Consider the following 57,671-nt stretch of genomic DNA (forward strand, 5'->3'; position numbering starts at 1 on the left):
GACCTTCCCTGCCAGCAAAGCCTCATTGGCCCCCAGCAGTGGGTTGACATCTTCGGGGTGGAGAATGTCCAGTTGTTGCCGATGTTTCAATTCTTCGGGGGTGTAGCCGACAATCTGGGCAAAGGCATCGTTGACCTGGATAAATCGCCCCTGCAAGTCCACAAGGGCAATTCCATTGGGGGCCAGCTCAAAAATCTGCCGAAAATGGTTGGCGCTTTGTTGCCAGGCTTGCTCTATACGACGCCGTTCGGCTTCCAGTTGCTTGGACTCAGTGATGTCTTCGACGATCCCTGCCACCCGATAGATTTTGCCCTCTTTGTCGGCGATGGGAAAGGTGCGTTCTCGCAGCCAAATCAGGCGGCCATCAGTGTGATAAATGCGGAAGACAACATCGGTGGATTTGCCCTCCGATTGGGCTTTGAGGATGGTGGGGAACAACCAGCGGTCGTCGGGGTGGATCTGGCGGATCCAGGCTTGGGGGTTGGCGTAGGCCTCTTCGGCGGAGCGGCCCCAAATGGCTTCACAGGCTGGGCTGACGTAGATCAGCTCTTTGCTGTAGACCGTTGTAATCCAAAACAGTTGTTGCGTATTCTCTACCAGTTGCAGAAAACGATGCTCGCTCTCTCGGCGGGCTTCTTCCAATTGTTGTTGTCGTTCTTTAAGTTGACGGGATGCTGTGATGTCAGTAATAAATCCTTCAAAATAGAGGGGATCCCCTTGGTCGTTGTAGATGGTACGGGCATTTAAAGAAATCCAAATTAGCCTGCCATCTTTGCAGCAGACTTGGTGTTCAAAATTCACAACTTGACCTTCTCTCAGCATGCGCTGGATGAATTCGGCTCGTTGCTCCGGATCGCTATAGATTTGGGTGCCAATATCGGAGACGTTGTGCATCAAATCCTCAGGGGATTCGTAGCCGAAAATATGGGCCAAGGCCGGGTTGGCAACCAGATATTTGCCCTCTAGGGTGGTTTGAAAAATGCCTTCGACGGCGTTCTCGAAGATCTGCTGGTAGCGGGCAGCAGTGCTGCGGCTGTCCTGCAGTTGGGATTGGAGCTGCTCGAGGGTTTGCCGATGCTCCTGGGCTTGGAGAAGAATGTGCTTCAGGCTGAGGGCAACGAGGTCAATCTGTTCCCGTTCAAAGGAACTCAGTTGGCGAGGATGGCAGTCAAGCAGGTGCAGATCGGCCAACCGGATCCCCTGCTCAGTCTGCAAGAGGAAGGATTCATGAAAAGGCCATTGCTCAGCCCCAGGACTGGCATTGAGGTTGAAGGGTTCGCCGGCTGGGATCCCTTGCGGATCCCGGTAGAGGATCCCTTTTGAAGACGAGTGGGGATCCGATCCCGGCTGATCCAGTTCCAGATAGACCAAGGGCACTTTCAACAGTTGACCCAGTAATTGCAACAGCGGGTACAGCGCTGTACCCAGTTCGGTTTGAAGGGACTGCCCTTCCCTGGGAGCAGTCCGCGGGAAAGCAAAACCGTGCACAACGGATCTTGGCGAGCGAGAAATGGGAGGTGACATGGGAAAACCTGGCCGAGGAGCTGGCTCAACCCAGTCCATCACGACAGATCGGGGGTGCCTGGTTGGGCTGATCTCCACAGGGAAAAGGAGCAGGCGCACCCATTCTGCACCCACTCTACTCTAGCGATACTCTGGAGAAACTTACTTTGAAACTTACTTTAGTGAAACATGCTGCTGACGGAGCTATCTTCATGGATGCGCCAGATCGCTTCCCCCAGCACATTGGCTACCGAGAGAACGGTTAACTCGGGAAAGTGCTGCTCTGGAGGGATAGGGATGGTGTTGGTGACGATCACCTCTTCAAATAGACCACCCCGCAGGCGTTGAATGGCCGGCTCAGAAAAAACAGGATGAATGGCGCAGGCATAAACCGCTTTGGCTCCCAGCTTGCGCAGCAATTTTGCCCCTTCCGAGATGGTGCCTGCCGTATCGATCATGTCGTCCACAAGGATGGCAGTTTTCCCCCGCACATCCCCAATCAGATTCATGACTTCCACATCGTTGTGGGCTTGGCGGCGCTTGTCAATGATTGCCAGAGGGGCTTCCTTGAGTTTTTTGGCAAAGGCACGGGCACGAGCCACACCCCCCACATCGGGAGAGACGACCACAATGTCTTCGTCGAGCAAGCCCTTTTCCTTGAGGTAAGCCTGTAATACCGGCTGGGCGTAGACGTGGTCGAGGGGAATGTCGAAGTAGCCTTGAATCTGGGCCGAGTGCAGATCCATAGCCAGCACGCGATGAGCTCCCGCCTGGGTAATCATGTTGGCCACCAGCTTGGCGGTGATCGCTTCTCGGCCTGCCGTTTTGCGGTCGGCGCGAGCGTAGCCGTAGTAGGGCAAGACAGCGGTGATCTGCCGGGCAGAGGCGCGGCGACAGGCATCGATGATCACCAGCAGTTCCATCAGGTGGTCGTTGACGGGGCGGCAAGTGGGCTGCACCAAGTAGACATCAGCACCCCGGATCGACTCTTGGATTTGGATGTACAGCTCGCCATCGGCAAAGCGCTTGCGCAACATCGGGCCCAGATCCATGCCCAGGTAACGCGCTACCTCCTGAGCCAGAGCCGGGTTGGCGCTGCCTGAGAAGATTTTGAGGCGGTTGCTATCCGAGATGGGTGGCAGGGGGGAAGGGCGGAGAAGAGGGGCAGGGCGAACCACAGATCGATGCTGAACTCGTCCGCAGCCAACGCCTAACGGCGAGCTGTCGCTATCGTAGCACCAGCACTTGCAACCTCAGCAACTGTATTCTTGGGGATTTTCTGGGGAGGCAGGTTACTATGAGCAGAATGAAGGTCGAGCTGCTGCACATCCACAAGCGTTTTGGGGCGGTACAGGCGAACCGCGATGTGTCCTTGCGGGTGGAGGCGGGCACAATCCACGGCCTGCTTGGGGAGAATGGGGCCGGCAAAAGTACCTTAGTTAAGATCCTGAGCGGCTTTCTGCGCTGCGATCAGGGGGAGATTTGGATCGATGGGCAACCGGTTCGCATCGACAGCCCTGCAGCAGCCATTCGCCTGGGCATTGGCATGTTGCACCAGGATCCCTTGGATTTTCCTTCTCTGACGGTACTAGAAAACTTTATTGCCGGGCAACGAGGGCGCTTGGGCTTGGGGCTGCGGGAAAGCCGAAGACGTCTCGAGAAAGCCTGTGAAGAGTTTGGTTTTAATCTCAACCCCGATGGAGCCATCGGCAGCTTGACGGTGGGGGAACGGCAACAACTGGAAATGCTGCGGTTGCTTTCCCTGGGGATCAACACCTTGATTTTGGATGAGCCGACGACGGGCATTTCTGCAGCGCAAAAAGATCTTTTGTTCGCGGCTCTGAGAAGGCTGGCGGGGCAGGGCAAATCGGTGATCTTCGTCTCCCACAAGCTGGCCGATGTGGAATGCCTTTGCGATCGGGTGACGGTGATGCGGCAGGGGGAGGTGGTAGGGGAGCTGCCTGTTAGGGGTGAAGACATTGCCCTGTTGGAACAGCGGTTGATCGATTGGATGTTCGGGCGGGAGTTGACACCCCCAGCTCGGCCCCATTCTCCGCAAAGGAGAGCGGATCCCCTGTTGGAGTTGCGCTCCCTGGTGGTGCGGCATGAGCCATTTACCCTGGCTTTGCCAGATCTGGCGGTGCAGCCGGGGGAAGTGATTGGGTTGGCTGGTTTGGAGGGCAGTGGGCAACGCTCTTTCCTTCTCACCTGTGCAGGGTTGTTGCCGCCCAGGCGTGGCCGGATTCTGTTGGGGGGGCAGGAGATGACAGGCCGTCCTTACGGCGACTATCTGCGCTGTGGGGTGGGGTTTTCTCCGGCGGATCGGCTGCGGGAAGGGCTGATCCCCGGCTTAACCTTGCAGGAGCATTTTGCCCTCCAGCAGCAGGATCCCTGGATCAACTGGGCTCTGGCCCGTCAACAGGCCCAAGCGGCCATTGAACACTTCAGCATTCGGGGTCACCCCTACAGCCGGGTGGAGCAACTCTCGGGGGGCAACCAACAGCGCAGTCAGTTGGCTCTCTTGCCCACACCCCTGAGTCTTTTGCTGATGGAGCACCCAACGCGAGGGTTGGACATTGAGTCGGCGCTGTGGGTCTGGGGGCAATTGCTAGAACGCACCCAAGCGGGTACGGCTATTCTTTTTGCCTCGGCGGATTTGGACGAGATCCTGCAGTACAGCGACCGAGTGATGGTGTTCAGCGGCGGACAGGTCTCGGAACCCATTCCGGCGGCGGAGCTCACCGTTTCGCGGCTGGGGCAGATGATGACACTCCCCGTCACCAACAGCAGCGAGATTCCAGGGATCCCGACTGAGGTTTAGAGGGCTAATCGAAGCCCTCTAGCGGTCGCGTCAGCGGTGCGTAGCTCTTTCGCTTTGCCGCAGCAGGAGAAGGATTTGAGAACGGCATGGCAACCGGCTAGAGCAAGGCTTAGAGTAGCAGTAGCCCCAAGCCTTTTGCTCAAGGAATCTGGCCATGGGATCCCAGGATCACCTCTTGCCTCCAGGAGCAGAGGAGCTGCAATCTGACCGCTCGCCCTCCTCGGAGCAAGTCCTTTTGGAGCTCACCGTTCGGGGATCCCGGCAGCAAGTCTTGCAGGGTTTGCGGGCCTGGCTGGAGCTGAGCTTGCTGACTCCAGAGCACTTTCGCTTGCTGGTGGAGCAGTATCGGCTAGAGGGGGAGGAACCAAGGTCAGCGGCAGTTTCCCCCAGCGACGAGATCCCGGCTCGTCTTGGCTCGGCCTACGTGCTCTGGATTTTGGGTTTGTTTGGCATCTGTGGCCTGCACCGTTTTTATCTGGGCCGCTGGCGGACGGGTTTGCTCTGGCTGTTGACCTTTGGGCTGCTGGGGATCGGTCAGCTCCTGGATTTGATTTGGATCCCAGGGATGGTGCGAGAAAGAAATGCTCGCCTGGCCGGATCTGGGGTTGAGGAACCTGCGGTCGAGAGGGGAGAAGAGCCCCAAGCTGCCCCTCAATCCACTCGCGCTACTCGGACGGAGTCCTTGCCCCCCCCTACCCCGGCGCTGGCTGTTTTGCTGCGGAACTTGCTGTCAGAGCTGAGCGTGGCTTGGCTGTTGCTGCTGGGCCTGTTTTTGGTGGTGGTGTCCTCGGGGGTGCTGGCGGCCAGCCACTGGGAGCAATTTTCTCCAACTGCTCAGTATGGGGTGCTCTTGGCCTATACGGCGGCTTTTGGGGTAGGTGCTGGATGGATCCAACGGCAGGAAGGGCTGCGTCTAACCGGTCAAACCTTGGAGGCTATTGCCCTGCTGCTGGTGCCGGTGAACGTGTGGGCCCTGGATGGGCTGGGGATCCTTTGGGGGATCCGCATCCTGGCGCTGGGCTTGCTGCTGGGGATCCCGTTGACGGCTGAGGGTCGGGTGCGCTCGCTGGGTTTGTTCGCGCCAGCGGTGCGGAGCACTAGTGCCGGATACGCCTTTTATGGAACCTTGGTGAACTTTTTGGCCCTCTCTGGCTTGCACGCTTTCTGGAGCTTGGGGCCGCAGGAGCTTCGCCCCACGGTTGCCCTGGGGATCCTGTATCTGGGGATCCTCAGCACCGTGATTTACACCTGGAGCCGCCGGTCTCGGGAATTACGGGGCTCCAAGATCTGGCTAATCGGGGCTGCCGGATCCCTGTTGATCCTGCGGGGGCTGCTGTCTGGGCATGTCCAAGTGCCGCAGTTGGGGTTGGCGGTGGCCCTGTTGGGTTGGCTAGCAGCGGAATGGCCCCAGGGATCCCCGGACGTCGTAGCAGAAGGCGCTCAGGAGGGGACGCTCTCCCGCTGGTGGGAGGGGAGCTGGGTGCTGTTGGTGGTGGGCTGGCTGCTGGCTGCCATTGGCTTGGCGGAGAGCCCTTTCAGCGGCTGGCAGTTGCTGGGGATTAGCCTGCTGGGGATCCATGTCTTAATCGGGCGCTTGCGCCGACACACCCAGTCGCCCCAGCGGGACGAAGTCCTTAGGGTGCATTTGACGTTGCTGTTCTTGCTGGGCCTGGAAACTTGCTGGGCTTTTTGGCAGGTGTGGCCAGCAAGCTGGCGGCAAGAGGTTGTAGCTACAGTAACCAACTGGTTTCAGCCCCTTGATTCCCCCTGGGGATTGCTGGGGTTGGTGCTACTGCCCTACGAGGTGCTGTGGCTGGGGTTGGCGGCCCGCTGGCAGAGGAGCGGTCCAGAAGCCGGTGAGACAGACTTTTCTGGGCTGGTGGAACCAACAGAGCGCTTGGTTTTGGGGCTAGGGGGATCCCTGCTGCTCTTGAGCCTTCCCTATCCGGCCATTCGCTTTTGGCACTTGCTTTTGAGCGCCGGGATCCTGGCCTGGTGGCTACAACAAAAGTCCAGATCAGGAGAAACTCCCAACTTTCTTTGGGTACTCCTGACCCACGCCTACGGAGTGGGGGCACTGCTAGCCGGGATCCGCTGGCTTTTGCCCGACTTGTTCGCGCCAGCGGTGCGGAGCACTAGCTTGTCCGCTTGGGGAGTGGTTCTGCTGTTGGTGGGTCTATTGCAATGGGCAGGGCGGGTAGCTCTGGGTGGGTCAGAGCGCTTTTGGGGATTGCCCGTGGGGCTGTGGCAGCGAAGTGCAGATGGCATAGGGCTGGTGCTGGTGGGATCCAGCTACTTGGCGTTTTTGCTGCAACGGTTCCTTGATTCGTCTGCGACTGGTGAACAATCCTTTGGCTGGCTGTGGCTGCTGGTGCCTCTTGCTTTAACGGCAGCTCAGGTATTGGCCCTGCCTCCCCTGGAGTTCATGCCCCGCTGGCTGCAGAGCCCAGAGCAAGGGGGATTGGGATCCCTTTCCTGGCAGCAGGGGATCCCAGTGCGGGGATCCCTGCGTCTTTGGGCCGTGCTCTCGCTGGTGATGGCGCAGTTGCTCACCTTGGGCAGGCCGGGCCCGGATCTGCTCGGGCTAGGGCTGGGGTTGCTGCTGCTAGCTACCCAGGTGTGGCTATGGGCTTGTCCCTTGCCAAGTTCCCCTACTCCTGGAGCAGAGGGGGAAGCCCTGCTGGCGGTGGCCTTCGGCTCAGGGTTCGGCCTGGTGGGGATCAGCCGGCTCTTGCCGACACTTACGGAAGCGGAATGGCTGCTGGTCTTGGCAGCGCTGCTGTTGCTCTTGAGCGGCTGTCGCTACGGCATCCGGCACCTCTCTTCTCGCCTGCAAGCCGCTTACCGGCCAGCCCTGGATGGCTGGGGTATACCCTTGGGGTTGGTGCTCTTGCTCTCCCTAACGTTGCCCACCGCGGCGGCCCTCTTCACCCCTTCCTCGCCCCCTGCTTTCTCGGCAGCCATACCGCTGGCCTCTGGGGTTACCTGGCTGGCCATTGGTCTCCGACTTTGGGTAGAGGTTGCTCCGGTCTTCTCTGCTCCCATTGCCGAGACGGGATCCTCTCCGACCCTCCCCCCTAGCGCTAGCGGGACGGAGTCCTCTCCGACAGGGGATGCCCCTGAAATTGCCCAAGCCCTTTCATCTGGCCAGATCAAGGGTCAGATGGATGGGTTGTTGTACGGGCTGGGCTGGGCTTTGGAGCTACTGGCGGCAAGCGGCGTGTTGTGGGCTGTGCAGGGATCCCGTCCTGTTGCCCCTCTGCTTGCCGTCATCAATCTGAGCCTGGGGATCCTCTTTTGGATTGGGCCGGAAAAACTCTTGCTTGAGGGGGCCGCTCGCGCTGGCGGGACAAAGTCTTTGGGGGGGCAGCTCCTGCAACAGGTCAGGGCCCTGAGCTTCTGGCGGACGGGGCCTTTGATCTATGCAGGGTTGGGCTGGCTGGGATCCCATGCCCAGTGGAGTGAGGTAACGGGCTTGGGCAGCTTAGGTCTCTCCATCGTGTTGCTGGGCCTGGGGCGTCGACAGGCGGTCCAACGGGCGCAAGAGCAAGGCCGGGAAGACCTCCGTCCTGCCAACTGGAAAGGGCTCCTGGGCGCTTGGGGCGTGTCTGTGGCCGCCTACGAGAGCTGGGTTTACTTCCTCAGCCAGCGAACTGGGGGATCCCTGGCAAATGGGTTGGTGTTGATCGCTCTGTTAGGGCTGAGCTTGGCCTGGGGCTACGGCTTTTGTCCCCCTTGGCTGGCGGCGACCCTGCAGCTTAAAAGAGCTGGGTTGCGCTGGATGGCCTTGGCCAACTGGGCTCTGGCCAGCCTTGTCCTCTGGTCTGCCCTTTTCGATCCTCGCCTCAGCCGTTGGGGACAGCTCCTCTGGGTGCTGACGGGATCCGGCCTGGTGGCCTATGCCGCCGGACAGGCGAGAACCTCAACTTCAGAATCTCCGACAGAGCGAAATTGGGCGCCAACGGTCTGGGGTTACCTCAGTGCTTGGCAGGGGGCTGGGGTTCTGCTGGGCAGTGTGTTCCTGGGGCTGCCACAGCTATCAATAGCGCGGTGGGCCGGATCCCTGCTCTGTGGGCTGGGGCTGGTTTACCATGGCTTGCCCTGGCGAGGGTGGGGCTGGCCGTCGGATCCCTGGCACAATACAGCCTTGGTGCTGCCCCTGGCCGCTTTTCTGGTAACCGCGGGAGGAAATAACACCCTTAATCTGCTGCTGGGGGCAACCTACTATGCCCTGCTGGCTATCTGGAGATCCCAAGTGCGCCTGGGCTATGTCAGCCTGTTCTTGAGCAACTGGATCCTGTGGAATTACGGCTGGCATCAGGATTGGGCTTCCCTGACGTTCTATGCCCTGCCCCTGGTGGGATCCCTGCTCTATGTGGCCCAGGTGGATCCGGGATTACAGAAAACCAACGGACGGCGGGGGCGGCATTGGCTGCGGCTGGTTTCCTTGGGCACATGGCTGCTGGTGGTGATGGTGGAAACCCACGGGCAACTGTGGGCGGGATTTTGGCCGGTGGGGCTGGGCTTAGCTTTGGGTCTGCTGGGCTTGGCCTTGCGGGTAAGAGCTTATCTCTTCGTGGGCACGCTGGCTTTTGGGCTGGGGATCCTGCGGCAGGGATGGCTACTGGTGACAGCTTATTCGCTGCTGTTCTGGGCCACTGGGATCCTGCTGGGCCTGCTCCTCATTTGGACGGCAGCCAATTTTGAACGGCGTCGAGAAGAAGTGGGATCCCACATCTCCGCTTGGCTAGGGCAACTGCAGAGCTGGGAATGAAAGAATCCTGAGTCCAGCCAATCTGAGCAGGATCAACTTGAGGAGGGCTGACCTGTTCGCGACAGCGGTGCGGAGCACTACTGAGGCCCTATCAGAGGAGGCGAACACGCCAGAAAATGGATCGACGAGGAATCGACACTCAACGCGAGTGATGAGAAAACAAGTCGGTAGGGCAGGGGGTATGTCAAACTGAGGCTGGCCTTGCTTTGGAGGATCGGGTCTATTGCTGGGCAACGCTGACCCAAAGGTATCTTCTCAGCCTGGGTGGAAAAAGCTCCTGCGGCAGATCTTGGCTCCTTGGCGGGAGTTCGATGGCATTTTGCTGGCCACAGTGCTGGCCTTGACGGGCATCGGTATTGTTGCTATCCGCAGTGCGGTCTGGGAGCGGCCCATCAGCCACTACTGGGTACAGCAGTTGATCATGGCCGGGATCAGCCTGGCGTTTTTGGGAGTGGTGGCCCGGATTCCATATGAGCGGCTGTTGCGCTGGCACTGGTTCACCTACTTCTTGACCTTGGCGAGTTTAATTGCAGTGCTCTTTTTCGGCACAGCAGGCGGAGGAGCGGAGCGCTGGCTCTCCATCGCCGGCTTTCAGGTGCAGCCTTCTGAGTTTGCCAAGCTGGGGGTAATCATCACCCTGGCCGCTCTCCTGCACCACTGGCCGATCAAATACTTCAGCCAGATTTGGGTGGCTGTTGCCGTCGTCGCTCCCCCCTGGATCTTGATTTTCCTGCAGCCCAACCTGGGCACTGCCCTGGTGTTTGTGGTGATTGTGCTGGTCATGCTCTACTGGGCCGGGGCCAAGGGCAGTTGGATCCTCTTGCTTTTGTCGCCGGGGGTGGGAGCCATTCTCTATGGCTTACACACTCGCCCAGAGCAGAGCTGGATGCTTTGGATTTGGCTGCTCTGGTGTCTGGGAATGGCGGGGTTGGCCGCTTGGCGTCTCCCCTGGCGGTGGACGGGGGCCGTAACTTTTGGGGTGATCAACCTGCTCTCGGGGCAGTTGGGGCAGCTAGCCTGGCACCTTCTCAAGCCCTATCAGCGGCGGCGGCTGGAGATTTTCATCGATCCCATGCAAGAGCCTTGGGGATCCGGCTATCACCTCATTCAATCCCGCATTGCCATCGGGGCCGGTGGCCTCTGGGGACAGGGCATCCAGCAGGGCACCCAAACCCAACTGGACTTTATCCCCGAACAGCACACGGATTTCATTTTCTCCGCCATTGGGGAAGAGATGGGCTTTGTGGGCACCCTGACGGTGCTGATCCTGTTCTGGATCCTGTGTGCGCGGCTGATCTGGATTGCCCAAGGGGCCAAGGACAATTTTGGATCCCTGATCACCATTGGGGTGCTGGCAATGATCCTGTTTCAGGCAGTAGTCAACATCGGCATGACCATCGGCCTGGCCCCCATTACCGGTTTGCCTTTGCCTTTTTTGAGCTATGGCCGCTCGGCTCTGCTGACCAATTTTCTGGCCATCGGCTTGGTGGAGTCGGTGGTGATGCACCGCCAACGTGCCACCTTTTTCACCTGAGCCCTGCCTGGGAATACCCCTGAACCACTTCTCATTCAAAAAATCTTCAGAATCTTTACAATCAATTGAGATTGCCTGCCCATCCCTTGCCCTACCCTCGCCGGGATTTGTATTCTACTGCAATTCCATCCCCTCGCCCTTCTGTGGGCGTTGCAGAACTTCTTTTCCTCACTCATCTTTGACCATGTCTCAACCCGCCCTCGAATCCATCCTGCAGGAAAAGCGCCTTTTCCCCCCGCCCCCTTCGTTTGTGCAACAGGCCCGCATCACCCCCAGTCGCTACCAACAGCTTTGTCAGGAAGCCGAGGCGGATCCCTTAGGTTTTTGGGAACGGCTGGCTCGGCAGGAGTTGCACTGGTTTCAGCCTTGGCAGCAGGTGTTGCACTGGGATCCTCCCCAGGCGCAGTGGTTTGTGGGAGGACAGCTCAACCTCAGCTACAACTGCTTGGATCGCCACCTGGAAAATGGCCGCCGCCACAAACTGGCCCTGATCTGGGAGGGAGAACCGGGGGACATTCGCACCTTGACCTATGAGCAGCTCCATCGCGAGGTCTGCCGTTGGGCCAACGGCCTGAAGGCCCTGGGCATTCAAAAAGGGGATCGGGTGGGGATCTACATGCCGATGATCCCGGAAGCCGTCATGGCCATGCTGGCCTGTGCTCGGCTCGGGGCAGCCCATACGGTGGTGTTTGGGGGCTTTAGCGCAGAGGCTCTCAAGGAGCGGCTGCGGGATGCGGAAGCCAAAGCCGTGATCACCGCCGATGGGGGCTGGCGCAAAGATGCGATTGTCCCCCTCAAGCCGCAGGTGGACTTGGCGCTGGCAGAGGGAGTGCCCACTGTCGAAAACGTCTTGGTGGTGCGGCGGACGGGGCAAGCCGTGCCGATGACCCCAGGCCGAGATGTTTGGTGGCATGAGCTGGCTCCTGGCTTGGAGGAAGCGTGCCCTGCCGAGCCGATGGACTCGGAGGCGATGCTGTTTATCCTCTACACCTCCGGCACCACCGGCAAGCCCAAAGGCGTTGTCCACACCAGCGGCGGCTACAACCTCTACACCCACATCACCTGCCAGTGGATCTTCGATTTGCACGAAGAAGACATCTACTGGTGTACTGCCGATATCGGTTGGATCACGGGACACAGCTACATCGTCTATGGCCCCCTCTCCAACGGGGCAACGGTGTTTATGTACGAAGGGGCGCCGCGACCGTCCAAGCCCGATTGCTTCTGGGAGTTAATCGCCCGTCACCGCATCTCCATTTTTTACACTGCTCCAACGGCCATCCGGGCCTTTATGAGAAGTGGCGACGCCCTGCCCCGTCGGCATGATCTCTCTTCGCTGCGCCTGTTGGGCACGGTTGGCGAGCCGATCAATCCCGAAGCTTGGATGTGGTACCACACCGTCATCGGCAACGAGCGCTGCCCCATTGTGGATACCTGGTGGCAGACCGAAACCGGCGGCATTATGATTTCGCCCTTGCCGGGGGTTACCGCCACCAAGCCGGGATCGGCTACCCGTCCTTTTCCGGGCATTCAAGCAGATGTTGTCGATATGGAGGGGAACCCGGCACCCGAAGGGGGGTATTTGGTGATCCGTCGCCCCTGGCCGGGCATGATGCGCACTATCTATAGAGATCCGCAGCGGTTCCGCACCAGCTACTGGGAGCGGATCCCTCCCCAAGATGGGCAGTATTTCTACTTTGCCGGGGATGGGGCCCGCCGGGATGAAGACGGTTATTTTTGGGTGATGGGCCGGGTGGACGATGTCATCAATGTGGCAGGACATCGCCTCGGCACGATGGAACTTGAATCGGCCTTGGTGTCTCATCCTGCAGTTGCCGAAGCGGCTGTGGTCGGTCGCCCAGATGACCTCAAAGGCGAGGTGATCGTGGCCTTTGTCATCCTGTCGGAGGGCTATGAGCCCAGCGAAGCGCTGCGCCAAGCGTTGATGCAACATGTGGTCTCCGAAATCGGGGCCATTGCCCGCCCCAGCGAAATTCGCTTCACCGAGGCCCTGCCCAAAACCCGCTCCGGCAAGATCATGCGCCGTTTGCTGCGGGATTTGGCGGCTGGCGCCGGCATCAGTGGCGATACCTCCACCCTCGAAGATCGCGGGGTGCTAGAACGGCTGCGCCAAGGGGTATGAGCCGACCACAACCCCGCACTAAGATGAGGACATTGAGTCCTGGGTTGTGAAGTCTTCATGTTGCCTCTGGATCCCACCCTGTACTTCGACCACAGCGCCACCACTCCCCCCCGGCCCGAGGTCATTGAGGCCATGCGGATGGCGATGCAGGAAAGCTGGGGCAATCCCTCTAGCTTGCATGGGTGGGGAGAACGGGCCGCCATGGCCATGGAGCGGGCGCGGCAACAGGTGGCCGAGCTGCTTAACTGTGAGCCAGAGGCGCTGCTGTTTACCTCGGGGGGGACAGAATCCAACAACTTGGCCCTCTTTGGGGTGGCCCAGTGCTACTCCACTCCCCAGCACCTGATCCTCTCCAGTGTGGAGCATGCCTCGGTGGAAAATGCTGCCCGCCAGTTGCAGTCCCAGGGTTGGCAGGTCACCCGTCTGCCGGTGAACGCCGCCGGCCAGGTGGATCCCCGGACTTTAATCCGAGCCTTGCAGCCCAACACCGTTTTGGTCTCCATCGTCCACGGGCAAAATGAGGTGGGATCCCTGCAACCCATTGCCGAGCTGGGCCACATCTGCCGCCAAGCTGGGGTACTGTTCCACAGCGATGCTGTGCAGACGGTGGGGCGGATCCCGTTGGATCTGACACAACTGCCGGTGGATCTGCTCTCCCTTTCCGGGCACAAGCTCTACGGGCCGCAGGGGGTGGGGGCACTGTACGTGCGCCCAGGGGTGGAGCTGCGACCGCTGCTGCGGGGGGGCGGGCAAGAACGGCGGCTGCGCGCCGGTACCCAAGGGATCCCGGGAATTGTCGGCTTGGGAGTGGCGGCGGCTCTGGCGGCCCAGGAGCTGTCCCAAGAAACGGCCCGCCTACGGCAATTGCAACGGCATTTGGCCCAGTTGCTGGCGGAGGTGCCCGGTTTGCGGCTGACCGGCCCTGTGGATTTGGAGCAGCGTCTGCCCCACCACCTCAGCTACTGCGCCGCAGGGGGGATCCCGGGGAATGTGCTGGTCAGGGCTCTGAGCCGCCAGGGGATCGCCATTAGCGCCGGCTCCGCCTGTAGCAGCGGCCAACTGATCCCCAGCCGCATCCTCTTGGCCATGGGCTATTCGGAAGCCGAGGCACTGGGATCCATTCGCCTTAGCCTTGGCAAAGCCACCACCTACGCTGCGGTCGAGTATGTAGCCCGATGTCTGCAGGCAGTAATTGCCTCGACCTCCGAATCCGGATCCCTGGAGGATGGGGCAACTCAATCCCCGTTGTCGGTTCCTGTCGCGTAGCCGGATCGAAGGTTGGGCAGGCTGGGTTAAGGTGATAGAGAGTTAAAGGGCTGGTCGCTATGGCTGAGATGAGTCCGTATCAGGTGTTGGGAATTAGCGAAGAAGCCTCTTTTGAAGAGATTCAATCGGCGCGGGCTCGGCTCCTGGCCAGCTTGGGCGCCGATGAACAGCAGCAAGAGCGGGTGGAGCAAGCCTACGATGCCATCCTGATGCAGCGCCTGCGCCTGCGCAAAGAGGGCAAAATCGCCGTTCCCGATCGCATTCGCTACGCCGAACAACGGGCTGCCCATCCTGAGCCGGAGCTGAGTTTGCCTCGCCCTGCTGCCCAAAATCCCCCCTGGGTCAGCCGCTGGCTGGATACCCCCTCTACCGCCGATGCCCTCTGGCCTGCGGCGCTGCTGGGTGGGCTGGGGGGTTGGGTTATCCTGGCTCCCGATGAGTACCCCTCGCTGCAACTGGCCTTGGGGCTGATGGCTTGTATCTATTTCCTGTACCGCAAAGAGCGCCGCTTCATTCGCGCTTTTCTCTTGGCCCTGGCGGGCCTGAGCCTGGGGCTGATGTTGGCCTACGGCATTGCCCTTCCTCTCACCGGTGGCGATGCTCCTGGTGCGCTGTTGGTGGGGATCACGTTTACGGTGATGTGGTTGGTGACCAGCTTTCTGCGCTAGCTGCCGGTTGGCAACGGATATCCAACCAGGGATCATCCTCACCTGCCAAACCGCCGCTGCCGCGACTGATAGCTAAGCAAGGCTTGGTGAAAAGCGGCTCGGTCGAAATCCGGCCAGAGGATGGGGGTGAAATACTGCTCGGTGTAGGCCATCTGCCAGAGCAGGAAGTTGCTGATGCGCATCTCGCCGCTGGTACGGATCAGCAGATCAGGATCCGATAAGCCGGTGGTGTAGAGAAATTGGGAAAAGAGGGCCTCGTCAATCTGATCCGGCTGCAGCAGCCCCTGCTGCACCAAGGTGGCAATGGAGCGGCAGGCCTGCAGGATCTCCTGTCGTCCCCCGTAGTTGAGGGCCACCGTCAGGCAAATGCCCTTGTTGTGCTGGGTGCAGGCCACCGCATGCACGATGGTTTCCTGCAGAGAGTGGGGCAGAGCCGACAACTGGCCGGCAAACTGGATGCGCACCCCCTGCTGCACCATTTCCCCCAACTCCCGCCACAGCACCTGCTCGAACAACGTCATGAGGAAATCCACTTCCTCGCGGGCACGGCCCCAGTTCTCGGTGGAGAAGGCATAGGCGGTAAGGGCCGGGATCCCCCAATCATTGCAACAGCGCAGCAGCTCCTTCAGGGCCGATACCCCTCGCTGATGCCCAACGCTGCGGGGTAAACCCCGTTTTTGCGCCCAACGCCCGTTGCCATCCATCACCACCGCCACATGGCGGGGCAACAACTGGGGATCCAGGTCGGCAGGCAAGTGCAGAAGATGGGCAGGAGAAAGGGTCATGGGGATCAGTCTTTCGGGAGGGTTTTCTCAGGTTTGCGAAAGAGTTTAGTTAGATCGGAGAGGGATCCCCACCAGCGCAGCGGCCCATTGCGAAACCAGGGGTAGGCCCACAATCCCCGTAGCGGAGCATCTCGTTTTTTGGCATCGCGGGGATTGCGCAACCGCTGTACCAGCAGCTCGTGTAACTTGGCACTGGTCAGAGGCCGCTCGATGCGCCCACCCTCCGCCAGGGAAATGGATCCCGTTTCTTCTGAGACCACAATACACAAGCAATTGGTCTGCTCTGTGATCCCCATCGCAGCGCGGTGCCGTGTGCCCAGTTGCCGAGAGGCGGCCCGCTCCGAAACCGGTAGGATTACCCCCGCTGCGCGAATGCGATCCCGATGGATGACCACAGCCCCATCATGCAACAAAGTTGAAGTCTGGAAAATGGTCTGCAGGATCTCCCGCGACACCCGCGCCTGCAGAGGTACCCCTTTGTCGGTAAAGACCCGCGAGTCAATCGGCTGCTCTGGCTCGATGACAATCAGCGCTCCTGTGCGGTTTTGGGAAAGTTCTCGCACCGCTTGCACCAGTTCTTCCACCAAATCTTCCTCAGGATCCTCCTCGTCGTCGCCTGCGTTGCTTGGCCACTCCATGCGGATAGCTCTTGCCAGTTGCTCCAGCAGCCGGCGAAACTCCGGTTGAAAGAGCACGCCCATGGCTACGGCTGCGCCCAGGAGCAGGCGATCCAAGATCAGGTGAACCAAGGGGAGAGAGGCTGTGGCCAGGTACAGCACCAGCAGCACTATAAATCCCCTCACCAGCACCCCAGCACGACTTTCGCGGGTGTAGTAGAGAGCCAAAGCCAACAGAAAGACAGCCAGAGCCCAGTCCAAGAGGCTGAGAAAGTTAAACTGCTGTAGCCAAGCCCATAAGGCCGCCAGCATGGCGAAAAACCCCGTTCACGCTCCCCTCATTGCGGGCCTTCTGACTGTGCCGTTCTGTACCTCAGAACCTCTCAACTCCAGAACCCTTGTTGACTGCGGCCCCCAGACCAGCCTACCACTCACCTCCTGGCCATCTTCCAGTCTTTCCCGCGTGAGGTGCGTTGGCTGTGGTCGGCGTTGCCAGGGAAGGCTGTGCTTCTACTTAGCCCAGATGGGTATGGGCGATCCTCCCCTTCAACGCAGCAACCGCTCCGGCAGAACATCCTGACGGATTAGGTCGGCATAAGTTTCTCGCCGCACAATCAACTGGGCCTCTCCCTCGTTGACCAGCACCGCGGCTGGCCGAGGGAAGCGATTGTAATTGGAAGCCATGCTGTAGTTGTAGGCCCCCGTCGCCAAAACCACCAACACTTCTCCTGCCATTGGAGCGGGCAGAAGCACATCCTTCAACAGCACATCCCCCGACTCGCAGTGTTTGCCGGCCACCGTTACCCGCTGCGTGGCCTCTGCCTCTGGTCGGTTGGCCAGAAGGGCGGTATAGCGGGCTTGGTAGGTGATCGGGCGGGGGTTGTCGGACATACCACCGTCGATGGTGATGTAGGTGCGTCCTTGGGGCAGGTCATCACTGGGAGGGATCCGCTTTTGCCCCCCCAGGGTGTAGGCGGTCACGGCAGCCGGCCCAATCACAGATCGTCCGGGCTCACAGAGCACTTTCGGCAGAGGGATCCCAGCCTGGGCAAAGGCTTGTTGCACCGCCGTCGCCACAGTTTCCACCCACTCCGGGATGGAGGGGGGATCATCGGATTCGACATAGCGGATCCCCAGGCCCCCACCCACATTCAGCTCTTGTAGGGGCAACCCTCTGCCCAGCCCTTGCCGCCAGATCTGGGCCAGCACCCCCGCCAGGTCGCGGTGGCCCTGTAGATCAAAAATCTGTGACCCAATGTGGGCATGGAGCCCAACGCACTGCAGTTGGGGATGGGCTGCCAAAAAGTCAAACACCTCCGGCAGTTGCCATTGGCCGATGCCGAATTTGCTGTCGGTTTGTCCGGTGCGGATGTACTCGTGGGTGTGGACGTCAATACCAGGGTTAACCCGCAGGAGCAGCCGCGCTGGCCGTGCGGGCGTGGTCAGGGCCGACACCTGCTGCAGTTCGTACAGGCTATCGACCACCAAAGTACAGCCCGTCTCCAGGGCCAAGTTCAGCTCGTCGAGAGACTTGGCGTTGCCGTGCAGATAGAGATCTTCACCTTTGGCCCCCGCCTGCAGGGCCGTGTACAGCTCCCCGCCAGAAGCCACATCCAACCCCAGCCCTTCTTGCAGCGCCAATGCACAGATGGCCAGGCAGTTCCAGGCTTTCGTGGCGTACAAAACCCGGGATCCCCCGGCGTAGCAGCGGGCCCAGGTGTCACGGTAAAGCTGGCAGGCGCGGCGCAGCGTCCATTCGTCCAGGATGTAGAGAGGGGATCCGAACTGGCGCACCAGCTCCACCACGTCGCACCCCCCAATTTCCAAGTGCCCCCGGCTGTTGATACGGCTGGTCAAGGGGCGCAAAGACTGGTTGGGAGAAAGGGTCTGCTCTGGATGGGTAGGAGTGCCGAGGGTAGAAATCATAGTCAGGGGCCGAAGGACTGTTTTCAACGATATCAAGTTCCGCGTTCAGCTTGTCTTGAAAAATGTCCAGCCCCGACCCGATCCGGCTTTTTCCGGCAGCTTCCCTCTGTAGCCAGCTCTGGCGCCACCTCATTGTCTGCACGAGGATCCGATGGCTTCCCAGCTCTGGCCTCTCGATTAAGGCGGCTGATGATGGGAGCAGGTCTGATTTGGGCAACACCTTCTGCTATGATGAAAGACCGGTGTCAATGGGTCGATGCCCGAGGGGTTAAAGGGGGCGGACTGTAAATCCGCTGGCTTACGCCTACGTTGGTTCGAATCCAACTCGGCCCACCATCGGGTTTGCCCACGTGGCTCAGTGGTAGAGCACCCCCTTGGTAAGGGGGAGGTCACGAGTTCGATCCTCGTCGTGGGCTTGGCAATTTAGAGATAATCTTCAGCCGATAGTGCCAACGGCAACTGCCTCTCCGGTCAGCGAAAAAGCTCGCGTGGCGGTAATGCGCACCGGCACCAGGGATCCCTGCAGTTGCTCCGGATTCCCTTCAAAGAACACTAAGCGATTGCCGCGGGTACGCCCCATTGCCTGGCGGGGGTTTTTCGGGTTGGGGCCTTCCACCAGCACCTCTTGCACCTGGCCTAGGAGTCGGGCGCTGCGAGCGGCAGCCACCTCGGCCACCAGTCGGTTCAGCCGTTGCAGGCGGTCGCTTTTTTCCTCTTCAGGCACCTGGTCGGGCCACTCGGCGGCAGGGGTGCCGGGACGGGGGGAGTAGGCAGCAGTGTTCACTTGGTCAAAGCCGATATCCTGCACCAGTTGCAGGGTTTCTTGGAACTGGGCTTCTGTTTCTCCCGGAAAGCCGACAATGGCATCGGCGCTGATGGCCGCTTCGGGCATGTATTGGCGGATGAGCTGGATGATCTGGCGATAGCGCTCGTGGGTGTAGCCGCGCCGCATCCGCTTGAGCACTTCGTTGCTGCCCGCCTGGAAGGGGATGTGGAAGTGCTCGCAGACTTTGGGCAGCTCGGCGCAGGTGGCGATCAGCTCCTCGGTAAAGTAGCGCGGGTGGCTGGTGGCAAAGCGAATCCGTTCAATACCTTCCACCGAATGGACGAAGCGCAACAAGCTGGCCAGGTTGGTTTTCGGATCCAGATCCCGTCCGTAGGCGTCGATGTTCTGCCCCAGCAACGTCACCTCGCGGTAGCCCGCTCTGGCCACGTCTTCGATTTCGGCGCGAATGGCCTGGGGCTGTCGGGACTGCTCTTGCCCTCGCACCCGCGGCACGATGCAGTAGGTACAACGCTCGTTGCAACCGTAGATAACATTGATCCAAGCAGTGACCTGGCTGTCGCGGCGGGGCTTGGTGATGTCTTCTGGGATCTCAACCGGATCGGTGGCCACCACCTGGTTTCCGGCTTCCACCTGCGCCAGCAAATCCCCAAGGCGGTTCACGTACTGGGGGCCCATGACCAGATCCAGCTCAGGGACGCGGCGCAACAATTTCTCCCCCTCTTGCTGGGCCACACAGCCGGCCACGATCAGCTTGATGGCCGGGTTCTTGCGCTTGCGCTGTGCCTGGATGCCCAGGTAGGAATAGACCTTCTGCTCAGCATTGTCGCGGATGGTGCAGGTGTTGTAGAGAACTAAGTCCGCCTGCAACTCATCTTCGGTGGCCACATACCCCAGGGACTCCAGGATCCCGGCCATGCGCTCGGTATCGGCGCGGTTCATTTGGCAGCCGAAGGTGATGGTGTGGTAGGTGGGAGCAGCCATGGGAAGAAACAGTACGAAGAACCACCATCTTCGAGCTTAGCGGATCCTTAAAATGGCTGCGGGGCTTGAGACTCCAACAGTTAATCTAGCTAGATAGAAATTCCTACACCGGCAAAGGCTCATGTTGCCCAAGCATCGTCCCAAGCAACTGTCGCTGGGCCCTCTGGAGTCGGAAATCTTGGACATCCTCTGGGATCTGGGCAGTGCCAGCACCCGTCAAATCCACGAGCGCATCTTGGCCGATCCGGATCGGGAGCTGGCCTATGCCTCTGTGACTACAGTTTTGCAGCGCTTAAGCCAGAAGGGCTGGGTGAGCTGTGAGCGCCGCACCGATCCCCAAGGGCGGAATCTGCCCATGCTGTGGCGGCCTCGTCTTTCGCGTCAGGAAGCGGCCAGCCTCAGGGCCTTCACCCACCTGCAGCAGTTTTTGGCTGTAGGGGATCCCGATACGGTGGCAGCCTTTGCCGATAGCCTGGATCAGGCCAGTGTGTCCCAGTTGCAGGCGATTGCCGAACGGCTGCGGGCAGCCCGTCAAGCCAGGAGGGATCCGCGATGAGCCACTTGGGCATGTTACTGCTGGGCTTGGGCCTCAGTTGCCTGTGGCGAGCCCAGGTGCGCCTGGACAGGAGTGGGGGATGGGGCCGACGTTGGCAGCGGGCTTGGATCCACTTCTTGCTGCCCCCGCTGCTGTTGCTGACCACTGCTTTGGCCTTGGCCTGGATGGGGCCGTGGGGACAAATGGCCGGGGTGGGGGGCTGGTTCTGCTACGGCTGTGCTCTGCTGTTGCTGGCCGTGGCCGGCGGCGTGGCCTTGCACTGGATTTGGGAATACTGGCGCTCCTATCGACGTGCCCATCTGCAAGCTTTAGCCCATGTGGATTTGCATGGCTCTCCGGCCTATGTGCTGGATTTGGAGATCCCTTTTGCTGCCCAAGTGGGGGTGTGGAATGCCCAGTTGGTGGTCAGCCGCGGCCTGCTGGAGCAGTTGGATGATGAGCACTTGCGGGCTGTAATCGCTCACGAAGAAGCCCATCGCCACTACCGCGACACCCTGTGGATGTTTGGGGTGGGCTGGCTGCGACGCCTCACCGGCTGGCTGCCCAACACCGAGGCCCTCTGGCAGGAATTGCTCACTCTGCGGGAACTGCGGGCGGATCGCTGGGCGGCCCAACGGGTGGATCCCTTGCTGTTGGGAGAGGCCCTGCTGCAGGTGGTGGGCTATGGCGTGGTGGAGCAACCGGCGGCGGCCTGGGTTGGCTTTGCAATGGCCGTGAGTTCAGACTCAGGGCAACGGCTGCAGGAGCGTATCGATGCCCTGCTGCAGCAGGCAGAGTCAGGGCCCGTCGATCCCCTACCCCATTCTTCTTCCATTCGGGGTTGGGCCTGGTTGGGGTTGTCCCTATTGCCTTTGCTGGCGATCCCGTTCCATACCTGAAGATTGACGGCGATTCCTCAACCAAATTGTCCTTGGGTTGGGGAAGCGAGCTTGAAAAAAAACCACCAGTTGACGCCCAAAGCCTGAGATCTGCTTTGCAAGCAGAATGGGATACTCTAGGTCAGGTTTTCTGGACTTCTAGGGACTTACAGCAGTGCAAACCAACTCTTCCCTTTCTGAGGCGACCGGGTCGGCGTGTGATCCCCTTACGCGGGCGCAGATCCTCATCGAGGCTTTACCCTACATTCAGCAGTACCAGGGCCGCGTTATTGTCATCAAATACGGCGGCGCAGCCATGGTGCACCAAGAGCGACGGGCCGAGGTGCTCCGAGACATCGTCTTTCTGGCCTGTGTGGGGATCCGCCCGGTGTTGGTGCATGGGGGGGGGCCGGAGATCAACAGTTGGCTACAAAAACTGGACATTCCCTTCAAGTTTGTGGATGGCTTGCGGGTTACCGATGCCGCCACCATGGAAGTAGTGGAGATGGTGTTGGTGGGCAAGGTTAATAAGCAGATCGTCCAGCTCATCAGCTTGGCCGGCGGATCGGCGGTGGGGCTGTGCGGGCGGGATGGCAACTTGATCAAAGCGCGATCCCAGGGCCGGGCAGAGATCGGCTTTGTTGGGGAAGTGAGCAGCATCAACCCCCAGTTGCTGCAAACCCTGTTGGAAGGTGGACAGATTCCGGTGATCTCCAGCGTGGCTGCCGATGAGACAGGCCAAGCCTACAACATCAACGCCGATACGGTGGCGGGAGAACTGGCGGCCTCTCTGGGGGCAGAAAAGCTGATTTTGCTCACCGACACCCCTGGCATTCTCCGGGATCCCCAGGATCCCAGCTCCCTGATTACCCTGCTGGACATCGAGATGGCCCGCCAGCTTATCCAAACAGGTGTGGTCAGGGGCGGCATGATCCCTAAGGTGCAGTGTTGCATTCGCGCCCTGGCACAAGGGGTGCGGGCGGCCCACATTCTGGATGGGGGATCCCCTCACTCTCTGCTGCTGGAGATTTTGACCGATGCCGGCGTGGGCACCAAGCTGGTTCCTTCTCAATTTGCCGCCCAGTTGGAAGGGCTGAACAACGGATCCCGCTAGGCTTCCTTGATGAAGCGCAGGATCTCCCGCACATGGCCGAGAAATTGGCTATCCACACTGAGCTGAGTCACAGCTTGGCGGGTCTCTTGGCGCAGTTGGCTGTGGTCTAGCTCGTTGCTGGCCCGCAACTGTTCCAGTTGGGCCTTGAGCGCGGCCAGCTCCTGCCGCAGGTAGCGCCGGGTTTCTTCCTCCTGTTGGGCCCAAGAACCGGGCTTGCCGGGATCCCATTGCTCCTGCAACTGCTCGACTTGGCGTGTCAACTGCTTTATCCGCTCGGCCAACTCGATGGCATCTTCGCGAGGGATCTGGATTTGCCCTTGCAACTGGGCCAAGCGGTCGGCCAAATACTCGTAGCCCCGGATGGCCGGGCGCAGAGCCGTTAACAACACCGCAGCCACGGCGCTGGGGTAGCCAATGGGGGTGACTTGCCCAACGGCCAAGCCATAGAAAGCCAGAGCCGACAGCCCATGCAGGGCAATGGCTATGCGTAACGACCAGCGGCTGAGCTTTTGCAGGAAGGCAAACGTCGAATCTTCCACCGGGATCCCTCGTTCCTGAGACACAACCGCCTCCTGCTGAACGGCCTTGGCCTGAAAGTAGAGGTTCCAGGGAAGGGTGACGATCACCACCAGCCACCAAAAGCTGGCGATCCCAATGGCCCAATCGGCCAGCTCCCCAATAGGTAGCCCAAAAGCCCGCAACAGGCCAAACAGGATCCCGCCGCCGATCAACAACAGCAGCCCCGCCACCCAAACTGGGAAAAAGATTTTCGAGTAAGACACGGAGTAAGAGGTTGAGTAAGACATTGCCGGTTTCTCCTCATCAAGCTGCCTACAGCCTGCCCGAACCGAGCGGCCAGAAGCTCCTGAAGCGGCCAGTTTTCCGTCCGTCCCAGAGCCATTAGGGGTGCAGCTATAGCCATTCCCAATGGCGAGGAAACCCTTGCGGATCCCAAACTCCCTCTCCCTCAGGGAGAGCGCTTAGAGTAGATCAGTGCTCTCTATGAGTTGTCTTTGTTGTTCTCGGGTGTAAGCCTGTGAGCCTTGCCGCCTCTCCCCCCGATACCGATTTAAGTAGGGATCCCCGCCCTCGGCGAGAAAGCGATTGGCGGCTGCTGCGGCTGCTCTGGCCCTATGCCCGTCGGCACCTCAGGCTGGTGTTGGCGGCCTTGGCCTTTCTGCCCCCTTTGGCCTTGGCGGATGCGGTGCAGCCTCTGATCCTACAGCGGGCTCTGGATGGCCCCATTGCCCGAGCGCTGGAACGAGGTGAGGCCGGGATCCTCTCCGACCTTTGGCCCTATGTGGGGCTGTTGATCCTAACGGTACTGGTTCGCTGGCTCTTCCAAGCCCTGGAAGGGTATGTCAGCCAAAAGCTGGGGCAGTTGATGACCCGCGACATCCGCGACGATCTCTTCGCCCACATTCTGGCCTTGCCGGCTCAGTTTTTCGACCGCACCCCGGTGGGCAAGTTGATCACCCGCATCACCAGCGACGTGGAAGCCTTGGGGGATGTCTTTTCCACCGGTGCCGTCGGCATTGTCAGCGACCTGTTTACTCTGGGGGTGATCGCGGTGGTCATGCTCAGCCAACGCTGGGATCTGGGCTTGCTGCTAATCCTCATCGTCCTGCCCATCAGCGCTGTTGTCCTCGAGTTGCAGCGCCGCTTTCGGGATGCCAACTTTCGCGTGCGCGAAGAACTCTCCAAGCTGAACTCCTGGATCCAGGAGAACATCTTGGGCATTACCGTGGTGCAACTGTTTCGGCGGGAGCGGCTCAATAGCGAGATTTTTCAAACCATGAACCGCCGCTACATCCGGGAAGTGGATCAAACCATCCTTTATGATTCTGCCCTTTCTGCCGTTTTGGAGTGGGTGTCTTGGCTGGCCGTGGCGGCTTTGCTCTGGGTGGGCGGGCAGCAGGTGATGTCAGCCGGTAGGGGCTCACTTGGAGGGGGATGGACGGGATCCCTGCCCCTGCCCAGGGAACCCCTCACCTTCGGTAGCCTCTACGCCTTTATTCTCTTTTCACAACGGTTTTTTAACCCGCTGCGGCAGTTGGCCGAAAAGTTTACGGCCCTACAGGCGGGGTTCACCGCCGTCGAGCGCATCGACGCCATCCTCAGCCTGCCGGTTGCCATCCGGGATCCCGCTCAGCCCCGCCACCTACCCCCCGATGCTAAGGGAGAGGTGCAGTTCGAGCACGTCTGGTTTGCCTACAACCCCGGGGAGTGGGTGCTGAAAGACCTCACCTTCACCATCCGCCCCGGAGAAAAAGTGGCCCTGGTGGGGCCCACGGGAGCCGGGAAAAGCTCCATCATTCGCTTGCTCTGCCGTCTCTACGACGTAACCCAGGGATCTATTCGCATTGACGGCGTTGATATTCGGGATCTCCCCCAGGCTGAGCTGCACCGCCACCTAGGGGTAATCCTGCAGGATGGATTTTTGTTTTCCGGGGATATCCAGCAAAACATCACCCTAGGAGAGAAGGCAGATCTAGCGGCAGTGGAGCAGGTCGCCCGCCAACTCAACCTGCATGACTTCCTCCGCAATTTGCCCCAAGGCTACGCCACCCCTGTGCGAGAGCGGGGCAGCAACCTCTCCAGCGGCCAAAAACAGCTCATCAGCTTTGTGCGGGCCATGTGGCGGGATCCCAAAATCTTGGTTTTGGACGAAGCCACCGCCAGCCTGGATGTGGGCACCGAAGCCCTCCTGCAATCCGCTCTAGACACCCTGCTGCGGGATCGCACCGCCCTGATCATCGCCCACCGCCTTTCCACCATCCGCAATGTGGATCGCATTTTGGTTCTGCAGCGGGGGGAACTCAAGGAGCAGGGATCCCATGCCGAGCTCATGGCCCTCAGCGGGCTCTATGCCAGCCTCTATCGGCTGCAAGATCTGGGCGGCTAGCAGGGTGCTTCTGCCCAACCGTCAGCGACCGGCGCCAAAGCGAGACCGAATTGCCTTTAGGGTGGTGAAGCTGGCATCCGCGAACGCGATGCGAGCCTTGCAGAGTAACAGATTGCCGTTATCCACGGCAGTGTCTCTCAAGCTGGCCAAACCATCGCTGGCCTGCACCAGGGCACGGCGGCCCCAGCTAGAGAAATTTTTGCTGAGGGTGTTGATCAAGCGTTCCATAGGGATTGGACATTCCGCTCCTTGTCTTCCACCTAGCCTACTCCCCCAGCCGCAGGTATCCACAGAGGGCCATCAAGAAAATTGTTTGTTACAGATTGTTAAAAACTTGCCGTCAAGCCGGCAGACTGGCTATGATAGGCCCCAAGTTTGGCAAGCAATTCAAAGAAAGCGGTTAGCCATGAATCATCGGCCAGAGGTAGTGGAAGGCACAGAGTCCAAGCAGAAGGTGACCCTGTATCTCTCACCTGAGCTGCACCGGAATCTGAAGATTCGGGCTGCCGTGGAGCGGGAGCCGATGTCGGCAGTGGCAGAGAAGGCCATTACCTTCTATCTGCTTCACCCAGAGGTCATTGAAGGGGTACAAGGTAGCGCCTATCGTGTCCATCAATGTCCCAAGTGTAGTCACCCATTTGTTATCCGCGATGGAGAGGTGGTTTCCCTGCACCAGACATCGGCTGCCGAAGCCATCCTTGAAGAGGTGGAGCCAGAATACTGGGGATCGGCTGCTGGCTCGGAAGAGCAACGGCAGGATGCTCTGGTACCCTGCTAGAACGCTCCCAAGCGGGCCCCCTTCAGGAACTTGAGCTGATAGGAGCAGACAGCAACACAGAAGGCTTCTAAAATCCTCTCAAAATCCATCCAACAAGGGCGTACTCCCAAGTGCAATCCAATACCTAGGCAACTCGAACCCCATTTTTCAACCGTTCTGGCGGCTCCTGAAATTTCCCCTCTGCAGTTGGTGTTTCCCATGCAAGAGCTAAGCATCCTCATTCAAGCTCAATACCCACTGCTGTACCTGCTTACTCCAGAGGAGGAACGGGCCGAGGCGGCTCTGGCAGCGATTGCCCGCACCCTCAAGCCCCAGCGACGCCTATTCATTTGGACAGTTACCCACGGCATCGTCGAATACGGCAACCCCCGCAGCCTCACCCAGCACAACACCCAATCCCCCCAGCCCGCCATCCAGTGGGTAATGGAGCAAAAGGATCCCGCCATCTGCGTCTTCAAAGACCTACATGACTTCTTGGACAACACCGAGGTGAAGCGCTGGCTGCGGGATGCTATTGCCAGCCTGAAGGGATCCCACAAAACTATCCTTCTCATGTCCCCGGTGCAGGTGATCCCCGTCGAACTGGAGAAAGACATCTCGGTGGTGGATTTCCCCCTGCCGGACATGGCCACATTGGAGCGCACCCTCAACCGCCAACTGGAGCAGATCCCGCGCTCTCTACCCTTGGCTCCCGACACCCGCGAAAAGCTGCTCAAGGCAGCCCTGGGCCTGACACAAGACGAAGCAGAGAAAGTCTACCGCAAGGCCGTGGTGATGCACGGTCGTCTCAGCGAGGCGGAAGTAGACATCATCCTCTCTGAGAAGAAGCAGCTCATTCGCCGCAACGGCATTCTCGAGTTTATCGAAGAGGATGAGACCATCGACGCCGTGGGCGGTCTGGAAGAACTGAAGCGCTGGTTGCTGCAACGCTCTGAAGCTTTTACCGAGCGAGCTCGCGCCTATGGACTGCCCCAACCCAAGGGTATGCTGATCCTGGGCGTGCCTGGCTGCGGTAAGTCGCTGATCGCCAAGACCACTGCCCGTCTCTGGGGCCTGCCCCTGCTGCGTCTGGACATGGGCCGCGTTTATGATGGCTCCATGGTGGGCAAATCGGAAGCAAATCTGCGTAGTGCCCTGCGGACTGCTGAATCTCTTGCCCCTGCTATCCTTTTCATCGACGAGCTGGACAAAGCCTTTGCCGGGTCAGCAGGCTCCAGCGATTCCGACGGGGGCACCTCTAGCCGCATCTTTGGCTCCTTCCTGACCTGGATGCAGGAGAAACGCTCGCCGGTTTTTGTCATGGCCACGGCCAACCGTGTGGATCGTCTGCCGGGTGAATTCCTGCGCAAGGGCCGTTTTGACGAAATCTTCTTCGTGGACTTGCCCAACATCAACGAGCGCATCGAGATCTTTCGGATCCACCTGCAGAAGCGGCGGCGCGACATCAGCCGCTTTGATCTGCGCCAGTTGGCCGCAGCCTGTGAAGGCTTCTCCGGCGCGGAGATCGAACAAGTTTTGATTGCTGCCATGTACGAAGCGTTTGCCCAGAACCGCGAATTTACCCAACTGGACATTTTGGCAGCAACGAAAGCAACTCAACCGCTATCTCGCACCATGACGGAGCAAGTGGTAGCGTTGAGGGAATGGGCCCAGCAGCGGGCTCGGCCTGCAGCAGCCTCTGTAGCCGAGTACCAGCGGCTGGAGTTCTAGGAGGAGGTGAGGAGCCAAGACTACCTTGGCAGAGGCAGGGACGGCAAAGCCCAAACCTTCCCCAAAGAACAGTGCCCATTGTTTGTGTTGATGTTCCAACCCCTACACACAGGAGAGAAACACCATGTCTCATTTTAGCACCTTGCGTACCAAGATCACCGATAGCCAAATCCTGATCAACTCTCTGCGCGATCTCGGCTACACCGTTAAGCTGAACGCCGACGTGCGTGGCTACAACGGCCAGCGTGTTCGCGCTGACATCGTGGCTCAGTTGGAAGGCGACTACGATCTGGGCTGGTCGAAGAATCCCGACGGTTCCTACGACCTGATTGCCGATTTGTGGGGCGTGGCCAAGAAGCACAACCAGACCGAGTTGATCAACTCCATCAACCAGAAGTACGCCGTCAACAAGACCTTGGCCGAGGTGAAGCGTCCTGGCTTGAACAACGCCAACGTTAAAGTGGTGATGCACTAAGCCGGATCCTGTCTCGCCATCGCTGCAGCGATCTACACCGACTAAAGTTAGGAGGGGCTGAATCCAGCCCCTACTTTTTGGCTTGGTTTTTGGATTGGAGGGGCTGCGACCCGAAGGAGGAACCTACGCTTCTGTGAGAGCGGCAATGCCGGGCAGCACCTTCCCTTCCAATAGCTCCAGGCTGGCTCCGCCGCCGGTGGAGATATGGGTCATTTTGTCGGCCAGGCCCACTTTTTCCACGGCAGCCACCGAGTCTCCCCCGCCGATGATGGTGGTGGCTCCCGCTTGAGTGAGATCGGCCAGGGTGCGGGCAATGGCTTCTGTGCCCAGGGCAAAGCGGTCGAATTCGAACACGCCCATTGGCCCATTCCAGACCACGGTTTGGCACCCCTGCAGGGCAGCCTGGAAGGCTTTGATCGATTCCGGGCCGATGTCCAAGCCCATCCAATCCTCGGGGATGGCGTGGATGGAAACGGTCTGGGCCTGGGCATCTTTGTCAAACCTATCGGCTACCACCACATCCACCGGCAGCAGCAGCTCCACCCCCCGCTCTTTGGCTTTTTCCATCAGGGAGCGGGCGAGATCCAGCTTGTCGGTTTCTACCAGGGATTTGCCGGTCTTGAGGCCCTGGGCTTGGTAAAAGGTGAAGATCATGCCGCCGCCGAGGAGGAGCTTATCCACCTTCTCCAGCAGCCTCTCGATGACGCCGATTTTGCTGGACACTTTGGAGCCGCCGATGATGGCTGCCAAGGGCCGCCGGGGATCCTCAATGGCGCCGGAGAGGAATTGCAGCTCCCTTTCCACCAGGTAGCCAGCCACAGCAGGCTGGAGATAGGCGGTAACGCCGGCAGTAGAGGCGTGGGCGCGGTGGGCACTGCCAAAGGCGTCGTTGACGAACAAGTCCGCCAGTGAGGCCAACTTGCGGGCAAATTCCGGGTCGTTGTCTTCCTCTTCTGGGTAGAAGCGAACGTTTTCCAGCAGGGCCACCTGCCCGTGGGTCAGGCCGTTCACCACTGCCTCGGCCTCGGGGCCAATGCAATCGGGGGCAAAGGCGACCGGCTGGCCCAGCAACTGAGAAAGACGGGTGGCCACGGGGGCTAGGCTATTGCCCTCGCGAGCGATCTTAACCGCGCCTGTCTCTTTGTCTTTTTTGACGGGGCGGCCCAGGTGGCTGGCGAGGATCACTTTGGCGCCCGCTTGGATGAGGGCCTGGACGGTGGGCAGAGCAGCCCGAATGCGGGTGTCATCGGTAATGTTGCCCTGGGCGTCCAAGGGGACATTGAAATCGGCTCGCACCAGCACACGCTTGCCGGCCAGATCAAAGCCGGATGACAGCAGGGATCCCAGTGTTTGTTTGGCCATCGTTGTCTTTCCCCCCGGACTGCGGAAAATCTTTACTTTTTCTTCCGTATGTATCCTACCAGCGATTGGGATCCCGGCAGCGAGACCGATGGGCTCAGGGATCCCCTTGTCCTGCTGCTGGTGCCGGGTTGGCCTTCCGTCTGACCCTTGGCCTCAGCGATTGTAACGGTTTGCAAATAGAATGAAAGTGTTGCTTTGCCGTTACCCTCATGCGCGTTGCCATTGCCGGAGGCGGGCTAGCCGGGCTGGCCTGTGCCAAGTATCTCTGTGATGCCGGGCATCAACCGCTCCTCTTCGAGCGGCGGGATGTTTTGGGTGGCCTGGTGGCTGCCTGGAAAGATGCCGATGGCGACTGGGTGGAGACGGGACTCCACAACTTTTTCGGCGCCTACCCCAACACCTTGCAACTGTTCGCGGAGCTGGGCATTTCCGACCGCCTGCAGTGGAAACAGCACAGCTTGATCTTCAACCAGCCGGACAAGCCGGGCACCTACTCCCGCTTCGACCTGCCGGATATTCCCGCCCCCTTCAATGCCATTGTCGGCATCTTGCGCAACAACGACATGCTCACCTGGGGGGAAAAGGTGAAGTTTGCCCTGGGGCTGGTGCCGGCCATGATTCGCGGCCAGCGCTATGTAGAGCAGATGGATCGTTACAGCCTCTTGGAATGGCTGCGGCGACAGGGCATCGATGAGCGGGTCAACACCGATATTTTCATCGCCGTTTCCAAAGCCCTGGCTTTCATCAACCCGGATGAGATCTCGGCGATGGTGCCCCTGACCGCCCTGAACCGCTTTTTGCAGCAGAAGGATGGCTCCAAAATTGCCTACCTAGACGGCGCTCCCCCAGAGCGGTTGTGTCAGCCGATGGTGGACTACATTGTGGCCCGTGGGGGGGAGGTTCATCTAAACGCGGCGTTGCAGGACATTCGTCTCAACCCTGACGGCAGCGTGGCCGGGTTTCGCTTGGCCACCCCCTCTGGGCCGGTGGAGGTTACTGCCGATGCCTATGTCTCGGCCCTTTCGGTGGATGCCCTCAAGGAGCTGTTGCCGCCCCAATGGCAAGGGATCCCCTATTTTCAGCAGCTCCAGGAACTGGAAGGGGTGCCGGTGATCAGCCTGCAGATCTGGTTTGACCGCAAGCTCACCCACATCGATCACTCCCTGTTTTCCCGCTCGCCGCTGTTGAGCGTGTACGCCGACATGAGCAACACCTGCCGTGCCTACGCCGATCCGGAGCGATCGATGTTGGAACTGGTGCTGGCCCCTGCCGCCGAGTGGATTGAACGCAGCGACGAGGAGATCTTGGCCGCCACGCTGGAGGAGTTGAAAAAACTCTTTCCCCAGCACCTCACCGGCCCCAACCCCGCTCGCGTGCGCAAATGGGTGGTGGTGAAAACGCCGCGCTCGGTTTACAAGGCCACCCCCGGCAGACAGCAATATCGTCCCACCCAAGTTACCCCCATTCCCAACTTCTTCTTGGCGGGCAGCTACACCCTACAGCCCTTCCTGGGCAGCATGGAGGGGGCCATCCTCTCCGGCAAGTGGGCGGCGGAGGCCATCAACCAAGGGATCCCGTTTCAACCTGCCTCTGTCTCGGCCTCGACTTTGGCAGCAGCGGGGGTCTAGCTCTCCGCCGTCGGCCTCTTTAATAAGATCCTTTGAATCCCTTCCCCCATAACCTCTTCTGGGCTATCCACGGCGTCCGCTTTCCCGTAGTGTTGATATGTGCCCTCGCCGTTTCCCTTCCTTCTCTATCCTGGCCCTGCGCCCCTGGAGATCAGCCAGATGAGTCCGCTTGAGCAATCTTTTGCCCTCTGTCGCCAGATCACGGCCAAGCACGCCAAGACATTTTACTTGGGATCCCTGCTCTTGCCCCGACCCAAACGGCGGGCCATCTGGGCGATCTATGCTTGGCTGCGGCAAACGGACGAGTTGTTGGATGGGCTAGAGGCCAGCCAGGCAGAGGTGGAGGTCACCCGCAGCAAGTTGGAGCAGTGGGGATCCCATCTGGAGTCCCTGTTCCAGGGGGGTGAGCCTCAGGTTGCCACCGACCTGGCCCTTATCCACACCATCCGCGCCTACCGCCTCTCCATCGAGCCGTTTCGCGAGATGTTGCTGGGGCAGAGCATGGACTTGGATACGCGGCGCTACGCCACCTGGGAAGATCTGCGCGTCTACTGCTACCGCGTGGCCGGGGTGGTGGGCCTGATGTGCTCGGAGATCATGGGATTTGTGCCGGGCCGGGATGGCCGCGAAGAGGCGGTGGCCTTGGGGATCGCCATGCAGCTCACCAACATTTTGCGGGATGTGGGGGAAGATGCCCGCCGCGGACGGATCTACATCCCCCTCGAAGATCTGCGCCGCTTCAACTACTCTGAGCGGGATTTGTTTGACTATGTTATCGACGAGCGCTGGATGGCTCTAATGGACTACGAGATCCAACGGGCCAGACAGCTCTACGCCCAGGCCGAACGGGGGATCCCCACCCTGCAACCCGACTCCCGCTGGCCGGTGGCCGCTTCTCTGATGCTCTACCGGCAGATCCTCAACGCCATCGAGCGCAACCACTACCAGGTTTTTCGCACTCGCGCCTACGTATCCACCCTAAGCAAGGCGTTGGCGCTGCCGGTGGCTTGGTGGCGTTCCAACTACTACGGCTATTAGCCAACGGTGCCCAACCGGAGTGGTGGCAGAAAATCGGACACAAGACGGCAAGCCCAAAACCCGTGAACGGCGAGGAAAACGTATGGTGAACCGTGCCCTGACCCTACCCTATCAGCAAATTTGGGAAGACAGTTTAACCATCTTCTGGCGGGACTGGCTGGATCTGCGGGGGCGAGTTTGGCAGGTGGTGGCCTCAGGTCTGGTGGCCCCCCTCATCTACATTGTCGCCTTTGGGGTGGGCTTGGGGGGATCCCTGCGGGCCGAAGCTTTGGCCGAGGTGGCCGGATCCACGGCGGCAGGTTCTTATTTGCGCTTTATCTTGCCGGGGATGGTGGCTCTTTCAGCCATGACCATCAGCTTTGCCGGCACCACCTTCTCCATTTGTGGATCGCGGCTATTTACCAAGAGCTTTGAAGAGCTGCTGCTGTTGCCGGTGCACCCCTTGTCTTTGCATCTGGGCAAGGTGCTGGCGGGCATTGCCCGCGGCCTGCTGACGGCCTTGGGGGTGTTGGCGGTGGGGGTGCTGGGTACGGGGGCCTGGGGCCTGCTTCACCCCTTGTCGCTGTTGGTTCTACTTTTGGATTGCGCCGTCTTTGCCGGCATTGGGGTAATTGCTGGCTTGAAGGTGCCCAGCCTGGAGAGTGTGGGAGTGCTCACCAACTTTTTGATTACCCCCATGTCTTTTCTGGGGGCCACCTTTTTCGATCCCGCCCAGTTGCCAACCTACCTGCAGGTGCTGGTCTACTGCCTGCCCCTCTCCTACGCCAGCATCGGCATGCGGGCGGCTGCCTATCAGCCCCTCTCCCAGTTTCCCTGGTACACGGTTGGGGTTTTGGGCAGCTTGGCGGTGATCTTGGCCTTTGTGGGCGCTTATCAATTTTCCCACCAGCAGGACTGAGGGTTTTCTCAGTTCCCCTGGCCAAACACTTCTGGATAGCGAGCCAGTTGCTCCTGAAGATTCTGGTCGTAGCGCAGGACAATCACGCGGTAGCCGCCTTCTAGGAGCTGAGCCCGCAGTTGGCGATCCTGCTCGGCTCGAGTTGGCTCATCGTGGACTGCGCCATCACAAAAGACGCAGATATTGGGGTCATAGAAGAAATCGACAACACAGCGGGGCTCACTGATGGACTTCTGGGCATCGTCAGGCAATCGATACCCTCCTTCTGCCAGCGCCTCGAGAAACCTGCGCTCCAGTTCAGACCGAGGGTCAACGAGCTGGCGTAGCCAATCCAAGTGCTCTTGTCGGGAGCTGCCTGGGTCAGTGCGACTGTGGGCCAGCTCACCCAAAAGATCCCGAATCTTGTATCGGTCAAGCTCCAGCGCTTCCCTCTGGTTGGCATAGCTCAGCAGGCACTCATAGCAGGCTGCCCGGCACTCAGGCCGGAGATCTTGAACCCCGGCCTCTGAAAGTCTGAAGTGGCAGATCTCCAGAGACGCCTGAGCCACCTCCGCAAGAGCCTCTGGCTCCTCCACCAGCCGACGCAGGACGCCGGCTCCTCCTTCTGCCGTCTCATAGAGGAGAATAGCCCGATGGGATCCCTGGCCAATGGACTCGGCGGCTAGCTCCGACTCCTCCAGCTCGAAAGTCTCTTCGATCCCCCGCTTAAGGGCGTAGCGCAGGCTGGTCTCCAAGGTCTGGGGATCCCCTAGACCTGGTTGAACCAGGCGCACCAGCAACAGGTTTTGAGTACTGCGCACCGCCAGGCAGACGCGCTGCAAACGTGTTGGGTCGGAAGAGCCAGTTCTGCTCTGCTGGATCTGAGTTCGAGAGAGAACTTCGCCAGTGTCAAAGTTGACCAGAAAGCCCTGCCCTCCACTCCCTCGCCAGCCGTAGTTAATACGCAGCAGAGTGGCGGCTGGGGCATAGCGCAAGTGAAGCAGTTGGGTTTGCCCCCTTAGGACATCGGCTGCTTGAACGCGGTAGCCGGAACTTTTGGGAGCAAGCTGAAAGAAGGTCTGCAGCTCATATCCCCGCCGCCGCCGTTCTTCTTCATCGGCTGTGATGCGATCCCGGCGCTGCATGCGCACGTTGGGCATTTCGAGGAGATGGGTCAGCCGGCTGTTTTGCCCATCGAACTGGGTGCCGCAGACGGGGCAGCAATCCAGGCAGGGATCCGCAAAAGCTCCACAACTCAAGCAGAGCTTTTGAGTACTTTTGCGCTCCTCCAGGCCGCCGGGCGGAGCCTGAAAAGCCACCGATTCCCACTGGCAGCCTTCGTGGTAGAGGAAGTTGTGGGGTGCGAACTCCCGAACGGCCAAAAACCGGGGTCGGGCGATAAACTCCCCTTCGCTGCCGCGGGGCACCCAGGCCCGCACGGGCAAGGCCGGAAAGTTGTAGCCAGGGAGGAACCCCTCGCTGGCCAGATAGCGGTAGGGGTAAAAGTCACCTTCCTCCCGCTGGGTATCGATCTGTAACAGCAAGTTGCGCTGGCGCAGGGCTTCTTGCTGGCGGCGCTCAGCTTTCTGCTGGCTTTTCCTTTGGCGAGCTGTTTGGAGCTCTTGGTGAGCAGCTTCCAACTGTTGGGTGGCGGCCCGATACAGCTCCCGCCAGCGGTTAAAGGCCCGGTCAAACTCGCGTGGCGCCTCTTCAATAACCTGCCGGATCCAGCGCTTGTTAAACCAGCCACTTCTGTCTAGGAGTTCCCGGTCGGCGGCCAGCAGCTCCTGCACTTGCTCCTCCACTTCTCGCCGGGCGGCCTCCCCTAGTTGGATTTGCTGGGCCACCATCTCTCTGAGGGGCAGCTCTTCCCGATGATCCAAGTCAATGACGGTTTCGATGGAATTGCCCAGAGGCAGGCGCACGCGGGCCAGCCAAACGGCGTGGATGTGAGCCCGCACTAGGGACTCGTTGGCCAAATCCAGGCGGGGAGGTCGCACTCGACCGGCCACCATCTCGGCGCGGCGGCGGAAGTAGTACTGGTCGTGGCTGTTGAAAGCACTGCAATACGTTACGATTAGCCCCGGTTGCCCCTGGCGGCCTGCGCGTCCACTGCGCTGAGCGTAGTTGGCCGGCGTTGGAGGGACGTTGCGCAGATGTACCAGATCCAAATCGGCAATATCGACCCCCAACTCCAGGGTTGGCGAGCACACCAAATAGGGAAGGCGTCGAGCTTGATCCTCCCCGCGAAAGCGCCTTTCTCGCTGCTCCCGCTCTCCTGGCCGAACCACTTGGGCAGTGTGCTCCCTAGCCTCCAGGGATCCCAGCCCTACTGCTCCAGTTCGATACAGGCGTTGGAAGAAGAAGTTGACAGAGCGGGAGGGGGCAGCGTAGCCCTCCTGCCGAGCGCGGCGGGAATACAAGGGATCCGCAAGGGGGGCAGATTCATCTCCCAAGCACCAGAGGAGACATCCGGCATCCAGTTGATGGGCTTCTTGGCCATTTCTCTGGTGAGATCTCAACAGGCCATAGCCGACCAGCAAAGAGAGAAGGGATCCCAGAAGCTCGTCGTAAGCTTCTCTGGTCAGCTCGAGATACTTGATGAGAAAGCGCCCAATAGCGCTGCGGGGGCCCAAGCTATGAACTTGCAAGTCCTGCCGGGACTGGCTCTGGCGAACAAAGTAGCTAGCCGTCCGCAGTTCGTCATGCTCCTCTAGGCCCCAAAACTCGTTGAGATGTTGCTCGGCCCGCCGGCGCAGCGTTCTCTGGGGTTCTTTCTCGAGCAGACGGACATCGATGGCCAATTTCCGCCGAAACTGATCCAATACGGCCCGCAGCAGGCCCTCTCGCTCGCCAACGGTTGCTTGGCCAAACCAGGGGTGAAGGGAAGCCAGGGCAGGGCTTTGGCAAAGCTCTTTGAGCCCGCGGTATTCGATTTTCAGCAGCCCCACCTGTTCCAGGTTGGGATGGGTGACCCGCCAGCCGCGCCGCAGATCTTCGTAGAGACGGTATTCTGTCAGGTCTGTAAAGGTCTGCCAAACGTCCTGAGCAAGGGAAGACTGGGGATCCAAGGAGGGGTTCTGGGCAATGTCAGCAAGGCTAAGACCTGAGGCCCGCACTACTTCTCGGGCCACTTCAGCGAAGCCCAACTCTTTTTTCTGCTGCAGGGCGGCATACAGCGAGGCCCGCAGGAGGGCCACATGGACAAAGTCGTTGAAGTGGCCGGCTTGTAGCGAGGCATCTTGGCGATTGTCAGTAAAAGTCAGAAGCTTGTCGCGAGCCGCTTGCGTCTGGGCCGTATGGCGCAACAGAGAGGTGGCAAGGGTGGTGGTGGCGCTGGAGCGGCCTTCGCTGGAGAGGGAAGCCAGCTTGACAAACTCCCGCTCGCGGGCGGTGTAGTACTCGCCGCAGGCCAAGCAGAGGGAAAAAGGCTGGGGCTGCCACCACATCTTCTGGGCCTCCGCCTGGGGTTGCTCGGAAAAGGATCCGTCGGGGCGCACCCAGACTGCTTGGGGGACGCGGCTTTTCCAGTTGGGCTTGAGCCTGCCCTCAGGGGTGTACCAATCTTCAGGGATCTGCTCTGGCGACCACTCGTTTTCAACGGGATCCAGGCTCAGGTAGCCGGCTTGCTGGTCTTCAGCCTCCTCCATCTCTTCTCCGATGGGATAGGGCAAAAACTGCCCCCTTGCCTTCAAGACATGGTAATAGTCGTGCCCGCACTGGCGGCAGAACTTGACGGGGAAAAACAGCTTCCCTTCCCCAGCTTGCATTTGCCCTTCCAGGGAAAATTGCCGCTTTTCCCGGCTCTCCAAGGTGGCGTACAGGGTGCGGCCCTGGGAGATAAACTGGTGCAGCTTGAAGGCGACTCCCCAAGTGCTGCCCTCTTTGAGGCTGCTGGCATGGGCCAGAAACTGGCGCAGGGATTTGGCGCAGGTTGCGGGATCCCTGGCGGCCACCTCGGCCAGTTGGGCGGCTACCTTGGAAAGCTCCCTGGGCACGCGGCGCCTGAAGCTGCCATCGGGACTTTGCTCCAGGCCCAGCTCATACTCTAGCCAGCGCATCAGGGGATGGCGGCGCAGATCGGCCTGGTTTGTAGGCCAAGGCAAGTCCAGGGCGCTCTTCAGCTCTGCCACCGTGGGTGGGCCGCCCTCGGTGAGGGGGGCCAGGGTTTCCTCAATGACGTGCTCCGGCCCAAAGGGATGGCCGAAAAAGCGGCTGGCAAAGGCGGCTACAGTCTGGCGGCGCTCCTGGGCGTCGGCTTCTGGTCGGGAGATCATGGTGGCGCTGGTGCCAATATGCACCAAGTTCTTGGCCCCACAGCGTCCTTTTAGGCGGCGAACCAGCATGGCCACATCCGCCCCTTGCCGACCCCGGTAGGTGTGCAGCTCGTCAAAGACCAGAAAGCGCAGCCCTCCCATCTCGGGATTCAAAAACCGCTGATCTTCAGGACGAACCAGGAGGAGTTCTGCCATCACATAGTTGGTGAGCAGAATTTGAGGTGGATCCCGCCGTAGCTGGTCTCGTTCGTTTTCCGAAGTTTCCCCGGTGTATCTGGCAAAGCGCACCGGAAAAGGGCGATGGTAGTTGCGCTCGTACCGCTCGCACAGGGCTTGCAAAGACTGGTATTGAGAGTTCACCAAGGCATTCATGGGGTAGACCACAATGGCCACCACCTGATGACGGGATCCCCCCTGGCGGATCCAGTTGTCGAGAATGGGCAGGAAGTAGCAAAGGCTTTTGCCGGAGCCGGTGCCGCTGGTTACCACAAAGCTTTCCCCGGCCAGAGCTTTCTCGATGGCCTCCTCCTGGTGGCGGTAGAGGCGAAAGGGCCTGCCATCTTCAAAGCGGAAAATGCGGGCTGTTTCTTGGGCAATGCGCCCGGCCTCGGCCAGCTCGTCAACGGTTGGGCCGGGCACATAAACAGGGCTTAGCTGGATGAGAGGCTCTGGCCAGAGGTGGATCCCTTCCTCTAGAGCTTGATTCACAAAGGCTTGCGCCCGTTGGTCGCCAATGAGAAAAAAGGAGCGGACAAAATCGCGATAGTCGTCCAGAACAGTGGCGTGGAGATCAAAGATGGTGGACATCGAATCTGCCCTTAAGGCCCGCTTGGTTAGCTCAAGCCTAGCTTGAAGATGCCGCAAGTGGTGTTTGAAACCGCACCCACCAAGATCTACGGCCCGCTGAACGGCAAAAAGATATCTCCGAAGTGGGATCGGCGATGCGCCGGCTTCCCCCACACCTCCAGTACCCGCCGACGGCTGCAGCGTTCTCCGAACGCAGGAACCAGAATCCCTTGCCTTTAGGCAGGGGGCATGTCAAGAGAAAACTGGTCTGCAGAAGGCCACCTCCGCCTCATGGACGAATAACCCGCAATCCTAGATGCGCCTCGTAGCCATCGAAGTCACTGTCGTGGTGGAGGAGCGGAACATTGTTCTCAATGCACCAAGTGGCAATCAAACTGTCTATTGTTTTGCGCACCGTCACGCCTTTGCGACGCAACAAGCGAAAGTTCTGCGCACTTTTCACCGCCAGGGAGGGGTTAACCATTTGCACCTGATGCAATTTCACCAGAGCACAGCGAGCCTGCTCGAAATCGGCATCTTTGCGAAAGCCCTGCAAGACTTCTGCCAAAATCAGGTCGCCCACCAGGATAAGAGTTTGATCCAGGGCCCAATCCAGATAGTCGGTGTGAAGCGATGAAATGCCGTTGAAGTAATCAATCCAGATGGTGCTGTCCACCAGGATCATCCTCACTCCTGCAGGCACGACAGGCGTTGCTGCTGCAAATTGCCCTCCCATTTCAACTTGCCGCGTAAGTTGCGGATCTCAGCTTGCTCGTGTAGGCGAATCAGGACACGCAGCGCTTCGTGAATCACCTCGCGCTTGGTCTTGAGGCCGGTTACCTGGCGGGCACGCTCGATCAGGTCGTCATCCAGGACGATGTTGGTGCGCATGAGGAGCCACTTGTGTGTATAGAAATGCAGATCTATGTGTATTCTAAGCTTTTATTGAGTGCTGCGCCAGCTTCTCCCACGCCTCCAGCACCAGCCGCCGCGTGCGGTATTCGCCGAACTGACTCAGTTCCTTCTCCTTCAGCACGCGAAAGGTTTCGCCGGGGAAGGTGCTAGCGGCAACACGGGCAGCATACCCCGCCGGGTCGAGCAGGTCGCGCACCTCTTCCCACGGATCGAGGATGTCGGCAAGTTCGCGTTCGGTCAAATCCGCCGGGTCGAGGATGTAGCGCAGTTGCTTGCGCGTCAGGCCGTAGAGCTGGGCGTAGTACGCATCGAGTTCGGCACGCAGCACCGCGCGGCGGTCTTCGTCCCAGCGAAAGGGCGGAAAGGGGATGCCCTTCTGCGGGTTGGTTTCGATCTCCGGGTAAGCGCTGATCCAGGATGGCAGGCGCCATTCATGCCTGCCGACAGCAATACGGTTTGCATCCCACGCAGCATGGATGGCTGCCCGCAGCCCGTCATCAGCTTCGTTCCACACATCGTCGGCGAAGGGCTTGAGATCCCAGGCAGTATAGGTCAGTTCCAGTGCGCGCGGCACAATGAAGGCGAGATCGGCGGGGGTGTAGGCAGTGGGGGGAAAAATAGGGAGTTGGCGGAGGATGAAGAAAGTAAGATGCGTCCCACCAATTTTCTGGCGCAATGCCCAATCAAAAATCAGGACATTTAGATTGGCTAGAAAACACGAGAGATGAATAGCCGAAATCTCACCCGTAAGGACTATGGGCATCGTATGTCCTGCCCCGACTCTGGGCAGCAGGCTGAAGATGGCGGTGCGTTCGTTAGTGGCGTTAGTAACATCGCGGAATCCCACCAACCACCCACGCTGCCAGTCGCCCAGGCGCTTCGTTACTTCTTCAGCGGGCACCCAGTACCAGGGCAGAACGACGAAGTGCGGATCGGCGTGCTGGCGCTCGTCGGGGGTGGGCAGTTGGGTGCTGGAACGCGAATCCACTCCTTCATACGTGCCGTAGCGGTGGTCGTAGTGCCAGATCATTTTGGCTCCGTAGAGCGGGAGGTAGTGCGTTGCGGTGGATGGCTCACCCCTGACAAACACATTCCCCACCAACCGATACCCCTGCTGCTCCAATTCTGCCCGTGTGCGGAAGAGGTGCGAGTCGTTGGACATATCGAACATGCGCAGGAAGCGCACGCCCCAAGAGTTTTCTCCCGTGTGTTCGTTAACCAACACCGGCACGCGCTGATAGATGGCGCGGGTCAGGTCGGCATCTTGCCGGGTACGGAAGACCGGCAGGGTGCGGGTGTTGGGGTTGATGCGGGCAATGTCGTCCGCTGTGAGGGTGAAAACGCGACGCGGGTCGCGCAGGTGATCGGCATGGGTGGCAAAGAAGGCGAAGACCATCGGCGCCGCTTCGCACACGCCGGCTGGCGTCGGTTGCCACGATCCTGCCAGGGTGAGGAGGCAGAACTTCATGCGGCTATCCACTGCCGGAAAGAGTCGCTGGCGGTTCTCAAAATCGAACAGACTTGCCAGTTGCCCCTTGCCTGCCAGATCGGCGAAGAAGAACTGGTTGGTCGCGTCGGTGGCGATGCCGGTGGGGACGATGATGCCCGCCCGCCCCCGGATATTGAGCAGGCTACGCACCCGTTCGGCAAAGACCGAGTAGGTGTTGATGTCGCCGCGCCCGGTGAGGGGGTATTGTCCGCTGCCGCGCAGGAAGCGACTGGCGCTTTCGGCGGCATGCAGGGCGCGCTGATGGGCTTCCCACAGGTCGGGGTTGGTCTGCGGCAGGGCAGCGATCAGCCGTTTGCGGGCAGCGGCGTTGGCAGCGCGGGCAATCTGCGGGTCGCGGACGGCGAAGAACTCTTCTTCCTGCAATTTGATGCGCTCCCAGGGCGGGTTGCCCAGGATAACGTCGAAACCGCCCCGCTCAAAGATTTCGGGCAACTCCAGCGGCCAGTGGAAAAAGCGATGCTCTAAGGCTAGGGCTGCGGCGGTGGCGAGGGCCTGGGGGTGGGTTCTATTCTCCAGCCGATCAACCACCACCTTGGTGGTAATGGCTCTGGAGAAGTCAGAGGTCAGGAGCTGGAAAAAGGCTGCCGTCCACAGGTTGCAAGCTTCCACCAGCCTTTGATGTTCCTGGTTTTGGCAGTAGCGGCTATAGAGCTCCTGTTTGCGGCGCACATCTGCCGGGGAATCGTCTTGAATGGCCTCTAGCTTCTGTCGCTCTTGGCTAAGCTCGGCCACCACCTGCTCGGTGCCAAGAGGCAGGGAAAGCTGCCCCTTTCGCAAATTTTGGCACTCTGCGCGATTTCGCCTCTTCAGAGAGCGGGCAGCCTCCCTAGAGTCGGCGCTTGCAGGATCGAAGGCTTCATGGGGGATGCCCCTTTCCAAAACCTTGAGATCCACCACCCCCACCAGCGAGTCGCCGCACTTGATGTGGTGATCCAAAAAGGTCAGAGGCTTGCCGGCACAGTGGGCCTCCAGCCAGAGGGCCACACGGCAGAGTTCCACTGCCAAGGGGTTTTTGTCTACGCCATAGATGCAGTGGCTCACCACGTCGCGGATGGCCTCGCGGACGCACTCGGGGGCAGGTTCCTCTTCCCCGGTGCGGATTTTGGCCAGCTCTTTGCCCAACCGTCGGGCAGCAGCCAGCAGAAAGTGTCCCGATCCGCAGGCGGGGTCAAGGACGCGGAGGGAGAGCAGGGCCTGTTCGGCATCCGCCATTGGCTTGGCTTTGGCCAGCCGCTCTGCTAGAACCGGTTCCAGCGCCGAGCGGATGAGTTCTGCCACCAGCTCCGGCGGGGTGTAGTAGGAGCCGGTGCTCTTGCGCTCTGACCCGAAGGCCAACTCAAAGCGGGGGATCCTTCCCGAGGTGTCAATCTGAGGGTGGTATTCGAGCAGGCTTTCATAGACCGAGCCCAGTTCCTCCACATCCAGCGCCGCATAGTTCACGCGCCGAGGTGAGGCGGAAGCATCTTCCCGATAGTAGGATAGATGCCAAAAGGCCTCCAGCAGAGCCCGATTGCTGAGGCTGTAGGTATCTAGATCGAGGGGAGCAAAAAGCTCGCCGTTAAGAGGAGAGACCTTCAACAGGTTGGCCAGCTCTTCCTTCGAGAACACCCTCCACAGCACCCGCAAGCTGCACCAAAGATCCTCGTGTTCGGTATAGGCACTCTGCCGATCCAAAAGCCGCCGCAACCGCGTCACGCTGTAGTGATCCCGGTAGAGAGGATTGTCGCTAATCAGCCCCCGCTCCTCCGAGACCAGCAAAAACAGAAAGCGATAGACCAAGCGCAACAGTTGCCGATAGAACTCCTCTGGGGTGAGAGGCTCTGAGCTGCCGGCTTTCGGGTCGATCCGCCTCCGCAGGTCAGTGTTGTTGGAGCGCTCCAGAAAGCCGTTGGCCAAGCGCTTCAGACATTGCTCCACACCATCCCGCAGCCGATCCCGTACCCGCCCCCCCTGTTCCAAGGCGTCCCGGTAGTACTGCTCCAGCAGGCAGGTTGGGGCATCTTCAGCCCTGTGCGGCAGCCGACTGCGGTGCAGCAGCCGGTAGAGGATGGCAAAGTCGTTAAAGCGCTGCTCCTCCAGGATTTGCTGCAGGTCAAACTCGGCGTAGGCTTGGCGACGCACGAAGGTGCAATCTCGCAAAAGGCGCAGCCTCAGGCCGTTGCTCACAATGCCCCAGAGGTGATCGCTGCGGTTGAGGTACTCCTGCACCAGCGAATGGGGCGCAAGTCTTGGTCGACCGCTGGGAGCCAGACGCCCCAGCTCCTGCCGAACCCCGACAATGTGGACTGGCGGTGCATCCTCCGCCTCTCCGGCGCGATGCGAAATGGCAAACGTGGCACCGTCTATTTCGTAGGCGCGCGCGTTGTAGCGCAGCTCGTACCCCAGCAGGCTCAGAAACGGGATCAACCAGACATCGCGAGTAACCGAGGTGGCCAAGTCGCTCTCCGGCAGGCGCTCTAGGCGACGCCGGAAGATCTCCCACTGGGCGCGGGCCTCGGCAAAGACGCCGGCAATCTCATCCGTCAGGCTGCGCCGGTTGTCCAGCCCAAAGTCTTTCGGCTTCTGCCCAGTAAGCTCGCCGGCAAGGAGCTTTTCCAGCGTATCGGGGCCCAAAAGCCCCCCTTCAAGGCGTACGGCAGGGAACTGGCTCATCGCGACACCACAGGTTGCAAGACAAGGAGTCCCAGAAGATCGGGAGGAAATTGCGGCTTGACCGCCAGCCCCCGCACCTGCAGTGCCACCGCCTGACGGACGCGTTTGTGAGCAGCAGTCAGTTCGTCCGCGCGGCGGACAATTCGATCCCGGATGGCTTGTTGCAGCAAGTGCCCTGTGCCCCAGGCTTCAGGGGGATCCCTGTGCCAGTCTCCAAGGTTGCTGAGCACCCGTCGGATTAGCTCCTGCTTCTCGGCCAGAGGGGGATTGTCATCCGGCTGGGCTTCTGCCAGCAGCCGCAAGGCATCGCCGGTCTCCAGCCACTGGGGATTGCTGCCTCCCAGGCCAACATAGGCAAGCACCAGGACTTCTTCCGATAAAAGGGATCGGGCAGCAGGTTGCTCGACCAGGTAGCGTATACGCAGCAGCAGGATGGTCGTGAGTTTGGTTACGGCACGGGTGCGCAGGACGCCGCAGCGGGAGACCACCCTGCTATTGGGGCTGGGATCGTTCAAGGCTGCCTCGAAGAGGTAGCGGGCCAACGTGGCTACGAAGCGGTGGTTTCGGCCAATGTATTCCGCCCCTTCAGGCGTGGGCGAGTCGAAGCTGATGAGCCACCGACCGTCCTTGGGGGAGGGCAGGGCCAACTTGACCAGTTCAGGCAGGGTTCTGGTCGCCTCTGGAGTGATGCTCGCCCGAAAGACACCCGGTCGGTTGTCCGGGGAAACAGGCAGACCAATGCGCTCTGCTGCCGCCAGGAGGAATTCGCGCACAGCCGTGGGATCCCCTAGCACAGCATCTGTGGCCTCAACTTCCCGCTGCACTTCTTCGGGCTTGAGCGCCCGCTGGGCAAACCGGGTGCGATTGATCTGCTCGCGCTCGGCGTACTGTTGCCACTGCCGATGAAACTCTTCCACTTCTGGCACGCCAAGGTCGAGCACAAGCTGGCGTTCGGCAGACCAGCGTCCCCTGCGCAGGAAGAGGGCTTCAAGAACGGCCTGCGTGACGCTCTCGCTGGCTTCCGGCACAGGCACATGGGTGCCCAAGGCGCGGTGGATCTCCCGCGCTTTGTTGAGCAGCACCTCAAGCACCACGCCGTCTATGGGGTTGTCGCGCCCAAAAAACCGAATGACCCTGACCCGCCCGGCCTTTTGGCCGTAGCGATCTACTCGGCCCTCCCGCTGCTCCAGCCGATTGGGATTCCACGGCAGGTCGTAGTGAACGACAGCCGTAAACTTCTCCTGCAGGTTCACCCCTTCCGAGAGGCAGTCCGTTGCCACAAGCACCCGAGGACGGTTAGGTTCGATTTCGGCAATTTTCGCTTCCCGCTCATCGTCGCCCATGCGACCGGTGACCCACACCACTTGGGCTGTGGTTTCCAACGACTGGCGCAGGTGGTCTGCAAGGTACTCCGCCGTAGCGACATACCGGCACCAAAGGATGGGATGGAAGCCTTCCTTCAGCAGATCCCGCACAATCTTGATGGCCCGCTTAAGCTTGGTGTCGTCGTCCGTGCCGTAGAGTTTGTTGGCCAATTGAGCGAGTTCGCGCAGCTTGCGGCGGTCTGCTTCTTGTTCTTGCAGAGTTGCGCCGGTGGCCTCGAGAGCCAGAGTGGGCGATTCGTCGTCGGTGCGCCCTTCTGCCGACTCGAACACCAGATGCCCAAATTCCTCGGTCTCCTCTTCGGCCAGCGGTGCTCCAGCCCGATGGGTCAGCGCTGCCAGGGCTGCTGCTGGGCTGGACATAACGCAGCGTAAGAGCGCCAAAGCGCCCCAGTAACGCACCCGCCGCTGGCGCTTTTCCAAATGTTCGCCGGTGCGCACGATTTCCGAGCAAAACGCATAGGTGCGCTCGAACAGCTCACGATTCCGCTCAGAAAGAGTGTAGGTTTCATCTACAGATTCCCGCGTTGGAAAACAGGCAGTTTCTTCCCAGGTCTGAGCAATATCCCGCCGCGTGCGCTGGACGAAGTGACGAGCCAGTTTGATGCGTTGATCCTCATTGAGGGCTTGGGGATCCCAGGCCCCAAACTCAGGGCGCAGCAGTTCCAGCAAGGAACGAAAGGCGTCTTCGATACCACTGTGGGGGGTCGCCGTCAGCAGGATCAGATGTCGGTCGGGCTTTTGAGCGATGGCTTTTAGAAGGGCATGCCGTTCCTGCTGGTTCCTGCCAGGATGGGCTGCTGTTGCCCCGTGAACTTCGTCGGCAATGACTAGCTCAGGACAGAATTGCAAAAACTGGTTTCGGTTGCGCTCCGTCTTGATGAAATCAATGCTTGCCACCTGGACGGGGAAGTGTTCGTAGAGGCTGCGCCCTACCGGCGTTTGGCGCTCAAGCTGCCCGACGGTTCCGGAGCGGATGACCACCGCTTCAAGGTTGAACTTCTCCGCCAATTCCTTAGCCCATTGTTCGCACAGGTAGGGTGGGCACAGGATACAAAAGCGCCGGATTTCGCCGCGATCCAGAAGTTCTCTGGCAATCAGCAGAGCTTCGATGGTTTTGCCTACGCCAACGTCATCGGCGATAAACAGCCGCACGGGATCCAGACGCAGGGCCATCAGAAGGGGCACAAATTGGTACGTCCGTGGCCGGATGGAAATGCGCCCTAGGGAGCGAAGTGGGGTAGCCCCCTCGCGCAGCGTAAGCCGTGCAGCTTGCCAAAGCAGACGAGCGCTTGTGGCGTCGGAAACGTCCTCGGCTGTGGGCAGCGGGAAGGATGCAGGCGTGACTCGCTCAAACGGCAGGGTACCGCCCACCAGACCCATCAGTTCCCGGTGAAGGTAAACCACGTCCTCCGGGGTGCCGGTGAGGGGGCGGAGAACAATGGTCTCGTCCGTGTCTGCGGGCATCACAACCCATTCGCGGTTTCGGCAGCAGACAATCGATCCAGGATGCATGCAGCCTCCATCGGGGGCGCACTAAGATAAAGCTAAGTAGCCTCACACCCATCCCTCTTCGGCGTTGGCACGAGTAGGGCCGTGGTTTCTTTCCTAACCTACACGCAGTACCACCTGAGCTGTCAGTGGCTTCATCAGCAGGGAATCTGGGACATAGTCCGTGCTCTGGCGGAGAGAAACCACCTTTCATTATCTTTTTTGATTTTTTGATGATGTTGCTCGTCTTGCCCCACAACAGACGTGCAGAGCATAGCTTTGCAAGAGTTAGCGCCTCGGCTTGTAAGGTGGAGCGATCGGTTGTGTTAGTCTTAACTCCACAGGGAGCGATTGGGCTGCTTTTCGGCCCCGTGCTGAGTTCTAGAGTGGGCACATGAGCGACAAACAGTTGGATGATTTGCAAGAGGCCATGAGCACCGCGGGTCGCTCAATCAAGAAAGCAGCCCGACGGGGAGCCTATGAAACTGCCCAGGCCATCGGAGAGGAGCGGCGGCGCATCCGTATTCGCACCTTGGATGGCACCGACATTCGCGGCGAGGTGTTTCTGGAGGGGACGGAGTTCGAGCGACGGGTCTCCAGCTTGCTCAACGACGAGCGCACGTTTGTTCCCTTAACCGACTCAGAAATGTTTATCAATGGCCGCCGTGTTGCCCATGCGGAGTTTATCTGCGTCAACAAAAACGCCATTTCCTACGTGCTTGAGGAATAGGCACCCAGTCAGGTCTGTCAACTAACCGTTTGGTTTTTTGGGGTGGATGGCTGTTCTGACCTTTGTCTTCTTTCATGAACCCTTCCCTTGTCTCTGACGGATTACAGGCCGGTGAGGTGGGATCCCTGGTCAGCTTGCGTGGGGTTGGCAAGCGCTACCCCAGCCCGTCTGGGGAATTGGTGGCGCTGCGGGATATCAATCTGGAGGTGCAGCGGGGCGAGTTTATCGCCTTGATTGGCCCTTCCGGTTGCGGCAAAACCACGCTGCTGCGTATTTTGGCGGATCTGGAGCAGCCCAGCGAGGGATCCGTGTCCATTGCAGGACGAAGCCCCCGACAGGCCCAGCAGGAGCGGCTCTACGGCTATATTTTCCAGGCCCCGACCCTGCTGGAATGGCGCACGGCTTTGCAGAATGTGATGTTGCCGCTGCAGGTGATGCACCTCTCCAAACGAGAGCGTCAGGAGCGGGCCAAAGCGATGTTGCAGCGGGTGGGGCTGGGGAACTTTTTGCACAGCTACCCCTGGCAACTGTCTGGAGGTATGCAACAGCGGGTTTCGCTGGCGCGGGCCTTGGTCTTTGACCCCGAGCTGCTGTTCATGGACGAGCCCTTTGGGGCCCTAGACGAGATCACCCGCGAGAAAATGAACCTGGAGCTGCTGCGCCTCTGGGAGACTACCCAAAAAACCGTCTTTTTCGTTACCCACTCCATTCAAGAGGCGGTATTTCTCTCCACCAGAGTGGTGGTGATGACCCCCAACCCCGGCCAAATTGCCAAGGTGATCCCGGTAGATCTCCCCCAGCCACGCGGCTTCGAGACCTGGCGCTCCACCCGCTTCTTTGAGCTGACAGGAGCAGTGCTGGAAAGCTTAAGGGAGGTCTTCCGCCAGGACTGACCCCCTGCAAGTCAATTCCAGCAAGGGTAGGATGAGACAGAGCCGGCCTCAAGCCCCCCTTGGGATCACCAACGCGATGAGCAGCACCCGTTATCCGTTTGAGCGTGTTCGCGAGCATTTGCTCTTCCAATCCTTGGAAGATGCCGAGTGGAAGGCATTGACGGCTGCCCTGTTGCCCAGCCGCTTTTCCCCAGGCCAGGTGATCTTCCAGGAAGGGGATCCCAGTAGTGACCTGTACATGATCCTCAGTGGAGTGGTGGAGCTGCGTCGCCAGTACGTGCGACATCCGGGAGATTATTGGCTGGCCACGCTGCACGCCGGGCGCTTGTTTGGGGAACTTTCTCTGCTGACGGGGCGGCGGCGCTCCTTTACGGCAGTGAGCATGACCGAGGTGCAAACCCTACGCCTTTCCACCGAAGGGCTGATCCTGCTGCCCCTGGAAGTACAGGTGAAACTCTACCGCGCCTGGAGCCAGATCATCAGCGAGCACCTTTACTGGCTGGATAGTATGTTCACGGATCTTCTGGAGCAGCGAGGGGTAGAAAATGTAGCCTCGGCTATGGCTCTGCTGCACCAGCGCTATCCCGCTTGAAAGAGGCTCAATCCCTGCTCCGCATAGGTTTGCAGGTCAACGTCCGCGAAGACGCCCCCCTTGGATCCCAAATTTTGTCTTCAGAATGTTCAGGGGTTGCGATATCATGTGCTAAGCAGCAGCCCCCAAGAGATTTCAAGCAGCGAGGTCAGGAGCAGTGGTTAGGGTAGCCATCAACGGGTTTGGTCGCATTGGTCGCAACTTTTTGCGCTGTTGGCTGGGTCGCTCCCAGTCCAACCTGGACATTGTTGCCATCAACGACACCTCAGATGCTCGCACGGCTGCCCACCTGCTCAAGTACGATTCCATCCTTGGGCCGTTGCAGGGAGCAGACGTTGAGCCTGCAGAAAATGGTTTGGTGGTGAACGGCAAGCATATCTATGCCGTTTCCGACCGCAACCCCAGCAACCTGCCCTGGAAAGAGTGGAAGGTGGATCTTGTTATCGAGGCTACAGGTGTTTTTGTCGACTACCAGGGCGCCTCTAAGCACATAGAAGCAGGAGCCAAAAAGGTGGTGATCACCGCTCCGGCCAAGGGGGGAGACATTCCCACGTTTGTCTACGGTGTTAACCAGCACACCTACGACCCGGTGCGCCACAACATTGTCAGCAATGCCAGTTGCACCACCAACTGCCTCGCCCCGATCATCAAGGTGTTGCTGGACAAGTTCGGCGTCCTTCGCGCCACCATGACCACCACCCACAGCTACACCGGCGACCAGCGGATTTTGGATGGGGGCCATCGTGACCTGCGGCGGGCGCGGGCAGCAGCGTTGAGTATGGTGCCCACCACTACCGGGGCGGCCAAGGCGGTAGCTTTGGTGATCCCGGAGCTGAAGGGCAAGCTGAATGGGGTGGCGGTACGGGTTCCCACGCCCAATGTGTCTCTGGTGGATTTGGTGGTGCAAACAGAGCGGCGCGTCATTGCCGAAGAGGTGAATGCGGCCCTCAAAGAAGCCTCAGAAACTACGATGAAAGGGATCCTCGCCTATTCCGACATCCCGCTGGTCTCGATTGACTATCGCGGCCACGATTGTTCGGCCATTGTGGATGCGGAGATGACCAGTGTGCTGGATGGGGATCTGGTGAAGGTGATGGCTTGGTACGACAACGAGTGGGGCTACTCCCAGCGGGTGGTGGATCTGGCCGAGTACATGGCTGCTCACTGGGTGGAGTAGGCTGCTTCGGTTGGCTTCCCCATCATTCTCCCATCAAGAACTGGGCAAAAACCTGCCAGCGCTTGCCGTCGTGGAGGAGAAGCGTCAAAGCCGACGCCGTGAAGGAACTTTGAAAAAAACGGGTCTTGAACTGCGGCCAAGCGGCGCGAAAGTGGGCGGGGGTTAGATCTCGAAAGGCAACGGTCATGTGGGGCACGAACGGACGGCCCTGAGCGGTTGTCTCTTTCTGGTTGAGAAGGATCCCCATGTGGTGATGGGCTTGAGCTTGTAGCCGCTGCAGTTCTGGGGAGGGCACGACATGGATAAAAATGACGCGCGGTGCGAAGGCCCCAAAGCCGGATAGCTGGATGGAGACGGGGGTCTGACGCCTGGCAAAGTCCTCTAGGGATCCCGTCAAGGCTGGCAGCTCGGAACTGGGCCACTCGAACGGCGGCACCAGGGTGATGTGGGGAGGCGAGCGCAGGGCCGCTTGGCTGGCAAATTGCTCGGCAAACTGCTGTTTGATGGCTGTCACCTGCTCTTGCAGTGCTGGAGGGGGGAGCAGAGCAAGAAACAGTCGCTGCTTGGGGTTATCCACCAGCATCGGTAAGAACCTAGAGAACAGGGGATAATGCAACTGTAGCCAAGCCCAAGCCTCTATGTCGCGCCCTGTCGCTTCTTCCCCTATCCTGGATCCCTCCTCGGCAACCGGATCCCCAGGCCAAGCGCCTCAGCCGGCTCCCATTCCGCCCTACCAGTGGCATTTGTTCCTTTGTGCAGATCAAACCAAGCCCAAATGTTGTGAGAAAGCCGTGGGATTGGAAGCCTGGGACTATTTGAAATCGCGGATCAAGGAATTGAACCTGGAAATCGGGAGCGGGGGATCCCTGCGGGTACACCGCACCAAAGCCAACTGCCTGCGGGCATGTGACTATGCTGTTCCTGGCCCTGTGTTGCTGGTGTATCCGGGCGGCTTTTGGTACCACTCGGCCACGCCCCCGGTGATAGAGCGGGTGTTACAAGAGCACATCCTGGGAGGGATCCCAGTGGCTGACTATTTGGTGGCCCAAGATACCCTCAGCGCCCCTGATCCAAAAGGGCATGGATAGCCTGCACGCACTCTGCCGTCACCTGCTGCAAATCGGCCTTATCGCTGGAAGCAGGGGGGGGAATCACGTCGCCAATGCGCACCGTGATGGGGCAGAACAAGCGCGGCCACCGGGATCCCTTGGGCAGCACTTTCTCGGTACCCCAGAGGGCCACAGGCAACAGAGGGGTTTGCGTTCGCGCTGCAACCAGAGCCGCTCCCAAGTGGGGGTGAGGAATGCGGCCATCGGGGGTACGGGTGCCATTCAAAAAGATCCCCACCGCCCATCCCCGCGCCAAGGCTGCTTCTGTGGCTCGCAAGGCAGCGCGGTCGGAGCCGCCTCTTTTGACCGGATAGGCCCCGTAGAGCTGAATCGCTTGCTTCAACCCCGGCACCCGAAACAGCTCTTCCTTGGCCATGAAGGCCACCGGACGGCGCACCGCATTGGCCACCAGCGGCGGATCCAAATGGCTGGCGTGGTTGCTGACGACGATGAGGGATCCCTGGCGAGGCACGTTTTCCTGCCCATAGGTGCGCCCAAAATACAGTCCCCGAAACAAGGGGTTGACCACCAGCCACTTGAGCAGCCAGTAGGCCAACCAATCCCGGCGGCGATAACCCATCTGTGAGTCCAACGATCCCTGCCACTCCGGCAGCAGTTCCCTCTCTGAGTGTAGTGGAGGGTGGGTGCTGAAGGGGATCCCTGGGCTTCAGCTCTCCAAATCGGGATCCTCACCCAAAGCCCGCAATCTTGCCGCCAGACGCTCCGCCCGTTGATGTTCTCGCTCCGCCCTTTGGCGTTCTTGCTCGGCCCGTTCCCGCTCCAACTCAGCCCGTTCATCGCCGGTCAGCAGCAACTGCCCTTGGGCATCACACCAGCGCAGCCAGCGAGCTTGTTTCCCCTCAAAAACGCCTTCCCACACCGTCAGGCCCAGCCCCACCTGTTCTAGCCAGGTCTCGGTCATTTCCGCGTAGTGGCGGCCCCGCAGTTCGAAAATGCGCAACTCCTCTGGCCCCAGCTCATGATTGGGATCGAAGACCGCGTAGTAGCTAACTCGCATCTGCTCATAACGGCTCAGCTTGCCTTCCAGCTCGTCGCCTTCGCGGTTGGAGACGATCTCGATCACCACATCCGGCGGCTTGTCAAATTGCCAGAGCAGGTAGCAACGGTTTTGCTTCTCCCACCATTGCTCCGGCACCGTGACGTCCAGGCTGAGAAAAACATCCGGCACAATCGGGGGCCGACCGATGGCGGTGTAGATGCCTACATTTGCCGCTGCTAAAAAGGTTTTGCCGCGCAAAGCGCTGTAGAGAGCTCCAGTCAGGAGGCGCTGCTGTTTTTCCGAGGCAAAGTTATCCACCGGGGTATCATCCTCTGTTACGAGATCGGCGACGTCGGGAACCAGCAGTTCAGTATCCATGGGCAGATGGGGTTGGGGATGCTAGCGATCTTAGCTGCTCACCTCAGGGATCCTCTGCTCCCTGAGAAACAGAGAAAACAGAGTCCTCGAGCAAGCCCAGGTACAATCGAGAAAGCTTTACTTAACGATGATTTCTTTTTCTTCGCTGCTCGATGCAGATCGACATCCGTCCTGCGGAAAACTCGGACAGTGCGGCTCTGCTCCACATTTTGCAAGTGGTCTTTGCGGAGTATCCAGGCTGTGTATTGGACATCGAAGAGGTGCCGGAGTTGCTTCAGCCTGCCACAGCTTTCGCGGAGATGGGGGGATCCCTTTGGGTGGCGCAGCATCAGGATCAAGTGGTCGGCTGTGTCGGCCTTGTGCCCGATGGGATCCCTGGGCGCATGGAGCTGAAAAAACTCTACACTCTGCCCGCAGTGCGCGGTCGGGGTTTGGGTCGGCGTTTGATTGAACAGGCCGAATTTGCGGCTCGGCAGCAGCAGGCGGACTCTCTGCATCTGTGGACAGATACTCGCTTCACGACGGCTCATCGGGTTTATGAGCGGCTCGGCTATGTGCGTCTGCCGGAAATTCGTGAATTGCACGATCGCAGCAACTCTGTGGAGTATCACTACGAAAAGCGTCTCCGTTGAGGGTCGGGCCGTTGAACTGTGATGCGTTGGTGATTGGCTGTGGGGTGGTGGGCTGTGCCATTGCCTACGAATTAGCCACAGCTGGGCTGTCGGTCATTGGAGTGGATGCCGGGGATCCTGCCGCCGGCTCGACAGGGGCAGCTCTGGGGGTATTGGTGGGCATTTCCAGTCGGCAAGCGGGTGGGGAGACGGTTCAGCTTCGCCTGAAAAGCCTGGAGCAGTTCGATCCCCTAATCGCGCGGCTGGAGGAAGACCTGGGCCGGAGTTTGCCCGTCAATCGGCACGGCATTCTCAAACTCCTCAGGGAGGAGGAAGTGGAAGCTTGGCAAGAGACCCTGGCGGCCCGCCGACAAGCAGGTTACCGCCTAGATCTGCTCAGCCCTGCCGAAGTGGGATCCCTGCAGCCCGGCCTGCGCAGCGACCTGGCGGCGGCCATCTACTCTCCCCAGGATCGACAAGTCCAACCCAAGCTCCTAACCCAGGCTCTCTTGGAAGCAGCCCAACGCAAGGGATCCCGCTTTTTCTTCCACCAGCCTGTCCAGAAGATTCAGCGCAGCTCGGATCCCCCCTTTCGCCTGCAAACGGTTTACACGCCCGCTCTCACCCTCTCGGCAGGGCACGTCATCCTGGCGGCAGGTCTGGGCAGCTCTCCTCTGGCCAAAGAGCTGGGGCTGCAGGTGCCGCTGCAAGCGGTCAAAGGTCAGGCCCTGCGGGTCAAAGCCCCCGGGATCCCCCTGGGGCCCGTGGTCACCGACGCGGATCTGCATCTGGTTCCCCTGGGGGATGGATCCCTGTGGGTGGGGGCAACAGTGGAATTTCAGGCCCCTCATCCCGAGCCGACGCTGCTGGCGCTACAAGATCTGCTGGCCCGCGCCATCCGACTCTGCCCGGCTTTGGCCGAAGCAACTTTGTTGGATCATTGGGCCGGCCATCGGCCTCGACCAGTGGGACAGCGCGCCCCCATCCTGGGTTGGGCTCCTGGCTACGCCAATCTGCTCATTGCCACCGGCCATTATCGCAATGGAGTGTTGCTGGCCCCGATCAGCGCCGCCATCCTGCGGGACTTGGTACTGAAAGGGGAAACAGCCCTCTGTGATCTAGGGCCCTTTGCCCCCAGACAGGGCTGAGCCCGTATCCATCTTCCGGCTCTCGGCCCGCCGATGGACAGGACATATGTCAGAATGAAAGGCTGCCTGGTTAGGATCGGATCGTCCGTTGAGTAGCCCAAAGGAGAAGAGAGCCTTGCCGAAGTTCGCCCTAAAAGCCCTCTGGTTGGAAAACGATTTGGCTATTGCCGTCGATCAGGTGGTGGCCAAAAACCGCAGCCCCCTCACCCACTACTTTTTCTGGCCGCGGGATGACGCTTGGGAGCAGCTTAAGGCTGAGCTGGAAAGCAAAACTTGGATCAGCGAAGTGGATCGCATCGAGCTGCTTAACCGAGCCACCGAACTCATCAACTACTGGCAAAACGGCGGGCGCAACCGCCCCATCAGCGAAGCCCAGGCCCAGTTTCCCGACATCCTGATCGGCGGCAACTCCTAGCCCTCTCCCCCCTGTCAGCCAAAACGTGACTCCGGATCTGCCCATCTTGCTCAGGCTCCCGTCTTTGAGCTAGATTGGCACTCGGGAGTTTAGAGTGCTAACTCCCTGCTAGCCGAGCCGGAGGATTCCTGGGAACCCCACTCCGCCTGGCAGTACCCAAAGTAGGAGCCCAGTCAGACTTACGAGGATCGCGGATTCTATGGCAAAGCGGATTCTGTTTAGAGAAGAGGCCCGCAAGGCATTGGAGCAGGGCATCAACCAACTGGCGGATGCAATCAAGGTTACGATTGGCCCCAAAGGACGCAACGTGGTCTTGGAGAAGAAGTTTGGTGCCCCCCAAATCGTCAACGACGGGGTCACGATTGCCAAGGAAATTGAGTTGGCCGATCCTTTGGAGAACACAGGCGCCCAGTTGATGCGGGAAGTGGCCTCTAAGACCAACGATGTGGCCGGAGATGGTACCACCACAGCCACCATCCTGGCCCAAAGCATGGTGCGGGAAGGGCTCAAAAACATCTCGGCGGGCGCCAACCCTGTGGCTCTGCGGCGCGGCATTGAAAAGACCACTGCCTACTTGGTGGAGCAAATTGCAGCTCATGCCAAGCCTGTGGAAGGCCGTAAAACCATCGCCGAAGTAGCCACTATCTCTGCTGGCAATGACAGCGAAGTGGGAGAGATGATCGCCAAGGCCATGGATGCTGTAGGGCGAGATGGGGTGATCACGGTCGAAGAATCCAAGTCGCTGGAAACCGAGTTGGACGTGGTGGAGGGGATGCAGTTTGACCGCGGCTACATTTCCCCCTATTTCGTCACAGACTCGGAGCGGATGGTGGCCGAGTACGAGAATGCTTATCTGCTGATCACCAGCAACAAGATCTCCAGCCTGCAAGATCTGGTGCCCATCCTGGAGCGGGTGGCCCGCGAAGGTCGGCCTCTTTTGGTTATCGCGGAAGATGTAGAGGGAGAAGCTCTGGCCACGTTGGTGGTGAACCGCCTGCGGGGGGTGCTCAGTGCGGTGGCGGTCAAGGCTCCGGCTTTTGGGGATCGGCGCAAAGCCATGCTGGAAGATATCGCCATTCTCACCGGCGGGCAGCTCATCTCTGAGGATGTTGGCATCAAGCTGGATAAGGTCACCCTGGACATGATGGGGGTGGCCCGCAAGATCACTGTCACCAAAGACAAGACCACCATTGTGACCGATGGCAGCACCAAAGCGGCGGTGGAAAAGCGGGTGGCTCAAATTCGCAAGCAACTGGAAACCACCGATTCCGAGTACGACCGCGAGAAACTGCAAGAACGCATCGCCAAGTTAGCCGGGGGAGTGGCGGTGATCAAAGTGGGGGCTGCCACTGAAACAGAACTCAAAGATCGCAAGCTGCGCATTGAGGATGCCCTGAATGCCACCCGAGCTGCGGTGGAAGAAGGGATCGTCCCTGGCGGCGGGGCGACGCTACTGCACCTCTCCAAAGGGATCCCGGCTTTCAAGGCCAAGTTGAATGCCGAAGAACAGGTGGGGGCAGAAATTGTTTACCGAGCCTTGCAGGCCCCTCTCTTTCAGATTGCCCACAATGCCGGTCTGGAAGGGTCAGTGGTGGTGGAAAAGGTTTTGGAGAAGGAGATGCCCTTTGGCTTCGATGCCCTGAGCGGAACCTATGTGGATATGTTTGCCCAGGGGATCGTCGATCCGGCCAAAGTGGTGCGCTCAGCGCTGCAAAACGCGGCTTCCATAGCCGGAATGTACCTCACAACCGAAGCGATTGTGGTGGAAAAGCCTGAGCCCAAGCCGGCGGCTGGCTCTGCACCTAAGGGGATGATGTAGTCTTGCGAAAGTGAGCTTTCTGGGAAGGGATCAGTCTTGGATGTACTCCTCGCCAGAGATCAGGGCAGCTTCGGCTTTTTGAAACTCCCTTCCCAAGTAGGCCGCATGGCTGAGCTGGGAGACCACTCTCTCCTGCTCCTTTTCAAAGATCTGTACACACAGTTCTTTGGCCGTGCGCCCAACATACACCCGTTCAGGGGATCGGTTGACGGAGCCCTTTGCCGGGATCACAGCTCCTGTTTCCGGATCGGTGGCCAGCCCCCGCTCATTGATGACGGTGCTGTAGTACTTGGCGCAAATGAGGTTCTGCTCCCGATCCAAGTAGATGACGAAATAGCCCGCCGGATCCAGATCCAGGGGGCGGCGGGAGAGATGGTCGTCAATACTGCGAATCTGCTCGCTCAGGGGCTTGGAGGAAGGGGACATAGAATGGCCGACCAAAACCGCACAGGAGAAACGTAGCCGGGACTACTTTTGGCTGCTCTCATTGTGGCAGATGAACCCAATCTTTAGGCAACCTTTGGGAGAGTTGACTCCCTTCCCGGCCTGGTCATGCACCCAATCCAATGGGATCCTGTGCGGCTCCCCTAACCCAAGTTCTCAGAGCTTGGATTAGCGCGGGGCAACCCGATAGAACCGAGTGGCCGTCACCCACTGGTCAGAAGGGATCCCCTCGACAATAATGGCGCGGGCAATGGCATTGCCCAGTTGGGATCCCCGCACCCGCACGTCGGCAAAGGAGCCACTCTGCTCAAAAGAGGCAATCTCCTGGAAGTTCAGCGGACGGGGGGATGCCACCGCTAACACCTGGGCTTGGCCGAAGGGTGGAGCGATGGTCAACCGATAGCTGGCCCCTGGCGGCGGGAAGGTGCGCACTTCTCCGGCCCGCAGAAACTCGTTGCCACCGGAAAAGCGGTTGGGCAAAATCAGATGGGTACGGCCATCGGCTTGGATGCTGAACAGGTAAACGTAGGCATCGCGGTTGGTGCTCAGGGTAATGGCAATCGGCTCGCCAGGCCGGTAGATGGGGTTAGACCCGTGCCGATCCAGCTCCAGATTCACCCGCAGGTCGGAAGGAACGGGGTTGACAATGATGGAGCGGGTGCCAACATCCAACTGACGAGTATCGGCCAGTTGCAGCCTTTGTAAAGGAGGGTAGATGCCTAGGGTTTGCGGAAAAACGGCGGTGGCCGGAGCTACAGACAGCCCCAAAGCCAGCGGTAGGAAAAGCAGTTTGGCGTTCATGGTTCACAACCGATCAATGGCTATGTTCATCCTAGGAAGGGGCACAGGTTGAGGGGGTCAGGCTTTGCGCAATCTCCAATCTCCTGCCGCGGCAGTTTCTCCTGCTGCAGATGGCATCACCCAGGGGGAAAAGACGCTGAACCGGCAGGGGCACAGCTCTGTTCTCGGCATCTAGGATGGGAATTGGGGGCAACACGTTTGGCAAGGGTTAAGCTGCAAATAACCTCACGCCAGGTTCCCATTCAACCCCAAACTTGCTCATGGCTCACGATAGCTACCAAGAGGGCATTGCAGCGGTACAAGCGGGCGATTTCCAGGCTGCCATCCAAGCGTTTCGCCAGGCGGTTGCTTCCGACCCAACCCATACCGAAGCTCGTTACAAGCTGGCCTGGGTACTGGGCATGAGCGGCTATCTGGATCCGGCCCTGGCAGAGCT

At 59.8% G+C, this 57,671-nt stretch carries 45 protein-coding genes and 2 tRNA genes (2 of these 47 only partly in view); 28 read left to right on the top strand and 19 right to left on the bottom strand.

Annotated features, from left to right (window positions below):
* Together NW816_RS04490 and NW816_RS04495 are read right to left on the bottom strand one after the other, a co-directional pair.
* Positions 1–1,524, bottom strand: partial view of a PAS domain S-box protein gene (locus NW816_RS04490; protein ID WP_414408379.1) — the beginning only. 1,545 nt of this gene lie to the left of the window's left edge; the window shows 1,524 of its 3,069 coding nt (coding positions 1–1,524); the start codon lies at positions 1,522–1,524; the stop codon falls past the left edge of the window.
* Positions 1,525–1,682: 158 nt separating this feature from the next.
* Positions 1,683–2,681, bottom strand: a complete 999-nt coding sequence (locus NW816_RS04495) for a ribose-phosphate pyrophosphokinase (RefSeq protein ID WP_011433256.1) — start codon at positions 2,679–2,681, stop codon at positions 1,683–1,685.
* Positions 2,682–2,800: 119 nt separating this feature from the next.
* On the opposite strand from NW816_RS04495, the gene NW816_RS04500 reads away from it, so the two are divergent.
* The 6 genes from NW816_RS04500 (at position 2,801) to NW816_RS04525 (ending at position 14,709) form a co-directional block, all read left to right on the top strand.
* Positions 2,801–4,324, top strand: coding sequence for an ABC transporter ATP-binding protein (locus tag NW816_RS04500; protein WP_414408380.1), 1,524 nt, complete (start codon positions 2,801–2,803; stop codon positions 4,322–4,324).
* Positions 4,325–4,478: 154 nt separating this feature from the next.
* Complete coding sequence (locus NW816_RS04505; RefSeq protein ID WP_414408381.1) at positions 4,479–9,098, top strand: NINE protein; 4,620 nt, start codon at positions 4,479–4,481, stop codon at positions 9,096–9,098.
* Positions 9,099–9,321: 223 nt separating this feature from the next.
* Positions 9,322–10,632 carry a rod shape-determining protein RodA gene (rodA, locus tag NW816_RS04510; protein WP_414355699.1) on the top strand — a complete coding sequence of 437 codons (1,311 nt, stop codon included), beginning with the start codon at positions 9,322–9,324 and terminating at the stop codon, positions 10,630–10,632.
* Between the two features lie 184 nt (positions 10,633–10,816).
* Positions 10,817–12,775: an acetate--CoA ligase gene (gene acs / locus NW816_RS04515; protein ID WP_414373677.1), complete on the top strand. Its 1,959-nt coding sequence runs from the start codon at positions 10,817–10,819 to the stop codon at positions 12,773–12,775.
* A gap of 57 nt (positions 12,776–12,832) precedes the next feature.
* Positions 12,833–14,041 carry a cysteine desulfurase family protein gene (locus NW816_RS04520; protein WP_414408382.1) on the top strand — a complete coding sequence of 403 codons (1,209 nt, stop codon included), beginning with the start codon at positions 12,833–12,835 and terminating at the stop codon, positions 14,039–14,041.
* A 59-nt stretch (positions 14,042–14,100) separates the two neighbouring features.
* Entirely contained in the window at positions 14,101–14,709 is a 609-nt protein-coding gene (locus NW816_RS04525) for a CPP1-like family protein (RefSeq protein ID WP_041436527.1), read from the top strand.
* 38 nt (positions 14,710–14,747) lie between these two features.
* Here NW816_RS04525 and NW816_RS04530 read toward each other — a convergent pair whose 3' ends face one another.
* The 3 genes from NW816_RS04530 to lysA all read right to left on the bottom strand — a co-directional run bounded on the left by NW816_RS04530 (position 14,748) and on the right by lysA (position 18,037).
* Positions 14,748–15,494 (bottom strand): isoprenyl transferase, encoded by a 747-nt coding sequence (locus NW816_RS04530; protein ID WP_414408383.1) that lies wholly within the window; start codon positions 15,492–15,494, stop codon positions 14,748–14,750.
* Between the two features lie 5 nt (positions 15,495–15,499).
* Positions 15,500–16,423: a diadenylate cyclase CdaA gene (gene cdaA / locus NW816_RS04535; RefSeq protein ID WP_414408384.1), complete on the bottom strand. Its 924-nt coding sequence runs from the start codon at positions 16,421–16,423 to the stop codon at positions 15,500–15,502.
* A gap of 234 nt (positions 16,424–16,657) precedes the next feature.
* Positions 16,658–18,037, bottom strand: a complete 1,380-nt coding sequence (gene lysA, locus NW816_RS04540; RefSeq protein ID WP_414380971.1) for a diaminopimelate decarboxylase — start codon at positions 18,035–18,037, stop codon at positions 16,658–16,660.
* Between the two features lie 250 nt (positions 18,038–18,287).
* Here lysA and NW816_RS04545 point away from each other — a divergent pair.
* Together NW816_RS04545 and NW816_RS04550 are read left to right on the top strand one after the other, a co-directional pair.
* Positions 18,288–18,373 (top strand) — tRNA-Tyr (locus NW816_RS04545).
* Between the two features lie 8 nt (positions 18,374–18,381).
* Positions 18,382–18,453: transfer RNA gene (locus NW816_RS04550), tRNA-Thr, on the top strand.
* 20 nt (positions 18,454–18,473) lie between these two features.
* On the opposite strand, the gene miaB is transcribed toward NW816_RS04550, so the two are convergent.
* On the bottom strand, positions 18,474–19,805 hold the full coding sequence (miaB, locus tag NW816_RS04555; protein WP_414408385.1) for a tRNA (N6-isopentenyl adenosine(37)-C2)-methylthiotransferase MiaB: 1,332 nt from the start codon (positions 19,803–19,805) through the stop codon (positions 18,474–18,476).
* A 121-nt stretch (positions 19,806–19,926) separates the two neighbouring features.
* On the opposite strand from miaB, the gene NW816_RS04560 reads away from it, so the two are divergent.
* The 3 genes from NW816_RS04560 (at position 19,927) to argB (ending at position 22,332) form a co-directional block, all read left to right on the top strand.
* The gene (locus tag NW816_RS04560; protein WP_011433287.1) at positions 19,927–20,361 is read left to right on the top strand and encodes a BlaI/MecI/CopY family transcriptional regulator; all 435 of its coding nucleotides are present in this window, start codon (positions 19,927–19,929) and stop codon (positions 20,359–20,361) included.
* Entirely contained in the window at positions 20,358–21,239 is an 882-nt protein-coding gene (locus NW816_RS04565; RefSeq protein ID WP_414373669.1) for a M56 family metallopeptidase, read from the top strand. Before NW816_RS04560 ends, NW816_RS04565 begins: the two co-directional genes overlap by 4 nt.
* 154 nt (positions 21,240–21,393) lie before the next feature.
* Entirely contained in the window at positions 21,394–22,332 is a 939-nt protein-coding gene (gene argB, locus NW816_RS04570; protein WP_414408386.1) for an acetylglutamate kinase, read from the top strand.
* Here argB and NW816_RS04575 read toward each other — a convergent pair.
* The gene (locus tag NW816_RS04575) at positions 22,329–23,138 is read right to left on the bottom strand and encodes a hypothetical protein (RefSeq protein WP_414408387.1); all 810 of its coding nucleotides are present in this window, start codon (positions 23,136–23,138) and stop codon (positions 22,329–22,331) included. The genes argB and NW816_RS04575 overlap by 4 nt on opposite strands.
* Before the next feature lie 230 nt (positions 23,139–23,368).
* On the opposite strand from NW816_RS04575, the gene NW816_RS04580 reads away from it, so the two are divergent.
* Positions 23,369–25,237 (top strand): ABC transporter ATP-binding protein, encoded by a 1,869-nt coding sequence (locus tag NW816_RS04580; protein WP_414408388.1) that lies wholly within the window; start codon positions 23,369–23,371, stop codon positions 25,235–25,237.
* A gap of 21 nt (positions 25,238–25,258) precedes the next feature.
* Here NW816_RS04580 and NW816_RS04585 read toward each other — a convergent pair whose 3' ends face one another.
* Positions 25,259–25,465 (bottom strand): hypothetical protein, encoded by a 207-nt coding sequence (locus tag NW816_RS04585; protein ID WP_414408389.1) that lies wholly within the window; start codon positions 25,463–25,465, stop codon positions 25,259–25,261.
* Positions 25,466–25,643: 178 nt separating this feature from the next.
* On the opposite strand from NW816_RS04585, the gene NW816_RS04590 reads away from it, so the two are divergent.
* The 3 genes from NW816_RS04590 to NW816_RS04600 all read left to right on the top strand — a co-directional run bounded on the left by NW816_RS04590 (position 25,644) and on the right by NW816_RS04600 (position 28,200).
* A complete protein-coding gene (locus NW816_RS04590) occupies positions 25,644–26,015 on the top strand; it encodes a hypothetical protein (RefSeq protein ID WP_041436554.1) in 372 nt (123 codons plus the stop codon).
* A 198-nt stretch (positions 26,016–26,213) separates the two neighbouring features.
* Positions 26,214–27,725 (top strand): AAA family ATPase, encoded by a 1,512-nt coding sequence (locus NW816_RS04595; RefSeq protein WP_414408390.1) that lies wholly within the window; start codon positions 26,214–26,216, stop codon positions 27,723–27,725.
* 124 nt (positions 27,726–27,849) lie between these two features.
* Positions 27,850–28,200, top strand: a complete 351-nt coding sequence (locus tag NW816_RS04600) for a DUF1257 domain-containing protein (RefSeq protein ID WP_414355711.1) — start codon at positions 27,850–27,852, stop codon at positions 28,198–28,200.
* Between the two features lie 123 nt (positions 28,201–28,323).
* Here NW816_RS04600 and NW816_RS04605 read toward each other — a convergent pair whose 3' ends face one another.
* On the bottom strand, positions 28,324–29,562 hold the full coding sequence (locus NW816_RS04605; protein WP_414408391.1) for a phosphoglycerate kinase: 1,239 nt from the start codon (positions 29,560–29,562) through the stop codon (positions 28,324–28,326).
* A 209-nt stretch (positions 29,563–29,771) separates the two neighbouring features.
* Here NW816_RS04605 and pds point away from each other — a divergent pair, with 209 nt between their 5' ends.
* From pds to NW816_RS04620, 3 genes are all read left to right on the top strand, one after another.
* Positions 29,772–31,190 (top strand): 15-cis-phytoene desaturase, encoded by a 1,419-nt coding sequence (pds, locus tag NW816_RS04610; protein ID WP_414408392.1) that lies wholly within the window; start codon positions 29,772–29,774, stop codon positions 31,188–31,190.
* A gap of 159 nt (positions 31,191–31,349) precedes the next feature.
* Positions 31,350–32,228 (top strand): phytoene synthase, encoded by an 879-nt coding sequence (locus tag NW816_RS04615; RefSeq protein WP_414373662.1) that lies wholly within the window; start codon positions 31,350–31,352, stop codon positions 32,226–32,228.
* 82 nt (positions 32,229–32,310) lie between these two features.
* A complete protein-coding gene (locus NW816_RS04620) occupies positions 32,311–33,126 on the top strand; it encodes an ABC transporter permease (RefSeq protein WP_414408393.1) in 816 nt (271 codons plus the stop codon).
* An 8-nt stretch (positions 33,127–33,134) separates the two neighbouring features.
* Here the strand turns inward: NW816_RS04620 and NW816_RS04625 are convergent, their stop codons facing one another.
* The 5 genes from NW816_RS04625 to NW816_RS04645 all read right to left on the bottom strand — a co-directional run bounded on the left by NW816_RS04625 (position 33,135) and on the right by NW816_RS04645 (position 46,094).
* Positions 33,135–38,189 (bottom strand): DEAD/DEAH box helicase, encoded by a 5,055-nt coding sequence (locus NW816_RS04625; protein ID WP_414408394.1) that lies wholly within the window; start codon positions 38,187–38,189, stop codon positions 33,135–33,137.
* Positions 38,190–38,457: 268 nt separating this feature from the next.
* Positions 38,458–38,853 (bottom strand): PIN domain nuclease, encoded by a 396-nt coding sequence (locus tag NW816_RS04630; protein ID WP_011433301.1) that lies wholly within the window; start codon positions 38,851–38,853, stop codon positions 38,458–38,460.
* 2 nt (positions 38,854–38,855) lie between these two features.
* Complete coding sequence (locus NW816_RS04635; RefSeq protein WP_414355717.1) at positions 38,856–39,059, bottom strand: type II toxin-antitoxin system VapB family antitoxin; 204 nt, start codon at positions 39,057–39,059, stop codon at positions 38,856–38,858.
* Between the two features lie 43 nt (positions 39,060–39,102).
* The gene (locus NW816_RS04640; RefSeq protein WP_414408395.1) at positions 39,103–43,245 is read right to left on the bottom strand and encodes an Eco57I restriction-modification methylase domain-containing protein; all 4,143 of its coding nucleotides are present in this window, start codon (positions 43,243–43,245) and stop codon (positions 39,103–39,105) included.
* On the bottom strand, positions 43,242–46,094 hold the full coding sequence (locus NW816_RS04645; protein ID WP_414408396.1) for a helicase-related protein: 2,853 nt from the start codon (positions 46,092–46,094) through the stop codon (positions 43,242–43,244). Before NW816_RS04645 ends, NW816_RS04640 begins: the two co-directional genes overlap by 4 nt.
* A 418-nt stretch (positions 46,095–46,512) precedes the next feature.
* On the opposite strand from NW816_RS04645, the gene NW816_RS04650 reads away from it, so the two are divergent.
* The 4 genes from NW816_RS04650 (at position 46,513) to gap (ending at position 49,510) form a co-directional block, all read left to right on the top strand.
* Positions 46,513–46,848, top strand: a complete 336-nt coding sequence (locus NW816_RS04650) for a hypothetical protein (RefSeq protein WP_414357704.1) — start codon at positions 46,513–46,515, stop codon at positions 46,846–46,848.
* Between the two features lie 74 nt (positions 46,849–46,922).
* Positions 46,923–47,741, top strand: a complete 819-nt coding sequence (locus NW816_RS04655) for an ABC transporter ATP-binding protein (protein ID WP_414408397.1) — start codon at positions 46,923–46,925, stop codon at positions 47,739–47,741.
* A 76-nt stretch (positions 47,742–47,817) separates the two neighbouring features.
* Positions 47,818–48,333, top strand: coding sequence for a Crp/Fnr family transcriptional regulator (locus NW816_RS04660; protein WP_414373653.1), 516 nt, complete (start codon positions 47,818–47,820; stop codon positions 48,331–48,333).
* Positions 48,334–48,490: 157 nt separating this feature from the next.
* Entirely contained in the window at positions 48,491–49,510 is a 1,020-nt protein-coding gene (gene gap / locus NW816_RS04665) for a type I glyceraldehyde-3-phosphate dehydrogenase (RefSeq protein WP_414400666.1), read from the top strand.
* A 22-nt stretch (positions 49,511–49,532) separates the two neighbouring features.
* Here the strand turns inward: gap and NW816_RS04670 are convergent, their stop codons facing one another.
* On the bottom strand, positions 49,533–50,093 hold the full coding sequence (locus NW816_RS04670; RefSeq protein WP_414408398.1) for a 2'-5' RNA ligase family protein: 561 nt from the start codon (positions 50,091–50,093) through the stop codon (positions 49,533–49,535).
* Between the two features lie 55 nt (positions 50,094–50,148).
* On the opposite strand from NW816_RS04670, the gene NW816_RS04675 reads away from it, so the two are divergent.
* Positions 50,149–50,598 (top strand): (2Fe-2S) ferredoxin domain-containing protein, encoded by a 450-nt coding sequence (locus NW816_RS04675; protein WP_414408399.1) that lies wholly within the window; start codon positions 50,149–50,151, stop codon positions 50,596–50,598.
* Here NW816_RS04675 and NW816_RS04680 read toward each other — a convergent pair.
* Complete coding sequence (locus NW816_RS04680) at positions 50,567–51,199, bottom strand: lysophospholipid acyltransferase family protein (protein WP_414408400.1); 633 nt, start codon at positions 51,197–51,199, stop codon at positions 50,567–50,569. The two genes, NW816_RS04675 and NW816_RS04680, sit on opposite strands and share 32 nt — an antisense overlap.
* 87 nt (positions 51,200–51,286) lie before the next feature.
* Positions 51,287–51,997, bottom strand: coding sequence for a Uma2 family endonuclease (locus NW816_RS04685; protein WP_414330056.1), 711 nt, complete (start codon positions 51,995–51,997; stop codon positions 51,287–51,289).
* A gap of 152 nt (positions 51,998–52,149) precedes the next feature.
* On the opposite strand from NW816_RS04685, the gene NW816_RS04690 reads away from it, so the two are divergent.
* The 4 genes from NW816_RS04690 (at position 52,150) to groL (ending at position 55,990) form a co-directional block, all read left to right on the top strand.
* On the top strand, positions 52,150–52,629 hold the full coding sequence (locus NW816_RS04690; RefSeq protein WP_414330053.1) for a GNAT family N-acetyltransferase: 480 nt from the start codon (positions 52,150–52,152) through the stop codon (positions 52,627–52,629).
* Positions 52,630–52,640: 11 nt separating this feature from the next.
* Complete coding sequence (locus NW816_RS04695) at positions 52,641–53,756, top strand: NAD(P)/FAD-dependent oxidoreductase (protein WP_414408401.1); 1,116 nt, start codon at positions 52,641–52,643, stop codon at positions 53,754–53,756.
* 88 nt (positions 53,757–53,844) lie between these two features.
* Complete coding sequence (locus tag NW816_RS04700) at positions 53,845–54,171, top strand: 30S ribosomal protein PSRP-3 (RefSeq protein WP_414330048.1); 327 nt, start codon at positions 53,845–53,847, stop codon at positions 54,169–54,171.
* Between the two features lie 199 nt (positions 54,172–54,370).
* Positions 54,371–55,990, top strand: coding sequence for a chaperonin GroEL (groL, locus tag NW816_RS04705; RefSeq protein WP_414408402.1), 1,620 nt, complete (start codon positions 54,371–54,373; stop codon positions 55,988–55,990).
* 30 nt (positions 55,991–56,020) lie between these two features.
* Here the strand turns inward: groL and NW816_RS04710 are convergent, their stop codons facing one another.
* A complete protein-coding gene (locus tag NW816_RS04710; protein WP_414330043.1) occupies positions 56,021–56,416 on the bottom strand; it encodes a DUF4346 domain-containing protein in 396 nt (131 codons plus the stop codon).
* 186 nt (positions 56,417–56,602) lie between these two features.
* Positions 56,603–57,235 (bottom strand): DUF4384 domain-containing protein, encoded by a 633-nt coding sequence (locus tag NW816_RS04715; protein WP_414408403.1) that lies wholly within the window; start codon positions 57,233–57,235, stop codon positions 56,603–56,605.
* A gap of 260 nt (positions 57,236–57,495) precedes the next feature.
* On the opposite strand from NW816_RS04715, the gene NW816_RS04720 reads away from it, so the two are divergent.
* Positions 57,496–57,671, top strand: partial view of a tetratricopeptide repeat protein gene (locus NW816_RS04720; RefSeq protein WP_414408404.1) — the beginning only. Its footprint extends 262 nt past the window's final position; the window shows 176 of its 438 coding nt (coding positions 1–176); the start codon lies at positions 57,496–57,498; its stop codon lies beyond the right edge, outside the window.

Origin of the sequence: Synechococcus sp. W55.1, assembly GCF_047461655.1 — a bacterium.
In the GTDB taxonomy this organism is placed as follows: Bacteria; Cyanobacteriota; Cyanobacteriia; order Thermostichales; family Thermostichaceae; genus Thermostichus.

Bases quoted from the DNA above. Each gene is read 5' to 3' on its own strand.
- NW816_RS04635 (WP_414355717.1), bottom strand. From the start codon at position 39,059: ATGCGCACCAACATCGTCCTGGATGACGACCTGATCGAGCGTGCCCGC.
- NW816_RS04505 (WP_414408381.1), top strand. From the start codon at position 4,479: ATGGGATCCCAGGATCACCTCTTGCCTCCAGGAGCAGAGGAGCTGCAA.
- NW816_RS04630 (WP_011433301.1), bottom strand. From the start codon at position 38,853: ATGATCCTGGTGGACAGCACCATCTGGATTGATTACTTCAACGGCATT.
- NW816_RS04625 (WP_414408394.1), bottom strand. From the start codon at position 38,189: ATGTCCACCATCTTTGATCTCCACGCCACTGTTCTGGACGACTATCGC.
- NW816_RS04605 (WP_414408391.1), bottom strand. From the start codon at position 29,562: ATGGCCAAACAAACACTGGGATCCCTGCTGTCATCCGGCTTTGATCTG.
- miaB (WP_414408385.1), bottom strand. From the start codon at position 19,805: ATGGCTGCTCCCACCTACCACACCATCACCTTCGGCTGCCAAATGAAC.
- cdaA (WP_414408384.1), bottom strand. From the start codon at position 16,423: ATGCTGGCGGCCTTATGGGCTTGGCTACAGCAGTTTAACTTTCTCAGC.
- NW816_RS04660 (WP_414373653.1), top strand. From the start codon at position 47,818: ATGAGCAGCACCCGTTATCCGTTTGAGCGTGTTCGCGAGCATTTGCTC.
- NW816_RS04685 (WP_414330056.1), bottom strand. From the start codon at position 51,997: ATGGATACTGAACTGCTGGTTCCCGACGTCGCCGATCTCGTAACAGAG.
- NW816_RS04655 (WP_414408397.1), top strand. From the start codon at position 46,923: ATGAACCCTTCCCTTGTCTCTGACGGATTACAGGCCGGTGAGGTGGGA.
- pds (WP_414408392.1), top strand. From the start codon at position 29,772: ATGCGCGTTGCCATTGCCGGAGGCGGGCTAGCCGGGCTGGCCTGTGCC.
- NW816_RS04525 (WP_041436527.1), top strand. From the start codon at position 14,101: ATGGCTGAGATGAGTCCGTATCAGGTGTTGGGAATTAGCGAAGAAGCC.
- NW816_RS04520 (WP_414408382.1), top strand. From the start codon at position 12,833: ATGTTGCCTCTGGATCCCACCCTGTACTTCGACCACAGCGCCACCACT.
- NW816_RS04645 (WP_414408396.1), bottom strand. From the start codon at position 46,094: ATGCCCGCAGACACGGACGAGACCATTGTTCTCCGCCCCCTCACCGGC.
- NW816_RS04650 (WP_414357704.1), top strand. From the start codon at position 46,513: ATGAGCGACAAACAGTTGGATGATTTGCAAGAGGCCATGAGCACCGCG.
- NW816_RS04620 (WP_414408393.1), top strand. From the start codon at position 32,311: ATGGTGAACCGTGCCCTGACCCTACCCTATCAGCAAATTTGGGAAGAC.
- NW816_RS04595 (WP_414408390.1), top strand. From the start codon at position 26,214: ATGCAAGAGCTAAGCATCCTCATTCAAGCTCAATACCCACTGCTGTAC.
- acs (WP_414373677.1), top strand. From the start codon at position 10,817: ATGTCTCAACCCGCCCTCGAATCCATCCTGCAGGAAAAGCGCCTTTTC.
- NW816_RS04500 (WP_414408380.1), top strand. From the start codon at position 2,801: ATGAGCAGAATGAAGGTCGAGCTGCTGCACATCCACAAGCGTTTTGGG.
- NW816_RS04640 (WP_414408395.1), bottom strand. From the start codon at position 43,245: ATGAGCCAGTTCCCTGCCGTACGCCTTGAAGGGGGGCTTTTGGGCCCC.
- NW816_RS04690 (WP_414330053.1), top strand. From the start codon at position 52,150: ATGCAGATCGACATCCGTCCTGCGGAAAACTCGGACAGTGCGGCTCTG.
- NW816_RS04585 (WP_414408389.1), bottom strand. From the start codon at position 25,465: ATGGAACGCTTGATCAACACCCTCAGCAAAAATTTCTCTAGCTGGGGC.
- NW816_RS04590 (WP_041436554.1), top strand. From the start codon at position 25,644: ATGAATCATCGGCCAGAGGTAGTGGAAGGCACAGAGTCCAAGCAGAAG.
- NW816_RS04615 (WP_414373662.1), top strand. From the start codon at position 31,350: ATGAGTCCGCTTGAGCAATCTTTTGCCCTCTGTCGCCAGATCACGGCC.
- NW816_RS04575 (WP_414408387.1), bottom strand. From the start codon at position 23,138: ATGTCTTACTCAACCTCTTACTCCGTGTCTTACTCGAAAATCTTTTTC.
- NW816_RS04680 (WP_414408400.1), bottom strand. From the start codon at position 51,199: ATGGGTTATCGCCGCCGGGATTGGTTGGCCTACTGGCTGCTCAAGTGG.
- lysA (WP_414380971.1), bottom strand. From the start codon at position 18,037: ATGATTTCTACCCTCGGCACTCCTACCCATCCAGAGCAGACCCTTTCT.
- groL (WP_414408402.1), top strand. From the start codon at position 54,371: ATGGCAAAGCGGATTCTGTTTAGAGAAGAGGCCCGCAAGGCATTGGAG.
- NW816_RS04565 (WP_414373669.1), top strand. From the start codon at position 20,358: ATGAGCCACTTGGGCATGTTACTGCTGGGCTTGGGCCTCAGTTGCCTG.
- NW816_RS04530 (WP_414408383.1), bottom strand. From the start codon at position 15,494: ATGACCCTTTCTCCTGCCCATCTTCTGCACTTGCCTGCCGACCTGGAT.
- NW816_RS04710 (WP_414330043.1), bottom strand. From the start codon at position 56,416: ATGTCCCCTTCCTCCAAGCCCCTGAGCGAGCAGATTCGCAGTATTGAC.
- NW816_RS04715 (WP_414408403.1), bottom strand. From the start codon at position 57,235: ATGAACGCCAAACTGCTTTTCCTACCGCTGGCTTTGGGGCTGTCTGTA.
- NW816_RS04600 (WP_414355711.1), top strand. From the start codon at position 27,850: ATGTCTCATTTTAGCACCTTGCGTACCAAGATCACCGATAGCCAAATC.
- NW816_RS04560 (WP_011433287.1), top strand. From the start codon at position 19,927: ATGTTGCCCAAGCATCGTCCCAAGCAACTGTCGCTGGGCCCTCTGGAG.
- NW816_RS04670 (WP_414408398.1), bottom strand. From the start codon at position 50,093: ATGCTGGTGGATAACCCCAAGCAGCGACTGTTTCTTGCTCTGCTCCCC.
- NW816_RS04675 (WP_414408399.1), top strand. From the start codon at position 50,149: ATGTCGCGCCCTGTCGCTTCTTCCCCTATCCTGGATCCCTCCTCGGCA.